The sequence below is a fragment of the Actinoplanes sp. NPDC051851 genome (assembly GCF_040681165.1).
Taxonomy (GTDB): Bacteria; Actinomycetota; Actinomycetes; order Mycobacteriales; family Micromonosporaceae; genus Actinoplanes.
Genome location: NZ_JBFAYF010000055.1, coordinates 6212 through 63882 on the forward strand (window position 1 = coordinate 6212; position 57671 = coordinate 63882).

The following is a 57671-nucleotide window of genomic DNA, read 5'->3' on the forward strand; positions in this document are numbered from 1 at the left end:
CGAGCACCCCGACACACCCCTAACCACCAGCCAGGAGGGTCCAGCTGGCGCCGACGGGTGTGTCGAGCACCCCGACACACCCCTAACCACCAGCCAAGAGGGTCCAGCTGGCGCCGACGGGTGTGTCGAGCACCCCGACACACCCCTAACCACCAGCCAGGAGAACTCGGCTGGCGCTGACGGGCCTGTCGGGACTCCCGTTCCCCACCCGAGCGCCAGCCGAGCAAACGACTCACGCGGATCGACACCGCGAGAGCCGCACCGCGAGAGCCGCACCGCGAGAGCCGCACCGCGACGCGGCCGGCCGGCGGCGGAGGTCAGCGGGTGAGGAGCCGGGCGACGCCGTAGGCGAATCGCTCGTCGAAGGAGAGGTCGTTAAGGGTCGGCAGGGTGCGCCGCAGGGCGGGTCGCTCCCCCACCTGATCGGCGGTGATCGGTCTCGTCGGCAGGGCCTGCTCCTCCTGGACCAGGCCGAGCACGAAGTAGACCAGGTTGAACGCCGTCCAGGCCGCCTCGCGATCCGGGAAACCGCCGTCCAGCAGCGCCGCCACCAGGGCCTCGGCCAGATTCAGCGTGGCGGGCTCGGCCGCGTACGTCCCCGCGACCACGACCGCGCCGTCCCGGTGTGCGAGCAGGGCGGCGCGGTAGCGATGGGCGATCTCGGTCGCGCGGGCGTGCCACTCGGCGGGCAGGCCGTCCAGGGAGGCCCCCGCGACGACGGCGTCGGCCATCAGCTCGTCCAGCCGGGCCTTGGATTTGGCGTGCCACAGGACGGTGTTCATCCGCACGCCGAGTCGCTGGGCGATGGCGCGCAGTGAGACGGCGGCGACGCCCTGCTCGTCGAGGATCTCCAGGGCGACCCGGACCACATCGGCTTGACTCTTGGTCACCGACCTAGCCTACTCTCTTGGTCAGTGACCAAGAACCAGGGCCAAGACCTTTGGGGGTACGCATGAACGACGTCGTCATCGCCGGAGCCGGGCCGACCGGACTGTGGCTCGCCGCGGAACTACGGCTGGGCGGGGCGTCGGTGGTCGTCCTGGAGACGCGGGAGGAACGGGATCCGCACTCCAAGGCGCTCACCGTCCACCCGCGCACGCTGGAGATCCTCGACTGCCGCGGCATGCTCGACGAGTTCCTGGCCGCGGGGTTCCGGATCCCGAACGGTCACTTCGGCGGCCTGCCGGACCGACTGGACTTCTCCGGGCTGGACACGCCGTACCCCTTCACGCTGGCGGTGCTCCAGGCCCGTACGGAGGAATTCCTCGAAGCCCGGGCGAAGCGCCTGGGCGCAACCGTCCGCCGGGGTTGCCGGGTCGCGGCGCTGGGCGACCGGGGCGTCGTCCTGGAGAGCGGCGAGATCGTCCCGGCCCGGTACGTCGTCGGCTGCGACGGCACCCGCAGCACGATCCGGGCGGCCGCGGGCATCGACTTCCCCGGCACGTCCGCGACCACGTGGGGTTCCCTCGGCGACGTGATCCTCGGCGAGCCCCCGCAGGGCGTCGTCACCATCGCCGGTCCGGACGGCGGCCTGATGATCGTGCCCCTGCCCGGCGGCGTGCACCGGATCGTCCTCGGCGACCCCGGCACCGACCGGGCGGAGCAGCCGGGCGAGCTCACGCTCGACGAGCTTCGATCCACGGTACGACGGATCGCCGGCACCGACTACGGCATGCACTCCCCGGAGTGGCTCTCCCGTTTCGGCAACGCGACCCGCCAGGCGGCGGCGTACCGGAAGGGGGACGTGCTGCTGGCCGGCGACGCCGCGCACATGCACTACCCGACCGGCGGCGTGGGCATGAACGTCGGCATCCAGGACGCCCACAACCTGGGCTGGAAGCTCGCCGCGGTGGCGACCGGCCGGGCACCGGGGTCGCTGCTGGACACCTATCACGACGAGCGCCACCCGGTCGGCGCCGACCTGCTGCAGCACACCCGGGCACAGACGGCGCTGATGAACGCGTGGACCCCGGAGGGCCAGGCCCTGCGCGCGGTGATCAGCGGCCTGATCGCCACGGCCCCGGACATGTCCCGCCGACTGGCCGAGCGGCTGTCCGGTCTGGACGTCACGTACCCGGCCGGCCGCCGGGTGCGCGATCAGCAGTTGCCCGGCGGCCGGCTGTTCGAGCTGCTCCGCACCGGTGGGCACGTCGAGACCCCGGAGGGGACGGTACGCCCGGACGGGCATCCGGCGGCCACGGCGGGATGACCGCGGAAGCCGGCCGCGCGCCCGGCGGAGCGGCTTTTCGGGGAGTTCGCCCACCGGGCCGTGGAATGTGCCGTTCCGGATCACCGGCGAAATCCGGGGAAGCGGCCGGAGTTTCCTGTGCTACGGTTGCCGCGTTGCAGTTTTGATTTCCGTAGACGTTTTCGGCGCCTGATGGATTCGTGATCCATCAGGCGCTTTTCGTTTTTCGTGTCGGTTCCGGCGCGGGTGATCAACGCGGCGGCGTGCGAGTCCGCACACTGCGGTCTCCGACAGCCTGCGAGGGAGCAGACATGGTTACTGGCACCGTGAAGTGGTTCAACAGCGACAAGGGTTTCGGCTTCATCGCCCAGGACGGCGGCGGCGCCGACGTCTTCGCCCATTTCTCGGCGATCGCGGCGAGCGGTTTCCGCAGCCTCGAGGAGAACCAGCGGGTGGAGTTCGAGATCACCCAGGGCCAGAAGGGCCTGCAGGCGGAGAACATCCGCCCGCTCTGATCCGCATTCCACCGAACGGTGGCTCGACTGGTTCAGCGGGCCGCCGTTCGGCATTCTCCACTCTATTATTCGTTCCGGTTCATTCTTGTGATGCTCCGTGGCCTACGGCACACCCTCCTGTCGCCGTGCCGTCCGAGGAAGAAGCCACATGACCACGATCCCCACCGCGTTCCTCACTCCACCGGCCACACCGGACCGGAAACCCGAGCTGCAAGCGGCCGACCGCGACGAGAAGGCGATGGCCCGGCTGCGCAACCCCTTCACCGCCATGGCCGACCCGGAAGCCGACCCCAAGAAGCCCTGATCCGGCCCTCCGGAGCGCTCTAGCCGCCCCACCGGCGCCGCTGCGGCCTCATCCTCGCCTCCGGCGCCCTCTTCGACGCCGCGTACGACCCCGCCGAACAACGGCGAACGGATCCGCGGTGAGGTTCCACAGCGGATCCGTTCTACCGGTCTAGCTCGACGTCAGCTCACGTTGAACGCGGTGTTGTCGATGTCGAACGAGGTCGACAGGGACGAGTCCTCGACGCCCGTGAAGGAGATCGCCACGGTCTGGCCGGCGAGGCCGGAGAGGCTGAAGGACTTCAGCGCGTAGGCGGCCTCGTTCAGGTTCGAGTACGTGGCCACGGTGGTCGAGCCCACCTTCACCGTCAGGGTGTCGTACGCCGTCGAGGACGTCGTCTCGTTCGACACGATCTTCAGGTAGAAGCTGAGCGTGGCCGTGGTGCAGCCGGACGGGATGGTCACCGACTGGGTGAGCGTGTCGGTGTGGGTGGAGCCGTACCCGTTCAGCCAGGCGAAGTAGGAACCGGCGTAGGGGATGTTGCTGCCGGAACCGGTGGCGATGACACCCGAGGACGCCGTCCAGGAGACGCCGGAGCCGCTCTCGAAGGTGTTGTTGCCGAGCAGCTGGGCCGCGGTGCAGGTGCCGCTCGTCGGCGACGAGGTCGGGGACGACGTCGGCGAGGAGGTCGGCGCCGAGGTGGTCGCGGTCGGCGAGGTGGTCGACGCGGTGCAGGTCGGGTCGCCGGTCTGGGCCGGGACCGAGACCGCGTTCCAGGCCGCGAGGACCGTGTTGAACTCGGTGCAGCTGTTCGGGTACAGGCTCTTGGCCGCGGTCAGCGTCCAGGTCCGGTACTTCAGGTACGACGAGCTGGAGGTCTTCAGCAGCATCGCGTTGTACATGATGGTGATGGCCTTCTGGATGCCCAGGCCGGTGATGGTGCCGGAGCCGGAGCAGAGGGTGCTGGTCGGCTGCCCGTTGGTCGGGTTGGTGCCCTCGGCCAGCAGGTAGAACCAGTGGTTACCCGGGCCGGCGGCCGCGTGGACCTCGTCCGAGGAGGTGCTGCTGGAGTAGCAGTTGTCGTCACCCAGGGCGGACGGGTTGTACATGTTCCGGATCGCACCGGAGCCGACCAGGTTGACCTCCTCGCCGACCAGGTAGTCCGGCGGGTCGTTCGGGTTGTTGGCGTACGCCTCGGTCGCCGCGCCGAACGTGTCGGCGACGAACTCCTGGGTGTTGCCGTTGGAGATGCCGCCCGGCGTGGTGTCGTCGATGCCGTGGCCGAGCTCGTGGCCGACCACGTCAGCGGAGGAGATCCACTGCGAGGAGGTGTTGTAGCCGATCTGGATCTGGGTGCCGTCGTAGTACGCGTTCTGGTCGGCGAGACCGACGCGGATCGGCCAGGCGCCGCCGGAGCCGTTCTGGGCGTTGCGGCCGAGCCAGTTGGTCAGCATCGCGTTCTGCTGCTGGGCCACGTAGAACGCGTCGACGCAGCCGGTCTCCCGGTTGGTGCCGACGCCGGTGCCCCAGGCGTTGTCCGACCCGCTGTAGGTCGAGTTGCCGGTGGCGTTCTGGCAGGAGAGGCTGGTGACGCTCGGGTCGGTCATGTAGTACGTCGACCCGGTGAGCGTGGTGTTGATCGAGACCGAGCCGTTGATCCAGCCGGTGCCGGTGCCGGTCACGTCGCTGACGTGCTCGTAGGTCTTCAGCACCTCGCCGGTGGCGGCGTCGACGTCGACGGTGAGCCGGCTGACGCCCTCCGCACCGATGCCGTTGACCGTGCTCTCGTACGCGAGCGAGGCCTTGGTGGCGTCCTCGGGTGCGAAGACGACCAGCTTGGTGCCCTCGATGCTCTTGAACGTCTTGAGCTGCGCCTTGGCGATCTTCGCGGCGGCGGCCGCGGTCAGCGTCGGCGTGGTGGACAGCTCACCGATCGGCGCGGACTGCGCGACCGAGGTGTACTTGACCTGCCCGGCGGAGTCGGTCTGGACGACCAGGTCGCCACCGATCACGTCCAGGCCCTTGTAGGTCCGCAGGTAGGGGACGTAGTTCAGCCCCTGCGAGGTGATCACCTTCTGCTGCTTGAAGGCGTCGTGCGAGGAGGCCTTGAGCGCCGCCGGGCGGCTGGCGATCAGGGCGTCGGCCTTCTGGGCGGCCAGCTCACGGGCGGCCGCCGGGTCGAGAGGTTTCGCGGTGGCCGGTGTGGTCACCGCCACCATCGCGGATGCGGCCGCGGTAGCGGACGCCAGCGCGATGGCGAGAGGGATGCGACGTTTCACGCGGGATCTCCATTTCCCTTGCCCAGGGGGTTGGGCGGGTAGGTATGGCCGCGACGCTATTCATCGTCACCCTTCAATAGAATTGGGGAAACCCCTCGCTGGCTGTATAGACATGTATAACTGTGCTGATCTGTTGAGATAAGCCCGAATTCACGCCAGGCGAACCAGCGGGGGTCCTTCCAGGCGGTTCCCGCCTGCTTGCTTCAGGGGTACGGCGAGAGCCTCAGCGGCCGAGAAGACGCGCCGCCGTGGCGTCGCCCATCCGGATCGCCCCGTCCACGTGCTGGAACCCCAGGCCCGCGACGTCGCTCGACACGAAGGTCAGCGGTCCCACATCCTCGTGCAGATGCCGCCCGTAGCGCACCCAGGACCCGATGTCGAAGCTCGTCCCGAAGGCACCCGCGGTCCACTCGTCCGCGGCCCACGGGCTCTCGTGGTACGCGACCGGCTCCAGGGCCCGCTCGCCGTAGTACCCGGCCAGGCTCGCGAGCACCCGCGCCCGGCGCTCGTCCGCGGGAAGGCCCAGGATCTCGTCGGCCTTCTCGTCCGACACGAAGCCGACCAGCGTCCCCCGGGCCTCGCCGAGGTCCTCGTTGGTGTTGTCGTAGGACTCGTGGACCAGCGCGTACGGGCTGAACGCCGTCCCCGAGAGCCCTTCCGAACGCCAGAACGGCGCGTCGTAGGTGACCTGGATCTTCATGACCAGCCCGAACGACTGGTGCTGGCGCATCTGCGTCTGGACCGGCGGGAGCGCGGGCTGGTACCGGATCCGGTTCACCAGCGTCGGCGGCACCGCGACCACCACCCGCGGCGCGGAGTATGCGGCCCGCTCGGTGTGCACGCTGACGTCGTACCCGGAGAAATCGATGAGAGTGACCGGCTCGCCCAGCTTGACCAGTCCGGGAAGCTTCTCGGCCAGGCGCAGCGGGACCTGCTGCAGGCCGCCCGCGACCCGGCGGTCCAGGATGAAGTCGGCATCGACCAGGTGGCTGAAACCGCCGGCGCTGGCCGCCATCAGCACCGCGGAGAGCGCGGAGAAGGCGTGCGCGGGCTTGGTCAGCATGGCCGGGCCGATGTAGAGGCCGATGTTGTCGCGCGCCTCGGCGTCCTCGGTCTGCTCGTCGAGCCAGGCGGCGAACGAGATCCGGTCGAGGCGCTCGGCGTCCGGGTGCTCCCAGGGGCGCAGCGGGTCCATCAGGCCGGCGAGACGGTCGAGCTCCTTGGTGAGGCGCTCCATCTCCGCGGCGGTCGCGTCCGGGACCGGGAACTGCTCGCCGCGGAACGTCCGGCGGACCCCGTCGCGGCCGATGTAGATCGAGTCACCCGCGCGGTGCCGCGCGTAGGTGTCCAGGCCCAGTTCGTCGATCAGGCCGAGCAGGGCGGTCTGGTCCGGCGAGACCCACTGGCCGCCGACCTCGAGCCGCACGCCGTCGACGGTGTCGGTCCAGAGCCGGCCGCCGACCCGGTCCCGCGCCTCCAGGACCAGGACCCGGCGGCCCGCCTCGTGCAGGCGGACCGCCGTGGTCAGGCCGGTGACACCGGCGCCGATCACCAGAACGTCGAAGTCACTCACGGTAAACCTTCCGGAATAGCTGGTTGCTGCTGCGTGATGCAGTGGATGCCGCCACCGCGGGCGAAGAGCGCGCGGGCGTCGACCCCGGTCACCGTGCGACCCGGGTAGGCCGCGCTCAGGATCTCCAGGGCCTCCGCGTCGCGTTGATCATCGAAGACGCAGGCTACGACACCGCTGTTACAGACCAGGTGGTTGACGTAGCTGTGGTCGACCGGGCCCGACTCGTCCTCCAGGCCGGCCGGCGCGGGCAGATCGACGACGGTCCACGCGGCCGGCAGCGCGGCCCGGAACTCCGCGGTCAGCGCGTGGTCCGGGTGGGCCGGATCGGTCTGGACGTGCAGCAGTACGGTGCCGGGCGCGGGCATGGTGGCCACGATGTCGACGTGCCCGCGGGTGCCGAACTCGCCGTAGTCCCGGGTCAGGCCGCGCGGCATCCAGACCACGTCGCGGACGCCGAGCGTACGGCGCAATTCGGTTTCGACCTCTTCCCTGGTCCATCCGGGGTTGCGGCCCGGGTCCAGCTGGACGGTCTCGGTGACCAGCACGGTGCCGGCGCCGTCGACGTGGATGCCGCCGCCCTCGTTGACCATCGACGAGTCGACCAGGGTGGCGCCGGCCCACGCCGCGACCTGCCGGGCGATCCGGGCGTCCTTCTCCCAGCGGGCCCAGCTCTGCGCGCCCCAGCCGTTGAACGTCCAGTCGACCGCGCCGAGCCCCTCGGGACCGACCACGAACGTCGGGCCGGCGTCGCGCATCCACGCGTCGTCCAGGGGCATCTCGAAGAGCTCGATCTCGCTGCTCAGCCACTGGCGGGCGGCGGCCATGCCGGCCGGGTCGACGACCATCCTGACCGGCTCGAACCGCAGGATCGCGTGCGCCACCGACGACCAGGCGGTACGGGCCTCGTCGGCCTCCGCCTCGGTGTCACCGAGCGTGTACCCCGACGACGGCCAGGCCATCCAGGTGCAGGTGTGCGGGTCACCCTCCGCGGGCATCCTCCAGTTCACGCCAGCCCCCGGTACGTGTCGGGGCGGCGGGTACGCAGGAACGGGAAGAGCGCCAGCCAGTCCCTGCGCTGATCGAGGTCGATATCGGCGACGAGCACCGCCTCCTCGTCACGCGGCGCGGCGGCCAGGACCCGGCCGTAGGGGTCGGCGATGAACGACGAGCCGTAGAACCGGATCCGGCCCTCGTCGCCGGTCCGGTTCGGGACCACCACGAAGAGGCCGTTGGCGATGGCGTGGCCGACGATGACCTGCCGCCACAGTGGCTCGGTGTCGAAGTCGGGGTGGTCCGGCTCGGAGCCGATCGCGGTGGGGTAGACGAGCAGGTCGGCGCCGCCGAGCGCGTACAGGCGGGCGACCTCGGGGAACCACTCGTCCCAGCAGGTCGGCATCCCCAGTGCAAGATCAAGACCAGGAGCCCGGTGTACGGGATACGCGTCACCCGCCGGCCCGGGGCGGAAGTACCTGTCCTCAACGTAACCCTCGGTGACCGGAATGTGGGTCTTCCGGGTCCGCCCGACGACGGCGCCCTCGGGGTCGACCAGGATCGCGGTGTTGAAGCCGAGCCCGTCGCCCTGCTCGTTCCTCTCGTAGAGCGACGCGTGCACCAGGATGCCGTGCCTCCGGGCCGCCTCGGCGGCGAACGCGACGGTCGGCCCGGTCGGCAGGTCCTCGGCGAGATCGGACGCGACACCCGCCGGCTCCTCGAACGCCGGGTACTTCGAGAGGGTCAGCTCGGGCAGGAAGACGATCTGCGCGCCCTCCCCCGCGGCGGTGGCGATCCCCTCGGACAGCGCGGCGCGCAGCGCACCGGCGTCCTCGCGCCAGTGGTGCTGCACCGCGCCGACGCGCAGGGTCGGCCGGGTGGGTTCGTCGACGCGGGCGGGCGAGCCGAGCGCCGCCGACCGGATCAGTTCCATCTTCGTCCTCGTGTCCTAAACGAATGGCGTTCGTTTTAGTATGGTGACGCAGGCAGCCCGAGGCAAGAGGAGATCCGATGGGACGACCGGCGACGCCGAAGCTCTCGGTGGAGAAGATCGCCACCGCCGCGCTCGCCCTGGTGGACGCGACCGGCGAGTTCACCATCGGCCAGGTCGCCGCCGCCCTGACCGTCCGGCCGTCGTCGATCTACAACCACCTGGCCGGCAAGGTGGAGATCATCGAGGCGATGCGCACCCAGGTCTTCGCCTCTCACGCGGCGTGGGTCGCCCCCGGACCGGACTGGGCGGAGACGCTCCGGGAGCTGCTGCGGGCCTACCGGGACGCGTTCGCCCGGCACCCCCGGTTGATCCCGCTGCTCACCGCGCACACCGTCTCCTCCCCCGACGTCGTGCACCTGTACGACGACTTCGCCACCGTGCTCAGCGACGCCGGGGTGCCGACGGACGAACTGCTCGATGTGATCACCGTGCTGGACAGCTTCGTGATCGGGTCCGCGCTCGACATCGCCGCACCCGACCAGGTCTGGGACCCGACCCACGCGCGTACGCCGGAGCTCGTCGCCGCCATCGACGCCGCCGGCCAGGGACGCACCCGGGCCGATCGCGCGTTCGAGCTGGGCCTGGACCTGCTGCTCGGCTCGCTGACCGCCCGGTTCAGCCCGGCGGAGGCCGGCCCCCGGCGGCCGGCGGAGGCCGGCCCCCGGCGCGACGCTCGGCTCAGTCCAGCGTCAGCTCGTCACCCAGCGTGATGACGCCGGGCGTGAGCACGTCGGCGTAGACGCCGAACGGGATGCTCCTGTTCGCGGCGCCCCGGTACGCGGTGATCAGGCGCAGCGTCGTGAGGTCGTTGCCGCCGCTCTCCGGGTTCCGGTTCGTCGCGGCGCAGCGCGGCACCGCCCCGCCGACCCGGACCGTCACCGCGCCGATCCGCAGGTCCCGACCGTTCCAGGTGTCCTCGGCGTGCGCGCCCGCACCGTCGAATTCGATCGACATCCGGAACCGGCGGGCGTCCACCCCGTCCAGCCCCGAACGCTCGGCCAACTCCCGCGTCGAGGCGTCGCCGAGCAGGGTCAGCGCGTGCTCGTCGCGCCCGCCGTTCGGCTCGTCGGCCCGGATCAGCCGGACCGGTCGCCCGGCCAGCCCGGTGAAGAGCGCCGCCCACTGCCCCACGACCTCGCGCCCGGCGACCTTGTGATGGCCGTAGAAGTCGGCGATCACCGGTTCACCCAGCTCGACCTTCTTCTTCTCACCGGCGATCGCCAGCGTCTCGGCGTCCGGGTCGTAGGTCGCGGTCAGCCCCAGCCAGGCACCGGTCCGGGTCGCGGAGATCAGCTTGTCCCGGTCGTCCACCAGGAAGAACTGCCGGTCACCCCGGATACCGGTCCCGGTGACCTCGACCCGCTCCGGATGGCTCGCCCGCACTCCCTTGACCGGCAGGATCGTGAGCCGGGTGACCTTCACGTCCGCTCAGTCCTTGATCGGACGGCCGGAACCGCCGCTCGCCGGACGGCGGTAGACCTCGTGCAGTTCGTCGTCGACGACCGTGCGCACCCCGGCGAGCGCCATGGTGAGCAGCAGCCGGAGCTTGTCGCAGGTGTGACAGGCCGGCCGGTCGCACTCGACCTCGTGCACGACGGCCAGACCGACCAGGCCCTGCGCGATGGTGGCCGAGATGTAGGCGCGCTGCGCCCACGGCGGGCGGTCGGCGATCGGGTCACGCCAGCGCTCGACGTCGTAATCGGTCACGCCGTAACGCTCGGCGACCTCGCTGACCTGCCTCAGCGCAGCCGAGACGTCCGCTTCCGACACCTGCCGCCCCCTCGGTAGTCGCTATGACCGTTGCTTTCCCCGCAGCCTACCGGACCGTCCCGGTAATCGACTCGAGTCGATCATGCGAGCTCTCCATGGCCGCCCGCCGCCGGACGCCCGCTCCCCCGGCTGCACAATCATCGGGGAGGCAACCCTCACGATCGTTCAGGAGGCACGCGTGAACTCGGATCTGTCGGTTTCCGTCGAGGACGGTGTCGCGCTGCTGGAGATGCGACGGCCGCCCGCCAACCACTTCGACGAGGCGCTGATCGGCCGGATCGTGACCGCCGCCCGCGAGCTCGACGAGTCCCCCGCCTGCCGGGTGATCGTGCTGGCCTCGCAGGGCAAGCACTTCTGCGCCGGCGCCGACTTCGGCAGCGGCGAGTTCGCGAGCGACCACGTCACCGCGGCCGAGCGCCTCTACCGCCGGGCGGCGGAGCTGTTCGACCTGCGGACGCCGATCGTCGCCGCCGTGCAGGGCACCGCCGTCGGCGGCGGGCTCGGCCTGGCCTGCGCCGCCGACTTCCGGATCGCCGAGCCCTCCACCCGCTTCGCGGCGAACTTCGCCCGGCTCGGCTTCCACCAGGGCTTCGCGCTCAGCGTCACCCTGCCGGACCTGGTCGGCCGCCGGTTCGCCACCGACATGATGCTCACCGGCCGCCGCGTCACCGGCGAGGAGGCGTTCCGTATCGGCCTCGCCGACCGCCTCGCCACCCCGGGCACGCTGCGCTCGACGGCGTTCGCCCTGGCCCACGAGATCGCCGCGTCCGCCCCGCTCGCGGTCCGCTCGATCCGCGCCACGCTCCGCGGCGACCTGGCCGCCCGGGTCCGCCAGGCCCTCGACCACGAGCTGGCCGAGCAGATCGTCCTCTGGTCGACGAAGGACAGCGCCGAGGGCATCGCCGCCAGCCTGGAGCGCCGCCCACCCGTCTTCCGCGGCGAGTGACGAGGCGTTGAAGAACGACGGAGGGCGGCCGCTTGACGACCGCCCTCCGTCGCAGGCTCGGGCCGGCGTGTCAGACCGTCAGACGCCGATGTTCGACTGCGGGCCGGCGTACGTGGCCAGCAGCGCCGGGACGTCGGCCGCCGCGTCCAGGGTGTACGAGTAGAAGCTGCTCGGGGTGAAGGCCGAGCCGGAGGTGGTCTGCTGGCCGGTGCAGTTGACCAGGATGCTGCCGGACTGCTTCAGCTGGGCCGTCGAGTCCGGGTAGAACGGGTCCTTCACCGCGCTGAAGTAGCTGTTCTCCAGGACCATCTTGGTCGAGCCGCGCGAATAGTTGCCGTACCCGGTGATGTTCTGCAGGTAGTTGTTGTAGAGGTGGGCGTAGGCGACGTTGTCGGTGCTCGGGTTCCGCTGGTCGTTGTCGCGCAGCCAGTTGTGGTGGATGGTCATCCGGGCGGTGACGTTGTCGGTCCAGCCGATCCCGAAGGCCTTGTGGTCCTCGGCCAGGATGTTCCAGGACACCGTGAGGTACGTGGTGTCCTTGCGGGAGTCGATCAGCCCGTCGTTCATCCGCTCGATGGTGTTGTGGTCGATCCAGACGTGGTCGGCGGTGTCCATCTGGATGCCGTCGTAGTCGTAGACGTCGTCGTCCGGGTCGTCGTCGGTCATCTGGGTGTCGCGGATGGTCAGGTTCCGGATGATCACGTTGGTGACGCCGGTGCCGAGGAAGAAGCCGCCGCCGACGATCTGGCCGCTGGTACCCACCCCGACGACGGTCTTGTTCGAGGTCACCGGGATCTCGGTGCCCTTGGGGCTGATGGTGATCGCGGCGGCCACCTTGATCACGTAGGAGCCCGAGGCGGCCGCGTACTTGGTCAGGTCGGCCTGCGTGGTGACCGTGACCGTGGTGCCACCCGCGCCGCCCGTCGTGCCGCCACCGGTCGAGGCGAACCCGTCGGCCGTGTCGGACCAGGTGCGCCCGGACGCCGCGACGAACGCCCACTGCTTGTTCGTGTTGGCGGTGCACGTCTCCTGGATGATGGCCGTACCGGAGGTGGTCGACGCATTCTGATCGGAGATGCACAGGCCGCTGTTGACGTTGATGATCTGGTAGGTGCCCGACCCCGAGGCCGTCAGCGACCACTGCTGGTTGGTCTGCGAGGAGACGCACGTGTACTGCTGAAGCTGGACGCCCGAGGTGGTCGAGTAGCTCGGCACGTCGATGCACTTACCGCTGTTCACGTTCTTGAGGAGGTAGTAGGAGCCGGAGGCGACCAGGGTGAACTGCTGCCACGTCGAGTTCGCGGTGCAACCCCACTGCTGGAGCAGCACGCTGTTCGCGGTCGACGCCGACGGCACGTCGATGCACATGCCGGACTTGGTCACCTTGAGCTGGTAGGCCACGCCGGTGGAGGGCGCGGCGGAGGCGGCGACCGGCACGCTCAGGAAAGCGGCCAGAAGGAGGAGGACGGCGAAGAGTCTGCGCATGATCATCCCACCGGGTTCCAGGAGTCCGAGCCCGCCAGGTACTTCTGCGGGGTGTAGTTGGCAGCGGTCGCCGCGCTCATCTGCGGCCGGTTGCTGTTCGTGGTCGCGCCCGAGCCGGTGTTGGCGTACTCGAAGAAGCGCGCGTTCTCCCAGCTGTTGTCGGACATGTCGATCCACGGCTGGGCGGTGGCGATGGTGGCGCTCAGGCTCGACTCGCGGTACAGGACCTGCGCGTCGGCGCCCCACGGCCGGCCCAGCTGGGTGGTGTTGCTGGTCGCGCCGGTGATCGTGCACTTGTAGAAGAGGAAGCCGTAGGTGGAACCCGCGTCGGTCTTGGCCGCGGTGATCGGGCCGCCGGTGCTGCGCTTCTCGTAGATCGAGGACGCGTTGAAGACCGCGACACCGGAGCCGAAGATGAAGTCGACGGTGCCCTCGACGTACGAGTTCTTGATGTAGTGCCGGTTGTTGTTGACCAGCAGCGTGTCCTGGGCGCCGAGGAAGCGCACGTTGTCGAAGACCGACCGGTCGCCGCTCAGGTTGATCGCGACCGCCTGGCTGCCCTCGCCGTAGTCGTTGGAGAAGGTCAGGTTCGACGCGGCGAAGTCGGCGCCGTTGACGAAGACGGTGGCGCTGCCCGAGGTGCCGTAGCCACCCGCGCTGCTGTGGTTGTTGACGATCACCGTGGAGCTCGCCGCGCTGCCCAGACCCTGGAGCGTGATGTACGGCTTGTCGGCCGGGATGGTGACGATCTCCCGGTACGTCCCGGCCGCGATGGTGATCGTCCGCCGGGTGGTGTTGCCGGACGGGACCGCGTCGATCGCCGCCTGCACGGTGGTGTAGGTCCCGCTGCCGTCCGCGGCGACCACGGCCGCGGCGGCGGAGACGAACGCCCACTGCTTGTTCGTGTTGGCGGTGCACGTCTCCTGGATGATGGCCGTACCGGAAGTGGTCGACGCATTCTGATCGGAGATGCACAGACCGCTGTTCACATTGATGATCTGGTACGTGCCCGACCCCGAGGCCGTCAGCGACCACTGCTGGTTGGTCTGCGAGGAGACGCACGTGTACTGCTGAAGCTGGACGCCCGACGTGGTCGAGTAGCTCGGCACGTCGATGCACTTACCGCTGTTCACGTTCTTGAGGAGGTAGTAGGAGCCGGAGGCGACCAGGGTGAACTGCTGCCACGTCGAGTTCGCGGTGCAACCCCACTGCTGGAGCAGCACACTGTTCGCGGTCGACGCCGACGGCACATCGATGCACAGGCCGGACTTGGTCACCTTCAATTGGTAGGCGACACCGGTGGAGGGGGCGGCGTGGGCGGCCACGGGGATGGCCAGGCACGCGAGGGATAAGAGGAGGACGGAGAGCATTCTGCGGAGCATGGGGATGACTCCTCACCAGACGTACTAACGAAGACCGGTAGTGGCGATGCCTTTCACCAGGTACTTCTGACCGGCGATGAAGAAGCCGATCACCGGAGCGAGGGAGACGAAGGACATGGCGAACATCTCGCCCCACTGGCTCTGTCCCTCGGAGTCCATGAACTGCCGGAGGGCCAGCGGGACCGTGTAGAGCCCGGGATCGGTGAGATAGAGCAACGGCCCGAAGAACTCGTTCCAGACCGAGATGAACGTGAAGATCGCCGTGGTGGCGAAGGCCGGCAGGCAGAGCGGCATGACGACGCTCCAGAACGTACGGAACGGCCCGCACCCGTCGATCCGGGCCGCGTCGTCGAGCTCGTCGGGGAGCGAGCGCATGAACTGGGTCATCAGGAAGATGTAGAAGCCGTTGGTGGCCAGGAAGTGCGGCACCAGCAGCGGGTAGTACGTGTTCAGCCAGCCGAGCCGGTCGAAGAGGACGTACTGCGGCACGACCAGCACGTGGCCGGGCAGCATCAGGGTGCCGAGCATCAGCGCGAAGAAGAGCTTGCGCCCGCGGAACCGCAGACGCGCGAAGGCGTACGCGGCGAGCGAGCAGGAGACGAGGTTGCCGACGATGCTCAGGCTCACGATGATCAGCGAGTTGACCAGGTAGATCTGGAACGGCTCGGGGAGCGCCGTCCAGCCCCGCCCGTAGTTGCCCAGGTCCCAGGCGGCGGGCCAGAGCGACTCGTCGGTGAAGACCCGCTCGCTGGGCTTCAGCGAGCTGGAGATCATCCAGAGCAGCGGGTACATCATGATCACGCCGACGCCGGTGAGCACGACGTACCGCAGGAAGCGTCTAGTTGTCATAGAAGACCCAGAACCGCGCGCCGAGGAAGTTGATCGCGGTGAACCCTGCGATGATCACCAGGAGCAGCCAGGCCATCGAGGACGCGTAGCCCATGTCGAACTCCGCGAACCCCTTCTGGTACAGGTACAGGTTGTAGAAGAGGGTCGCCCCGGCCGGTCCGCCGGAGCCGTTGCTGATCACGTACGCCTGGGTGAAGGTCTGGAACGAGGCGATCAGCGACTGGATCAGGTTGAAGAAGACGATCGGGCTGAGCAGCGGCAGCGTGATCGAGCGGAACTGCCGCCACCGCGAGGCGCCGTCCATCGAGGCCGCCTCGTAGTACATCGCCGGGATCTGCCGGAGTCCGGCCAGGAAGATCACCATGGGCGCGCCGAACGTCCAGACGTGCAGCAGGATCAGCGTGCTCAGCGCGAAGCGGGGATCCGCGGTCCAGGCCGGCCCCTGGATGCCGATCATCGCGAGGAGGTCGTTGACGGTGCCCTGGTAGCCGAAGAGGTAGCGCCAGAGCATCACGATCGCCACGCTGCCGCCGAGCAGCGACGGCAGGTAGTAGACGCTGCGGTAGATCGCCAGCCCGCGGACGCCCTTGTCGAGGACCATCGCGACGCCGAGCGCGACGGCCAGCGAGAGCGGCACCGACACCACCGTGTAGACCACGGTGACCTGCAGCGACTGGTGCAGCTTCGCGTCGCCGAGCATGGTCCGGAAGTTGCCGAGCCCGGCCCAGCGCGGCGGGGTGAGCAGGTCGTAGTCGGTGAAGGCGAGGTAGAGCGACGCGAAGAACGGCACGATCGTGAAGGCCATCCCGCCGAACCACGGCAGCAGGAAGAGATAGCCGGCACGATCTCCCCGGCGGGCCACCGCCGTCACGCGTCCACCGCTTTGCGGGCCTCGGTGATGAACCGTGTACCCGCCTCGGCCGGGGTGCTGCGGCCGAACTCCACCTCGGTGCTGATCGTCTTGAGGATGTCGGTGAGTTTGCTGGCGCCGACCGGGTACGGGTACGACGCCGGGATCTTCTCGCCCTGGAGCGCGGTCAGGAACTCGCTGGACCGCTGGTTGTCCGGTTCCAGCGACGGCTGGATTGCCGCCGCGACGGTCTTGTTCGCCGGTACGCCCCGGGTCGCACCGGCCAGTTTCGCCGCCGCCTGGTCGTTGATCACGAAGTTCAGCAGCGCGAGGGCCTCCTTCGGGTGCTTCGAGGTGGCCGCGATCGACCAGAGCGCCGGGGTGTCCACCGAGGCGCCGCGCCGCTCGCCCTGCGTCTCGCCGGGGATGCGCAGCAGTTGCAGGTCGCCGCCGCACGCCGCGTTGTAGCTGATCAGGTTGTTGGTCGGGATGATCTGCGAGGCGATCGACTTCTTGGCCAGGTAGGACTGCGCGGCCGAGGCGCCGTTGTTCTGGTCGATGAATCCGGCGGGCGGAAAGGCTTTCCGGGTACGCAGGTCCCGCGTCAGCTGGAACCAGGAGGTGACCGTCGCCGCGGTCGCGCCGAGCCGCCCGTCGGTGGTGAAGAAGTCCTCGCCGCGCTGGCGGGCGAAGACCAGCAGGTTCGCCACGGTCCACGGCTCGAAGTTGGAGCCGTACACCTTGCCGCCGCTGGCCGTGGTGATCGCCTGGGCGAACGCCCCGTACTCGTCCCAGCTCCACGTGTCGCCGTCCGGGATGGTCACCCCGTACTGATCGGTCAGCGTCTTGTCGACGACGAAGCCGATCGTGTTCAGCCCGGACGGGACCCCGAACGTCTGCTGCCCGACCTGCCCGAGCGCGGCGCTCGCCGGGGTCAGCGCGGTCAGGTCGAGGGCGTCGGCGTGCGGGGCGAGGTCGAGCAGGGTGCCGCGGTCGGCGTACTCGCGGAGACTGTCGAACCGCATCGCCATCAGGTCCGGCGGGTCACCGGCGGCGAAGCGGGCGGCGAGTTTGTCCTTGTACGGGCTGCTGTCCTGGTACTCGGTCGTGACGCGTACCCCGGAATTCGCCTTTTCGAAGAGATCGAAGGCCTGCTGTGTCAGCTGGGCGCGCTGCGCGTCACCCCACCAGGCGACGCTGAGCGTGATCCGGCCGTCGTCGTCTTCCCCGCCGCCGAAGCCGCGGCCGCAGGCGGGCAGGACGGTCGCGGCGCCGGCGAGCCCGGCGAGTTGCAGCAGGCGACGGCGACCGAGGCCGGCGTCATGGTCCACGGGTCTCACGGGAGTCCTTCCATCCGGCGTCCGCGTTTGTTTCAGTGTTTTATCTATCGAATGACGTCCATGTCAACGGCTCCCCGGTAGTTTGTTTCAGAGATTGACGTAACTGCCTTCGCGGCGATAGCTTGCCGCCCATGCCGCAGGCACACGAACTGATCTGTGCCGGCCGGGTGGTGGCCCGCTACGTCTGGGAGCCCGACCTGCCGGCCACCCTCTCGCCCCGTCCCTACCTGCACCCGGTCACCACGCTCGGCGGGACCACGGTCACCGCCTTCATGCCCGACGACCACCGGCACCACCTCGGCGCGAGCATCGCCGTGCCGGTGCTCAACGACGCCAACTTCTGGGGCGGGCGCACCTACCTGCGCGATCACGGCCCGGTCCAGCTCGACGACCACGGCAGCCAGCGCCATTCCCGCTGGTTGCACCGCTCCGGGAACCGCCTGGTCCAGGAGCTGCACTGGCTCGGCCGCAACGGTCACGTCCTGGCCCGCGAGGAGCGCACGCTCACCGCGACACCGGTCACCGGCTCATCCTGGATGCTGCGCGTCGACTACACCCTGAGCAGCGCGGACTCCGTCCCGCTGACCATCCACAGCCCCGCGGTCCGCGGCCGGGCCGGAGCCGGATACGGGGGATTCTTCTGGCGCGCTCCGTCCGCTGAGCACATCCGGACCATCGGGGCCGCGCACGGAAGCCGCGACCCCTGGGTGGCGCTCGGCACCACCACGTGGACCCTCGTCTTCCACACCGGCGGGGACGGTGATCCGTGGTTCGTCCGCGCCGCCGACTACGCCGGGGTCTGCGCGGCCATCGCCTGGGACCGGCCGCTGGTCATCCCGCCCGGCGAGGTCTTCACCCGCCGGGTGAGCGTGATCGTCGCCGACGGTCCGCCGACCCCGGAGACGACCGCCCACGCGATCGCGGCGGCCGCCTCGTGAGCGCGCCGTGGACCCCGGACACCGGCGATGGGCGTTATCGGAACCCGGTGCTCTTCGCCGACTGGTCGGATCCGGACGTGATCCGGGTCGGCGACGACTACTGGATGACCGCGTCCAGCTTCCACCGGGTGCCCGGCCTGCCGATCCTGCACTCGCGTGACCTGGTCGGCTGGCGGATCGTCGGGCACGCGCTGAGCAGGCTCGTCCCCGAGGAGCACTACGCGGTCCCGCGCCCCGGCTGCGGCGTCTGGGCCCCCGCGCTGCGCTTCCACGACGGCCGGTTCTGGATCTTCTACCCCGACCCGGACTTCGGCATCTACGTGATCACGGCCGATCACCCGGCCGGTCCGTGGAGCCCGCCGCGCCTGATCCTTCCCGGTCGTGGGCTGATCGACCCGTGCCCGCTCTGGGACGCCGACGGCCGCGCCTACCTGGTGCACGCCTGGGCCCGCAGCCGCTGCGGCTTCAACAACAAGCTCTTCGCGTACGAGTTCGGCCCGGGTTTCGACGCCCCGCCCGGCAACGCGGTGCTCCTGGTCGACGGCGACGCGATCCGCGGCTGCCGGACCCTGGAGGGCCCGAAGTGGTATCGCCGCGACGGCTGGTACTGGCTCTTCGCCCCGGGCGGCGGGGTGGCGCACGGCTGGCAGTACGCGATGCGCTCCCGCCACGTCTTCGGCCCCTACGAGCCCCGGATCGTGCTGTCCCAGGGCGAGACCCCGGTCAACGGCCCGCACCAGGGCGCGTGGGTCGACGACTGGTTCGTGCACTTCCAGGACCGGGGCGCCTTCGGCCGGGTGGTCCACCTGCAGCCGCTGCGCTGGAACGCCGACGGCTGGCCGGTGATCGGTGACGGCGGGACTCCGGTGCCCACTCACCGGAAACCGGCGGCCCCGCCCGCCGCCCCGGCACCCACCGCCCCTCCCCGCACGCCCACCGCCCCTCCCCGCACGCCAACCGCCCCTAACAGCACGCCCGCGATCCCTTCCCGCACGCCCGCGATCCCTCCCCGCACGCCCGCGATCCCTCCCCGCACGCCCGCGAGCAGCGACGACTTCGCGGACGGCCGTCCCGGGCCGCAGTGGACGTGGGCGGGGAATCCGGCGCAGGGGTGGCTTCTCCCCGCTGCGAACGGGCTGCGGCTGGCGTGTGTGCCGGGTGACGAGGATCTGCGGGCGGTGCCCCACCTGCTCGGGCAGCGACTCAGCGGGCCCCGGTCACGGGTGGAGACCAGTGTCCGGCTGCGGGCTCCCGACGGGGCGAGGGCGGGACTGGTGGTGTGCGGTCACGCGTACGCGGAGATCGGCCTGGAACAACGGCCCGGCGGCCAGTGTCTGGTCCTGATCGTGGCGGAGGCCGACGGCAAGCCGGAGACCACGGTGAGCGCGCCGATCGGGGACGCCACCACCGTGCGGCTCGCGGTGACCGTCGGCGAGGACGCGGTGGCCAGGTTCGCGGCCGACACCGGGACGGGATGGCGCGCGATCGGCCGCCCGTTCACCGCGACCCCGGGCGGCTGGATCGGCGCCACCGTCGGCCTCGTCGCGACCGGGGACGGCACCGGATCCGCCGACTTCGGGGCGGTCACCGTGGTGGCGCCCGGGCCACTATCCTGGCAGCCGTGACCGGTGACGCCACGGCAGTCCTGCGTCTCGCCGGCCGTCCCGTCGCCGAGTACGCCTGGCGCCCCGACCTGCCCGCCGCCCTCGCCCCACGGCCGTACCTGCACCCGGTGCGCACGCTCGCCGGAACCCCGGTGACCGAGCTGATGCCCGCCTCGCACCGGCACCACCTGGGCGTGAGTGTCGCGGTGGCCGAAGTGGACGGCGCGAACTTCTGGGGCGGCCGCACCTTCCTGCCGGGTCACGGCCCGGCGTGGCTGGACAATCAGGGGACGCAGCATCACCAGCGCTGGCTCCGCCGCACCGACGAGGAGCTGAGCCACACGCTGCACTGGACCAGCGCGTCCGGCGAGACCCTGCTGACCGAGCGCCGCGACCTGACCGCCCGGCTCCTCGGGGAGGACGCGTGGGCGCTCGGTTTCGGGTTCACGCTGACCAACGCGACCGGCCGCGAGCTGGCGATCCGCAGTCCGGCGGTGCACGGCCGGACCGGCGCGGGCTTCGGCGGCTTCTTCTGGCGCGCGCCGTCCGGGCCGGGCGGCCGCCGTGACGTCGCCCCGGACGCGCACGGTGGCCACGCGCCGTGGCTGAGCGTGGGCGGGGACGGCTGGACGTTGCTCTTCGTGGCCGCGACACCGGCGACCCGGGGTGACCGCTGGTTCGTGCGTACCCGGGACTACCTCGGCGTGGGCTCCTCGCTCTCCTGGGACACGCCGCTGATCCTCCCCCCGGGAGAGAGCCTCCGCCGCGAGGTGGTCACGGTGATCGCCGACGGCGACCTGGCACCCGGCGCGATCGCCGCCCACGTGGCCGTGATCGCCCCATGACGCGGCCCGCCTATCGGGTCGCGCCGAGCATCGACACCCCGATCCGGCAGGACAGCCTGCGCGCGCACAACCTGATCCTGACGTTCCGCCAGATCGTCGGCGCCCGGCACGCACCGATCTCCCGCAGCGAGCTGGCCGTCGCCACCGGCCTGACCCGCCCCACGATCTCGCGGATCGTGGACGAACTGCTCGCCGCCGGCCTGATCGTGGAGGCCGGCCCGGCCCGATCGGGCAGCAGCGGACGCCCCCGGGTCGGCCTGAACCTCGCCCGCACCGGTCCCGCGGGTCTGGGCCTGGACCTCCGCGCCGACTCGCTCTCCGCCTGCGTGGTCGACCTGACCGGAACCGTTCGCCGCCTGGTGTTCCGCCCACTCCCCTGTTTCGACCCGCCCTCGGTCCTCGACGGCCTGGCCACCATGGCGTCGGAGGCCGTGGCCGCCGCCGCGGCGGAGAACCTGACCGTCGTGGGCGCCACGGTCGCCGTCCCGGGCCCGGTCCGTGGCGGGGTGGCGCAGTTCGCTCCGGTCCTGGGCTGGCGCAGCGTCGACATCTCCGGATTTTTCTCGAAGAATGTGGATAAAATACCGGTCACCGTCGAGAACGACGCCCGGCTCGCCGCCCTGGCCGAGCTCTACGCCGGCTCCCCCGACCTGCGGAACTTCGTCTGCGTCAGCGGCGAATTCGACATCGGCACCGGCATCGTCCGCGACGGCGTCCCGCTCCCCGGCATCCCCGGACACCTGGGCCACGTCACGGTGGACCGCGCCGGCCCGCCGTGCCCGTGCGGCTCGACGGGCTGCCTCCAGGGCCTGGCCGGCCTCCGCTCCCTCCTCGCCGCCACGTCATCGGCCAGCGTGGCCCCGGCGGTGACTCTCGATTCCCTGGCATCGGACGGCGACCCCGCCGTACTGACCGCTCTGGATCAGGCCGCCACCGCCCTCGGCGTCGCCCTGGCGAACCTGGTCAACCTGGTCGGCACCGACACGGTCCTGCTCGGCGGCAGCTACTCCCTGCTCGCCTCCTGGCTGACCGAGGGCGTCTCCCGCGAACTCTCCGCCCGGGTGCTGACCGCCGCCTGGTCCCCGATCGAGGTCCGCCCGGCCCCGCTGGGCCCGGACGCCGCGGTGATCGGCGCCGCCCTGAGCGCCGTCGATACCATCCGCCGCGACCCCAACCGCTGGCTGGCCCGCGCCTGACCCGATACCGCGTGGCCGCCTGACCTCATCCCGCTGACAGGTCGCTCCACCATGCGGCGAGCTGCCTGTCGCTGAAGGTGAACCACCAGATCCAGGGAAGCTTCCTCAGCAGTTCCTGGAGACCCGACGTAGCCAACTCACCGATCACGTCTCGCAGGTCCGAGCGACGAGACCACACCGGCCCCGAAGACGCTGGTCTCACCGTCGCCACAGACCAGCCACCGCAATCGGACGTACGATCTCTGCGCCGCACCGAGATCCTCGGCCCGAAGTCCCCGGATGGCGTCCCGGATCTCGGCGAGGGCACCGAGATCCGGAAGCGCCCCCGCCCACACGATGTCGTCGAGCGCCACCGGCCCCGGGGAGAGCGCACCGACCGCGGCACGAACGTCGAAGTCAGGCAACCACTTCCGGTCCTCCTCGTCCGGCTCCCAGTCCCCATCTGCCACGACGCGTCCTCCTCGCCACCCGATCGTTCAAGCTCGTTTACAGCGAGGCCCGGCGGCGCGACATCCCGGGGCGCTCCTCGATGAACCGGGCAGAGCTGGAGAAGGCTCTCGCCCGGTGACGGCTCAGGAGAGGTCGGTGATGACGACGCGGGCGGTCTTGCCGTCCTTCAGGGACTCGTATCCGGCGTCGATCTCGCCGAGCGCGATCTCCCGGGAGACCAGGTCGTCCAGGTTCATCCGGCCCTGCAGGTACATCGAGGCGTAGTACGGGATGTCGCGCTTGAGGTTCGACGAGCCCATGTAGACGCCCTGGACCTTCTGCGAGCTGCTCAGCGCGACCAGGGCGCTCACCTCGACCCCGGCGTCCATCGCGCCGACGCCGATCAGGTACAGCCCGCCGCCGCGGCCGAGCATCTGGAAGCCCTGCGCGGTGACCGGACGGGCACCGACGAAGTCGAAGACGTGGTCCGCCCCGCCGCCGGTGATCTCCCGGACCGCCTCGACCGGGTCGGTGCCGCGCGAGTTGACCACGTGGGTCGCGCCGAACGCCTTCGCCCGGTCCAGCTTGGCGTCCTCGATATCGGTCACGATGATCTGGCCGGCGCCGGCCAGGCGCGCACCGCTGACCGCGTTCATCCCGACGCCGCCCGCGCCGATCACCACGACGGTCTCGCCCTGCTGGACGTTCGCACTGTTCAGGACCGCACCCGCGCCGGTGAGCACGCCGCAGCCGATCAGCGCGGCGGGTGCCCACGGCATCTCGGACGGGACCACCGCGAGCTGGTTCTCGTGGACCAGCGTCTCCTGCGCGAAGCCGCCGAGGCCCATGCCCTGCGCGACCGGCGCGCCGTTCCAGGAGATCCGCGAACCCCCGTCGGCACCGCGCAGCGTGGCCTCGGGGTTCGAGCAGATGTACGTCCGGCCGCTCAGACAGTTCACGCAGGCGCCGCAGTACTGGATCAGGCTGCCGACGACGTGGTCGCCGACCTTGACCTGGGTCACCTGCGGGCCGATCTCGGTCACCACGCCGGCCACCTCGTGACCCAGCACGACCGGGAACTCACCGCCGATGAAGGTGGCGACGCTCAGGTCGGAGTGGCAGAGCCCGGACGCTTTGACCTCGACGCGTACCTCGTGCCCGACCGGGGCGGCGAGGTCCACCTCCTCGACGACGAAACCCTGCCCGAGCCCCTTGGTTACGGATGCCTTCATGAGCGTGCTTCTTTCCAACGCGAAAAAGTTGATGAAGGGCCGGCCGACCTGACGTCGAGTGTTGCACCGAGATGACGAAAAGAAAAGAGACACGTGTCGGTTAGCCCAGCTCAGAGCGATGGTGTACGCTTCCCGCGTGGCTGCGGAAGCTCTTGACGTACGCGCGCGCCGCACCCGCGACGCGCTGCGGGAGGCCGTGTTGCGGCTCGCCTCGGAGCTCCCGGTCGAGCAGATCGCGGTCGCCGACCTGGTCCGCACCGCGAAGATCAACCGGACCACGTTCTACAAGCACGCGGCCAGCCCCGCCGAGGTCCTGGAGCAGGTCCTCTACGCCGACCTGGACCGCCTGCGCGCCAACTGGCTCACCAGCGTCCTCGACGAGCACCTGCCCGCCGACCAGATCTGGGAACGCTCGACCGGCGAACTCGCCGCACACCTGGAACGTTTCGACGGCGTCTACACGACCGGCCTGGTCGGCCACCGCAGCGCGGTCCTGCACCGCCTGCTCACCGACCACTTCGCCGCGTCCGCCCGGGCCCTGCTGGAGCGCGCGCCGGAACTGCTCCCGGACGGCGCCGGCTCCCCGCAGTGGCGCGCCACGGCGTACAGCGCCTTCATCGCGCACGGCCAGACCGGCATCGTCGAGGCCTGGCTGACCGAGAGCCGCCCCCGCGACCGCCACCTGCTGATCACGGCGGTCGCGGGGATGCTCCCGACCTGGCTGACCGCTACCACCCCACCGGCGCGTTGACCACACCGGACCGGAACGCGTCGCGCTCGACGTCGTAGCCGAACACCGGGTCCCGCGTCAGCAGTACGCACTTGCGGAGGCTCCGGCCGAGAGTCACGACGACACCGGCCAGCATCCTCCGGTGATCGCGACCCGGCAGGCGGCGAAGGTCGAGGTCGAAGGTGATGCGGTCGATCCGATCCGCCCGGACGACCATCACCACCGAGTCACCGCGCCCGGGGAAGAGCTTGAGCTCGGCACCGGCAGCACCGGAGGAGGCCAGGATCTCCGCCAACGTCCGGCGGGTCGGAGCCGGCCGGCCGTCCACCAGGAGGCCCTTGGGCCAGCGGAGGTCATCCACGAGTCGCCACCAGTCGGAGGCGCCGGTATCGGGCACGTGAAGGTCCACCCGCGCACCGGCCTCCACACGGAGTTCATCGCTGCGCAGCGCGCCGGGCCGCGACGTCGCCGGAGGAGGGCGAACGGCGACGCGGTCGAGGTCCGCGAGATGGCGCAACTGCTCGTCCACCGTCACGACGAGGCCCGGTGGAGCGGGATCCAGGAGATCGACCACCGGTGGCGAGCCCTCGGATTCCCGGGGTACGCCGCGCAGGTAGCCCTGCCGGCCGTCGCTGAAGGAGGCCAACTGCCCCGAGGGCCACACGTCGCGGCGGGCCCCCTGACAGCAGAGGAGCAGGTCACGCTCCTCCAGACGCCGCCGCAGGGCGACCAGACAGGCCAGCAGGTCGAAACCGGAGAACGCCTCCGCCGCCGCTTCCCCACGCACGACGAGGATCGTCGTGGTATCGCCGGCGGAGGCGCCTCCGGCCGAACTCACCAGGAGCGTGATCGGCGCGGTCGCTCCCCGGTCGTCCACGGTCTCCAGGTGATGAACATCGGCCACTCCCCCATCTTCCGCTACAGCGCCACCGGGGGCAGGATCCGGCCGGTGACCTCGCCGAGGTCGATCAGGGTGCCGGCCGGGCCCGGGGCGACCGCGGAGATGCGGACCTCGTCGCCGTCCTCCAGGAAGGTGCGGGTGCTGCCGTCGGCCAGTTTGATCGGCTCCTGGCCGTTCCAGCTCAGCTCCATCAGGCAGCCGCGCTCGCCCGGCTCCGGGCCGCTCACCGTGCCGGACGCGAACAGGTCGCCGGTGCGCACCGAGGCTCCGTTGATCGTCATGTGGGCCAGCATCTGCGCGGGGGTCCAGTACATCGTGGAGAACGGCGGGCGGGCGATCACCTCGCCGTTGACCGCGATCTCCAGCCGGATGTCCAGCCCCCAGCCGCCGTCCTCGCTGCGCAGATAGCCGGCGGGCAGCGGGTCCTGCGCCGGCGGCGTGATCTTGGCGAGCCGCAGTTCGGAGAGGGGGACGATCCACGGCGAGATCGACGTCGCGAACGACTTGCCGAGGAACGGGCCGAGAGGGACGTACTCGAAAGCCTGAATGTCCCTGGCGGACCAGTCGTTGACCAGGCAGACACCGAAGACGTGCTCCTCGATGTCGTCCGGGCGGACCGGATGGCCCCACATCGAGCCGGTCCCGACGACGAAGCCGACCTCGGCCTCGATGTCCAGCCGGCGGGTCGGGCCGAAAGCGCCGTCGCGTCCCAGTCCGTGCGGGCGCGCGATCGGCGTACCGGAGAGAATGATCGTGCCGGAACGCCCGTGATAAGCGATGGGGAGGCTCTTCCAATTCGCCGCCAGGGGCGGTGAATCCGGGCGCAGAATGCGGCCGATGTTCGAGGCGTGGTGCTCACTGGCGTAGAAGTCGACATAGTCGCCGACGCTGAACGGCAGGTGCGGCCGGACCCGGTCGAGCGGAATCGTGTCCCAGGTACGCCGGTTGACCGCGTCGTTCACCTCCCGCCATTTCGCGCGGCCCTGCGCGAGGAATCCGTTGAGCGAGGGCGCGTCGAACACCGGATCGCCGAGGGCGGCGGCCAGATCGACGACGCCGCCGTCGATCCGCGCGCCGACGCGGGGCATCCCGCCGGAATGGGAGAAGACACCGTAGGCGAGGGTCATCGCGCACCTCCACCAAGGAGCCCGAGCGCCACCAGATCGGCGATCGGCTCGACGATGCTGCACGTTCCGAAGGAGGTGAAAACCGCGCGGGCCGCATCCCATCGCCCGGCGGCGGTCACCTGATCGACCAGGTGGACGACCTGCTCGGCGGAGCGTTCGGCGAGCAGAGCGGCGAGGTCGGCACGGTTCGCGCCCTGCAGCGCGGCGTCGGTGGCGAGCAGGATGTTGAGGAAACCGTGCTGCTGTCCGGCGCGGATCGCGTGGTGGAGTCCGGCCGTGCATTTGAAGGCCAGATCCCGGTCCACCGCGTCCCGGATCGCGCCGGCCAGAGCGGTGTCGGAGGGCGCCGGACCGGTCCGGAACTTCGCCCGGATCCGGGTGCCGGCCAGCGCGTCGAGATCGTCCCACGGCAATTCTAAATAACCCGGCACATTGTCCGGCAGGTGCTTCTCGAGTGCCCGTGCCGCGTCGGTCGGATTCATCCCGCCGGGCACCGGCATCTCCACCGCGCGCAGTTCCCGTGCCTGCCGTTGCACCTGCGGCAGCGATTCCGGCCCGTCCCGCAGAATCAGCGAGACCGGCAACGGCACCGCACCGGCCCGATCGGCCGGGCAGACGAATGGCCCGACCAGGGCGGAATACCACGATTGTCGATGTGCCCGATGCGCAGGAATCGCCTCGGCCAGCGGCAGATTCCCGGGCGGAAAGAGCGCTGCGTCGTCGAAGAGCCCTTCAAAAATCCCCATGACCCCATGTCATCGGACCGATACACGGCGGGGCAACGCCGCCGCGCGGGCCTGGTACTTCTGTCCTCCCGGCGGCGCCGAAAGCCGACGGGCGCTGGACAGATTGCCCAACATCACACCTCCGGCACACAGCTGCACCCCGCGCAATGATTGCACGCCGTGCAATGATGGGGGCATGCCAGCATCCGAGGACCTCCGGGAGCGCCGGCGCCGCCAGACCGAGCGTGAGATCCACGCCGCGGCGCTGCGTCTCGCCACCGAGCACGGCTTCGACCACCTCACGGTCGACATGATCAGTGCCGAGGCGGGCATCTCCCGGCGGACCTTCTTCAACTACTTCGCCAGCAAGGAGGCGGCGATCGTCGCCGGGCCGCGCATCCTGCCGGCCGAGGCCCTCGCCGCCTTCCTCGCCGTCGAGTCCAGCGAACCGGTCCGGGTGCTGCGCGACCTCGGCGCCCTGCTGCTGAGCGAGATGACCGCGAACCTCCCCGACCGGGACGACCTGCGCGCGGTCTTCGCCCTGGCCGAGGCGCACACCAGCGTCCTCGCCGCGCTGCTCTCCTCGTTCGACCGGTTCGAGCACGAGGTCGCCGACGCCGCCGCCCGGCGGCTCGGGGTGCCGCCCGGCACCGAACTGCCCGCCCTGCTGGCCTGCGTCGCGATCGCCCCGATGCGGGTCGGCCTGCACCGCTGGTCGCTCGGCGACGCCGTCGACCCCCAACCACAGGTAGAGCGCACCGTCGCGCTCCTGCACGACCTTCTCGCCCCTGGAGACACCCCTTGACTTCCACCGCCCACGAACGAGAGACACCCCCGCACTTCGGGCTGATATTCGCCGGCCTGATGCTCACCATGCTGCTGTCGTCGCTGGACCAGACGATCGTCAGCACCGCGCTGCCCACCATCGTCGGCGAGCTCAACGGCGTGCAGCACATGGCCTGGGTGACCACGGCGTACATCCTGGCCGCCACCATCTCGATGCCGGTCTACGGCCGCCTCGGCGACCTGATCGGCCGCAAGACCCTCTTCCTGGCCGGCATCTCGATCTTCCTGATCGGCTCGACGGTGGCCGGTCTGGCCCAGGACATGGCGATGCTGATCATCGGCCGCGGCATCCAGGGCCTGGGCGGCGGCGGTCTGATGATCATCTCGCAGGCGATCATCGCGGACCTGGTCCCGCCGCGGCAGCGCGCCAAGTACATGGCCCCGATCGGCGCCGTCTTCGGCCTCTCCGCGGTCGCCGGACCGCTGCTCGGCGGCTGGTTCACCGACAGCATCGGCTGGCGCTGGGCGTTCTGGATCAACCTGCCCACCGGTCTCGCCGCGCTCGCGGTCTGCGCCGTCGTGCTGCGCCTGCCCCGCAAGGCCGCCCAGGTCAGCTTCGACTACCTCGGCTTCGCGCTGATGGCGATCGCGGTCACCTGCACCGTGCTGGTCGCCGACTGGGGCGGCACGGAATACGCCTGGACCTCCGCGACGCTGCTGATCACCGCGGCCGCCGGGGTGCTCGCCTGGGTGCTCTTCTTCGTGGTGCAGGCGAAGGTCAAGGAGCCGCTGATCCCGCTCCGCCTGTTCCGCAGCAGGATCTTCAACATGGCCACCCTGATCGGCATGGTGGTGATCGGCGTCGGCATGTTCGCCGTGGTCGGCTACCTCCCGACGTACCTGCAGATGGTCTACGGCGTCAGCGCCACCGAGTCCGGCCTACTGCTGATCCCGATGGTGGTCGGCATCATGTCCACCGCGATCCCGTCCGGCAACCTGATGAGCCGCACCGGCCGCTACAAGATCTTCCCGATCATCGGTACGGTCCTGGTCGGCGTCTCCGCGGCCCTGCTCTCCACCCTCGACGTGGAGAGCGCGATCGCCCTGGTCTGCGTCTACGTCGCGATCCTCGGCGCCGGCATGGGCCTGATGTTCCAGACCCTGGTGCTGGCCGTGCAGAACGACTTCCCCTCCTCCGACGTCGGCACCGCCACCTCGGCGAACAACTTCTTCCGCGAGATCGGCGCCACCCTCGGCACCGCGGCGGTCGGCGCGATCTTCACCCACCGCCTCACCGACCAGCTCGCCAGCCGCCTCGACGCGTCCGCCTCGGCCACCGTCGGCGACACCGACTCGCTCACCCCGGCGATCGTGCACGGCCTGCCCAGCCAGGTCCAGGACGCGATCATCCAGGCGTACCAGCACGCCCTGACCCCGGTCTTCCTCTACCTGCTGCCGCTCTTCGCCGGCGGCCTGATCCTGGCCCTCTTCCTCCCGGAGAAGGAGCTCGCCGCCACCAACACCGCCGGCTCCTCCGCCGAGGAGACCCCCATCCCGGTCCACTGACCCTCACCCGCATCGTGACCCGCCGGCTTCTGCCGGCGGGTCCCTCCGCTTCTCCGGTACGCCCTCCGTCAGGCGGCGCGCGCCCGGTCCAGCACCTCCTCGGCGGTCGGCGGGCTCTTCGGGTGGTGGCTGAGGCAGAGCGGGGTGCGCAGCTTCGCGAACGGCCGGCCCTCCAGCGCCACGTAGAACTCGCCGCTGCGCAGCTGGGAGATGTCCGGCACGTCGCCACCCTTGGCCCGGGCCATCTCCCGCGCCGCCTCGATCTGCACCGGTGCGTTCATCAGCCCGTACGCCTGGGTGGCCGCGTTGCCGGGGATCTGGTTGTGCAGCCCCTTCGGCGACTGGGTGGCGAAGACCAGGCCGAGGCCGTACTTGCGGGCCTGCGACGCCAGCGACAGCGTGCTGCGAGTGCAGGCGGTCATCGCCCCGGACGGCGCGAGCGTCTGCGCCTCGTCCATCACGAAGAGCCCGCCGAGCGGCCGGTCCCCCGCCGGGTTCCGCTTCACCCAGGCGAAGAGCGCCATCTGCAGCTGGTTGACGAAGCTCTGCCGCTGCTCCTCCGAGGGCAGCCCGATCATGCTGATCACCGACACCCGGGCCCGCTTCCCCACCCGCGGCCGCAGCAGCTCACCCGGGTCGATCGCCTCCCCGAGCCCACCGAACAGCGGATCGATCACGGTCGCCGCCTTCAGCGCCTGCCCCAGCTCGTCGGCGATCTTCACCGCACTGTCACCAAAGCTCGTCGCGTACGGTGGAAGCTCCTCCAGAAGCTCGATGAGTCCGCCGAGGCGGGTCTCGCGATACCGCCGCGCGTAGTGGACCAGGGCCTCCTTGAGGACGGCCCGCCCCTGCTCCGCCTTGCGCGTCTTCCCGTCCACCTTGGCCCGCGGCGCCAGCGTGGCGAGCGCCGCGTCGATCGCCATCTCGAACTCGTCCGGATCATCCCGCAGCTCGTGGAACGCGGGCAGCGGCTGGAAGCTGATCGGCCGCCCGGCGGCGCGGCGCGGCGTGTAGACCACGACGTCGGTGTGCTCGACGTACTCCCGGGCCCGGGCCTGATCACGATCGGTCCAGGTGGCCGGCGGCTCGGGCCAGGGTTCACCGAGCCGGGCCAGGTCGTTGTTCGGGTCCAGCACGATCGACGAGACGCCCTGCAGCGCACACTCCTCGATGATCCGCCGCAGCAGCACGGTCTTCCCGGACCCGGAGCCCGCGAAGATCGCGGTGTGCTTCCGCAGCGCCTCCAGCTCGACGGCGACGGTCTCCCCCGACCCGAACGCCACCCCGAGCCCGAAGCGCGGCCCGGTAACCTCCGGCTCTTCCTCCGGCAGCTTCTCCTCTTCCGGCAGCTTCCCTTCTTCCGGCTGCTTCTCTTCTAAAGGTGCGATCCGCGGCGACGGCAGATCCACCGCCGCCTCGGCCAGCGCCTCCCGCAGCAGGTCGATCCCGTGCGCCGGCTGCCGGGCGACGAGCCAGGCCTGCCACTCCCGCGGCGGCCGGACCATCAACGCCCGCAGCGCCGACAGCGTCCGCAGGTCCTGTTCGCCGACCGCGAGCCGGCGCCCACCGGCGTCCTCGAACGCCCGCGCCGCGACCCGGGTCTTCGGGCCGCCGGAGAAGTCGCCGTTGCGCAGCACGAAGAGCTTCCGGTGGGAGACGCCACCGGCCAGTCCGGACTCGGTCCCGGCGACGCGCAGCCGGTTCAGGACCGCGGTCGCGTGGTACTCGTCCGAGATCCCGCGGAAGCCCCAGTGCGCCTCCTCCTCGGTCTCGTCGTCGATCACCCGGCGCAGCCGGGCGTGCAGCGCCGGTTTGGTGCTCGGCGGCGGGTCCTGCTCGAAGTGCTTCCCCGCGTCGCCCAGCTCGATGATCCAGGCCTCCAGCCCGGCGGCGAGCAGCGCGGGCAGCCGCTCGTCCTCGGTGTACTTCCCCAGCACCCCGGAGACGTCGGCGGCGGCCCGGAGCTCGGCGAACCGGGCGTCGATCGCGGCCAGCTCATCGGGCGGCGGCGGGCTCACCGGCAGCGGGGGCACCTGCTCCTCCGGCTCACGCCGCAGCTCGGCGAGCTCACGGACCACGCCCTGCGCCACGCAGCCCTGCAGGTGCGCGACGACGGTCTGCAGCAGTTCCCGGGGCATGAAGTCCATCGCGTCGTCGAAGGCCTCCGCCCGGATCGGCCAGGTCGGGTAGGGCGGGGTGAACGCCATCGCCGCGTAGTGCGGCGCCAGCCGCTTCGCCACCAGGTCCCGGCCGACCGCCGGGCTGGGGATCCGCCCGAGGTTCTGCTGCGCGACGAACCGGTCCTGCACCGCCGCGATCGCGTACGTCTTGATCACCTCCCAGCTGGCGGGCTGGGCGGCCACCACGGTGAGTGTCCGGGAGGTCCGCTCGCGCAGGTCCATCAGCCCGTTGGCCACCTGGTCGAGGAGGAGGGAGTCCTGCCACTCCGCGGTCTGGCCGCCCCTCATCGCCTTCGCCATCGGCGCCAGCACGCCGTCGATCTGGTCGACCGCGATGATCGACGGCCCGGTCAGCGCGAGCAGCCGGGACAGGTCGCCGACCACCCGCTCGGGCCGGTACTCGCCGCGCGGCAGCCCCCACTGGGCGCGCTCACCCGGCTCGCACTCCTCACCGGAGAGCAGGAAGTTGCTGCCGACCTCCTGCGCCGCGAAGTCGCCCGCGTTGAACATGGCCAGCGCCCGGGCGGTGTTCCGGCAGTCCAGCGCCGTCTTCGCGTCGAACTGGTGCAGCTGCGCGAGGAAGGCGGTGAGCGCGGCCTTGTCCAGCGGCTCGTCGCCGACCACGGCCTGCCGCGCCGCGAACGGCACCCCGATCAGCAGCGTCAGCCGGCGCAGGAAGGCCTTCAGCTGGGTCTCGTACCCCGGCACCTGCCGGGTCAGCCCGTCCAGCATCGACACCGCGACGCTCTCCCAGAACTGGGCCCCGTCCAGGAGGCTGACCAGGAAGAAGTAGCCGTCGTGCCGCTGCACCTGCGCCCGGACCCAGCCCAGCAGGTGGGTCTTCCCGGAACCCCGCTGGCCCTGCACCACGATGCCGACCGGGCTGGACCCCGCGCTGTTGCGGGCGTCGTCGATCGCCTCGATGATCGTCGCCGCGACATCGCCGTTCAGCGTGTCCACGTGCGAGGGCGACTCGCGCCACACGTCGTCCCGGGTCGGCGTGACGCTGATCCGGACCGTCGACAGGGCCTTGAGGGCGGCCTCGCTCACAGGTCCTCGATCGCCAGGACGTGCTGGTCGCGGTTCCCGATGACGACCGCGGCCGCCCGGTCGCGCGGCTCCAGCGCCTTCTGGTTGGTCTCCTCCTCGATCCGGACGCCGGGCAGCCGGGTCATCAGCCGCAGCACGCCGTCGACCTCGGCCCGCCCGAGTCCACCCAGTTCGTCCCGCAGGTCGGCCAGCCCGACCCAGTCGCCGTTCGGCTTCGCCAGGCTCCGGTAGGCCCGCCGGATGCTCTTCTCGATCTCGTCGGCCGGCGTGACCGCCACGGCGACCTCGGCCTGTCCGGTCGCCTCGGGCTGCGGCCCGGTCGCCTCGGGTTGCCCGCCGAAGACCTGCGCGAGGCTGCGGCCGGTCCGTTCCAGATACTGGTCCAGCCCCCCGAACAACGCGTACAGCGCCTGCCCCGCGGCACCCGCCGCGCGGGGCACCTCGCGGTTCTTCAGCTCCTCGCGGCACCAGGCCCAGCCGCCGTCGGCGAGGGAGAAGAAATATGCGCCCCGTTCGCCTTTACGGCTTTCGATCAGCTTCGCGTCGACCAGCTTCAGACGATCCTTACCGGTCAGCCTCAGGCCGGGCGCGTATTCCTTCTCGATCTGCGGATTGGAGAGCTCGCCATTCCGGGACATCAGGATGAACAGCAGCGCGCGCTCCGGCACGGAGAGCTTGACGTCAGTCATGCAGAACCCTTTCATATCGCCCGGTACGTCGACCGGAGAGGAATTCACGAATCTGCGCCAGGACCAGTTCGCGGTGACCGGTCACCTGGTCGTTGGTGAACCGCAGGACGGCGTATCCGGCGAGCTGGAGCAGCACGTCCCGCTGGCGGTCGCTCGCGTAGTGGTCCGCGGCCCGGTGCTCCGCCCCGTCGATCTCGACGACGAGCCGTTCCGGGCGCCAGACCAGGTCGAGACGGACCGGGTTGACCAGGGGATGCACCTGGTGGTGCCGGTTCCACTCGCGCCCGGCGGCCCACTCGGCGGCGGCGAGCGCCGCCTCCAGCGCCCGTTCCGCCTCGCTGGCCGGGTGCGGCCGCCCGGCCAGCGCCGGATACCTGATCCCCGTCGGCGCCGGATGGGTGATCCCGGCCGGCGCCGGTTCCCGGCGACCGCCATGGACCGGCCTGGCGTGCGCCGGGGGCTCGCCTGGCGATGGCGGGGCCGGGACATTGTCGACAGTGTCCGCCGCGTGCAGCGGTTCGCCGGTGAACCAGATGCCGAAACCGCCGCTGTCGGTCAGCCAGCGGGCCGCCGCGACCAGCGCGGACTCCTGCACCTCGGTCAGACCGGCGGGCACCCGGACGAGGATCACCGTGCTCCGGCGGCCGTAGCTCGCCGCGATCACCCGGGACAGCTCGCGCGCGCGGATCTCCCGGTTGAAGCGAGCCCGGGGAAGCGTCGCCGCGGACCCGTACCCGCAGAGAAAGCGCAGGGAACGCTCCGCGAGGTCGGCCAGGAACGGCCCGAACCGCCCACTGTGGCGGGCCGAGCGCAGCGCGATGGACCGCACCGCGACCGTGCCCGCACCGGCGGCGCTGTCGATCGGCGCGGCCGCCGGGAGCCAGGCCGGAAAGAGCTCGCGCGCGGCCCGGTCCAGCCGGCCGAGCAGATCGGCGACGACCGCGGCCGCCCGTTCCGCGCCGTCCGCGTAATAGGTGATCACCGCGGGCGCATCGGGTGGCGCCGCGCCGATCAATTCCGCGATCGCGCCCGCATCGGATTCCGCAATCCTGATAGGCCGATCGACGGGGAGATCATTCCAGGCGCGCGCCACACTCGAGTCCCTTTTTACGTGACCGGAGACTCGATTTTGCTGTTTCGGACCGACGAAGGACAACGGCGACACGTACGCCCGATGGTGCCGGACTCGCGCGAAAGTCAATCCGCCCGGACGCTTCCGACCATCCTCGCCATTCTGCTAAGGACAATGTCAGGAACGGCCGGTGACCGCCTGATCGATCAGTCCATCCACGAGTGCCCGCAGCCCCCGCCGGTACGTGTCCCGCGCGGCCAGCTCCGGCCACCGCTCGCCGATCGCGGCCATGTTCGGCGTCCGCTCGGCGCTGAACCGGGCGAAGTCGACGTCCTGATAGGGCGGCCGCCGCCCATCCGTGCGCGTCCTGCTGACCGGTCTCGTCCTCTTCGGCCTCTCCTCGCTCGCCGGCGGCTTCGCGCAGAGCCCCGGGGAGCTGGTCGCCGCCCGCGCCGTTCAGGGCCTCGGCGCCGCGGGCCTGGCCCCGGCCGCGCTGGCCCTGCTCACCGCCACCTTCCCGGCCGGTCGCCCGCGGGTCCGCGCCTTCGGTGTCTGGGCCGCCACCAACGCCGCCGGTGGCGCCCTCGGCGTCCTGATCGGCGGCGTCCTCACGCAGTACGCGGGCTGGCGCTGGGTGATGTTCGTCAGCGTCCCGATGTCCGCGATCGCCCTGGCCCTGGCCTGGCGCGCGGTCCCCGCCGACCGCCCGGTCGCCCCCACCGCCCGCCCCGACGTGCTCGGCGGCGTGCTCGGCACCGGAGGCATGTCCCTGCTGGTCTTCGGCATCGTCCGCACCGACCGGCACGCCTGGGCGTCCGCCACCACGCTGACCACCCTCGCCGTCGCCGTGGCCCTGCTCGCCGCCTTCCTCGCCGTCGAGCGCCGCACCACCCGCGACCCGCTGATCCGTCCCGGTCTGCTCGCCGGCCGCTCGGTCGCCGGGGCGAACGCGTACAACCTGCTGGCCGGGGCGGCGATGGCCGCGTCGTTCTACTTCTGTTCGCTCTACCTGCAGCGGGTCCTCGCCGTCGGCCCGGCCCGGACCGGCCTGATGTTCCTGCCCTTCGCCCTCGGCGTGGTCGCCGGCTCCGTCCTCGCCATCCGCCTCGGCTACCGTCTCGCCCCGCGCACGCTGCTGATCGGGGGCGCGCTCCTGACCGCGGCGGGCTTCCTCTGGTTCGGCCGGATCAGCCCCTACGGCACGTTCCTCACCGACGTCCTCGGCCCGTCCCTGCTCGCCAGCACCGGCTTCGGCCTCTGCCTGGGCCCGGTCGTCGCCACCGCCACGGCCGGCGTCCCCGCCCACGAGTCCGGCACCGCCTCGGGCCTGCTCAACGCCGCCCGCCAGATCGGCGCCTCCCTGGGACTGGCCGTCCTCGGCACGGCCGCCCAGCACCGCACCGCCGGCATCACGCCGCTCTCCCCCACCCCAGAGTCCCTCACCTCGGGTTACGCCCTCGGCCTCACCCTCAGCGCCGCCCTCCTGCTCGCCGCCGCGGCCATCGCGGTCACCGTCCTCCCCCGCCACCCGGTCCCCGCCGGCTCACGACGCCCCGTCCCGCAACGCACTGCTCCGTGACACCGACGGCACCCTCGTCGAGCTGGTCACCAAGCGCTCCTGACCAACGCTCCCGCACTGCGCGGCACCGCCCGAACGGGCCCGCAGATGGGCCCGGCAGACGACGGTGGGCGGGCCCGAGGGCCCGCCCACCGTGTGAAACGACCTGCTCAGGACGGGAGCCACTTCTCCCAGACGGTGCGGTTCGCCTCGAGCCACTTCTCGGCGGCCTGGTCGGCGGTCATCTTCTTCTCGGTCATGTCGCGGGCGACCTCGTTCTGGTCCGCGTTGGTCCAGGTGAAGTTCTTCAGCAGCGTGGCGGCGGGGGTGCCGGAGTCCACGAACGCCTTGCGGCCCACCTTGTCGAGGTCGTACGGCTGGTAGTCGCACTCGACCTTCTCCGCGTCGGCGTCGCAGCCGGGGCGGTAGAGCGGCAGCGGGATGTGCACCAGCTTGATCTCGGAGAGCAGCCACTGCGGCTCGTAGAAGTACCCGATCAGCGGGGTCTTCTCCGCCTGCGCCTTGCGGAACGCGGCGATGAGCTTGTCCTCGCTGCCCGCGTAGACCACCGTGAAGTCGAGGCCGAGGTTGTCGATCAGCGTCGCGTCGTTGGTGACGAAGGACGGGTCGCCGGCGAGGAACTGGCCCTTGTCGCCCGACTTCTCGGTGCGGAACAGGCTGGCGTAGTCGTTGAGCTTCTTGTAGTCGGTGATGTCGGGGTACGTCTTCGCCATCCACGGCGGGACGTACCAGCCGATCACGCCCTTGTTGCCGGTGAGGCCCAGCTCGACCGCGACCTTCTGGTCGTCGATGTACTTCTTGCGCAGGTCGTCGTGGCCCCAGGTCTCCAGGATCACGTCGACGGTGCCGTCGGCGAGACCGGCCCACGAGTCGGCCTCGGTCAGGTCCTTGGCGTCGACGGTGCAGCCGAGCTTCTCCCGCAGCAGGTAGCTGACCACGGCGACGTTGGCGGCGTACCCGGACCAGGGGTTGACCGCGATCTGCACCGTCCCGCAGGCCGTGGCCGCGCCGGCGGTGGCGCCCGGAGCCGGGGTGATCGCAGCCTCGGTGCCCGAGCAGCCCGCGAGGGTGAGGGCGGCGAGCCCCGCAACCAGAAAACGTTTCACCAGATCGACCCCGCCCGCTCACGGTTCGCCCGCTTGGCGAGGACCTCCTCGGTGAGCGCCACCAGGACGCTCTTGACCGACTCCCGCTGCCGCGCGTCGCACTCGACCAGCGGGGTGCGGTCGTCGATGCCCAAGGCGTCGCGCACCTCCTCGAGGTGGAACCGCTGCCCACCCGGGAAGTGGTTGATGCCGATGATGAAGGGGATCTCGTGCTCCTCGAAGTAGTCGATCGCCGGGAAGCAGTCCTCGATCCGCCGCGTGTCGACCAGCACGATCGCGCCGAGCGCGCCGTCCACCAGGTCGTCCCAGAGGAAGGCGAACCGGTCCTGGCCGGGCGTGCCGAAGAGGTACAGCAGCAGCGAGTCGTCCAGGGTGATCCGGCCGAAGTCGAGTGCGACGGTGGTGGTGGTCTTGTTGGCTACCGCCGAGGTGTCGTCGATGCCGATCGACCGTTCGGTCATCTCTGCCTCGGTGACCAGCGGCTCGATCTCGGAGATGGCACCCACGAAGGTGGTCTTGCCGACGCCGAAGCCGCCGCTGATCACGATCTTGACAGCGACGGGGTGCAGCTCCCTGCTAGAGCGCCCTGACACGGTCCCTGATCCTTTCGATCAAACTGGTGGAGAGCACCTCAGGCTGTTTCTGGATGCTGAGGTAGCCCTGGGTGACCAGGTCACCGATGATGACCCGGGCGACGCCGAGCGGCACTTTGAGTGCCACGGCGATGTCCGCGACCGACATCGGTGCCTGAGCGAGTTCGACGATCCGACGTGACTCGAAGCGCAACGGCGCCGAGAGCGCGGCCGGGGCCGCGTGCAACAGCGTCTCGATCCTCAGGTCGTCGTGCAGCGGCTGGGTACGCCCACCGGTCAGCATGAACGGCCGGATGACCGGGTCCTCGTCCAGGTCGCCGTGCAACCCGGACGAGGGCCGGTGCGAGCCGGCGTACGGATACGTCGGTTCGCTCATCGCGGCAGGTACTGCCGGGACTCCGCGATCAGAGCCGGAGTAAGGAGGTCACCGAAGCGTTCGGTGAGCAGCGAGATCTCGTAGCCCACCAGTCCCAGGTCCGCCTCGCTCCCGGCGACCACGCCGAGGCAGCTGCCCCCCGCGATCACCGAGACCAGCAGGAAGCCCCGGCGCATCTCGATCATGATGAGTTTCAGGCCGTCGAAGTCGTACCGGCGGGAGGCGCTGCGCGCCAGGCTCGCCATGCTGGAGACGATCGCGGCCAGCTGGTCCGCCTCGGCCCGGTTCAACCCGTCCGAGCTGGCGATCAGCAGACCGTCGGAGGAGACCGCTACGGCGTCCCGGACCCCGTCGGTCTGGTGCACGAAGTTGCCGAGCAGCCAGTTGAATTGGTGCCGGTCAGCCGACGTGTCAACGCTCATCATTCTTCTTTCCATGTGGTGCCGGGGAGGGGGCCATTGCCATGCTGAGGATCATTGGAGTCCGGCGGACTCGGCGTTGCCACGGTCGATGCCGGCCCGCAGGGCGGTGAGCCGGTTACGGATCGCGTCCGGCGAGTCGGTGACCAGCGCGGACTTCTCCGTCTTGTCGACCTTGGCAGCCGGGGCGGTGCCTGCTCCGGCTCCGGCGCGGCGGTTGCGCGGCGTCCGTTTCTTCAGACCGTTGGCGGTACGCTCGGCGTCGTCGTCCGCCCCCGTGAACGGTTCGACCACGACGTACTCGATGGCGGTGGTGCTGAGCGGCCGGTCCACCGCGCGGGTCTGCGACGCGGCCGTCAGGATCGGCATCTGCCCCGACGGCAGGCGCAGCGGGCGGGTCGGCTCGGTCAGCGCCGAGGTCACCTTCCGCGGGCTCTGCCGCGACGGGGCGGGGGCTGCGGGTGCCGGGGCGATCGCCGGTGCCTCGGAGAGCAGCTCGGCCGGGAGCATGATCCGTGCGGTCACACCGGTCACCGGCGACGGGGTCAGCTGGACCGAGATGCCCATCTGCATCGCCAGGCGGCCGACCACGTAGTGGCCGAGGAACCGGGCCGGTGCGGTGATGAAGTCGCCCTCGCCGCGGAGCCGCTCGTTCGCCTTCTCCATGTCCGAGGTGCTCATGCCGATGCCCTGGTCACTCACCGCAATCAGGTAGCCGCCGCCGATCATCCGGCCGTGGATCTCCACGTCCATGTCCGGCGGGGAGAACGCGAGACCGTTCTCGATCAGCTCGGCGAGCATGTGCGCGACACCGCTGACCACCGCGCCGGCGACCATGGTGTCGTCCACCCGGCGCAGCGTGACCCGGCGGTACTCCTCGACCTCGGAGACCGCGGCCCGGATCACGTCGGAGACGTTCAGCGGCTCGGAGAGCTGCCGCGGGCTGGCCGCACCGACCAGGACCAGCAGGCTCTCCGCGTTGCGCCGCATGCGGGTGGCGAGGTGGTCGAGCTCGAAGAGGTTCGCCAGGCCGGTCGGGTTGGACTCCTCCCGCTCCAGCTTGGTGATGAAGCCGAGCTGGCGGCGGAGCAGGTTCTGGTTGCGGCGGCCCAGGTTGGCGAGCGACTCGGCCGTGGTACGCCGCAGCACCGCCTGCTCGGTCGCCAGCTCGTACGCCGTCGCCTGCACCCGGTCGAACGCGTCCGCGACCAGCCGGACCTCGTCACTCGCGCGCCGGTCCACGTCGACCGGCGGCGGGGGTGCCGTGCCGTCCCCGCTGGCCGCACGGGCGACCGCCTCGGGCAGCTGCTCGGTGGCGAGCCGGTTCGCCTCGCCGGCCAGCGCGTCGAGCGGCCGGGCCACCGACCGGGACGCGACCGAGGCCAGGTAGACCGAGCCGGCCAGACAGAGCAGCACCGCGCCGATCAGGACGCCCATGCGCAGGGTGGCCTCGTCCTCCAGGGTGGCCGCCCGGGCCTTGATCACCGAGCCGACGTGCTGCTCCAGGGTGAGCATGTCGTCCAGCACCGTGGTCAGCGCGGACCACCAGGACTGCGGGTTGACCTGCAGGTACTTGCCGTCACCGGAGCCCAGGGCGACCTGCTCGAAGTACGCGGCCTCGCGGGCGGCACCGGTGTCCAGCACGTAGTTCTTGGCGGTGTTCTCGCTGCTGGTGGCGTACCGGCTGAACGCGGTGAGCGCGGCGTCCTTGGTCGAGCGCATCGTCACGAACTGCAGGAACTCGCCGCTCTGGAAACCGCTCGCGGAGAAGACGCCGTTGAGGAACGCCCGCTCCTGGGCGGAGGCCTCCTTGGCGTCGCCGAGCGCGTCCAGCGCCGCGACACCCCGGCGCAGCTCGCCGTCGGAGACGCTGTCCAGGCCGAAGTCGATGTCGCTGAGCGTGGCGATCCGCTCGGTGTAGAAGGTGAAGGTGGCCGCGCGGGCGCCGGAGCCGGTGTCCGTTCCGGCACGTACGCCGGAGAGGCCGTCCAGCTCGCTGACCGCCTTCGACACCCGGTCCTCGACGGTCCCGCCGCCGTCGACCAGCTTCTCCACGGCCTCGCGCTTGGTGTCCACCCGGACCCGGGCCGGCGCCAGCTCGGCGCGGAAGCCCTCGTTGCCGCCGAGGAGACCGGCGGTCAGGCCACGCTCGGTCTGCAGCTCCTGGACCAGGTCCTGGACGGCGAGGTCGATGGTGACGGCCTTCGCGGTGGCCGAGGCGGAACGGTAGTTCTGCACCTCACTGACGGCCACGATGGCCAGCAGTACCAGGGTGGTCGCGACGGGCAGGGCGAGCGTACGCACGACGCGCCGACGGATCGTGCCACCGGACCGGCGGGCCCGGGCACGCTTACCGTTCACCGGAGCCGGTGGGCTGTCGCCGTCCGGCCCGGATTGCTCGGCGCCGCCATCGTGGACGGTCAAGCGATCACTCCTGAAAGTCAACGGTGATGAGCCGGTACACCGGAGAATCCGTCTCGGTGAACCGGACAGTGGCTGAAAATGAGCAGCCGCGTCCCCGCACGCGGCAGCGCCGGCCGGAAGTGGATCTCGCTCCGAACCGCCGGGTAAGGATCTTCCTAAAGACCGATTCGGTCAATACGCACGGCCGGAATTTACGTTAGTGCAACTTGGTGGCGACCACCTTGCGTGTCCGGTTTGGACTACGCCATGTAACCGTCCGGCGTGGGAGCGTTTCCATGAAACAGGGTTGTTTACTGTTCGCTCCATATTCGCCACATGACCCACCCATCGTCGTGCGACAATCCGCCAGGCCGGTAGCCTGCTCCGGCGTGGCGCGCGCCACCGCCCACCGCGGCTCACGCTTCCCTTTCCGGCACGCCGAGAGCACCTACCGTCGTCTATCGGCGCAGCCTGCCCGCAATTCTCCGGCGTACCGATTCGGCCCACGGCACACTGACCGTTGATAGAACACGCTCATCAGACTTTCGGACCCACCCCGCCACTCACCGCCACGCACCGACCCACCACCACTCAGACGCCCCCACCGCCGCCCCACCGCCACCGCTCCCCGCCGCCGCCACTCCCCCGCCGCCGCCATTCCCCACCACCGCGCTCCCGGCCTCGACATGGGCACCCCCACGCGCAGATCGAATATCGCGAATCGGTTCGGATCTTGGCAGAGCACCGCGCAAAGAAGGGCTCGCCCCCACCACGGGAGCCTCCCTCCCATCGAATTGCCACTGTGGACTAACTCAACGAAGCCGGATTGTCACTCACGGCGAGAAGTCGACCGAGTGCGGCCGATACATTCTTGACGGTCGATGTGTTGCCGGGGTTCGATGGCCGGGGAATGAAACCTTTTAACCCGTCCTCCAACACCGAGGAGAACGATGCGCCCGCCCCTGATCCTCGCCGTCACCCTCGCCACCGTGGGAACCCTCATCACCGCGGGAGCCGCCATGCCCTCGCCCGCGGCCGCCTCCGGGGGCGGTGAGCCACCGCGGATCCCGGTCACCTGCGACGGGGTCGCGCCGATCGTCTGTCACGCCGACGTGGAGCCCGGTGACTACGACGTGTCCGTCGTGCTCGGGAGCGCCGACGCCACCGCCTCCACCGCGGTGCGCGCCGAGGCCCGGCGGATGATGGTCGCCGAGGTCGCCACCGGCGCCGGGCGGTTCGCCCACCGTCACTTCACCGTCAACGTACGCGAACCGGAGGGCGAGCCGACCAAGACCACGTCCGGGACGCCCGGGCTGACGCTCACCTTCACCGGGGCGGCTCCCGCGGTGCAGGACATCCGGGTGCGCCCGGCGAAACCGCACACGCCGATGCTCTACCTGGCCGGCGACTCGACCGTCTGTGATCAGGACACCTTCCCGTACACCGGGTGGGGGCAGGCGATACCGCAGCACCTGGCCGGGATCACCGTGGCGAACTACGCGGACTCCGGGGAGAGCTCCGGTTCGTTCCTGGCGAATCCGCTGCTCTTCGACACGATGGCGCCGCTGCTGGCCCCCGGTGACGTGGTGGTGCTGCAGTTCGGGCACAACGACAAGCAGACGACCGCCGAGGACTACCGCGCGAACCTGGCCGCGCTGGTCGCCGGGGTTCGCGAACGGCACGCCCGGCCGATCCTGGTCAGCCCGCCGGTACGCCGGCTGTTCGCGAGCGACGGGACGCTGACCCCGACGGCGCTGCACGTCAACGGGCTCGGGGTGGATCTCCCGGCGGAGATGCGGGCGGTCGCGACCGAACTCGACGTGCCCTACGTCGATCTCACGGCGGCGAGCGCGGCGCTGGTGACGGGGCTCGGGCCGGACGCCTCCCAGCAGCTCTACCTCTATCAGGAGCTGAAGGACAACACCCACTTCTCCGAGTACGGCGCGGACGTCATCGGCCGGCTGGTGCTGGACGGTATCGGGCCGCTGCTCCGGCCGTACGTTAAGCAAAGATTTTGATCTTGAGGGGTTGGCCGACACGCATCGGAAACCCCTCATATGCCACTCTGGGGACCGAACATGACCTGGAGGGGACATGGCCCGACGCGTCTTCCTGCACATCGGTGCGCCGAAGACCGGCAGTACCTACGTGCAGAACGTGCTCTGGAACAACAGTGACGCGCTCCAGCGCGCCGGCATCCTGTTGCCCGGCACACGGTCGGCGCACGACCAGGCCATGACCGATCTGCGCCAGGTGTCGTGGCGCGACCCGAACGCCACCTGGACCTGGGACCAGCTGGCCGCGAAGGCCGCGAAGTGGCACGGCGACGTGATCATCACGAACGAGGCTCTCGGCGGCGCCACGCCGGAACAGGCCGCCCGCGGGGTGGCGGCGATGGCGCCGGCCGAGGTGCACGTCGTGGTGGCCGGGCGTGATCTCTGGCGCACGCTGCCCTCGATGTGGCAGCAGAGCATCCGCGAACGGCGCAGCTGGACGTTCGAGACGTTCCTGCGCGACGTGGAGAGCGGGCGGTTCGAGACGTTCTGGGAGATCCACACGCCGAACCGGATGTTCCGCAAGTGGGGCGACCTGGTCGCCCCGGATCAGCGGCACCTGATCACGGTGCCGCCGCCCGGGGCGCCGCACGACACGCTCTGGCAGCGCTTCGCCGCGGTGATCGGCATCCCGGACGGCGTCTGCGAGATGGCCGCGCCGACCGCGAACCCGTCGCTCGGCGCGGCCGAGATCGAGGTGCTGCGGCGGGTGAACGGGGCGCTCGGCGAGAAGTACCCGGTGCGGACGCCGTACCAGAAGGTGGTGCAGCGCCACCTGGTCAACGCGGTCCTGAAGAAGCGCCGCAACGAGACGCGCTTCAGCGTCGGGCAGGACCGGGCCGCCTGGGTCCGCGACCTCGCCGAACAGCAGATCAAGGAGCTGCGCGACTACCCCTGCCACATCGTCGGCGACCTGACCGACCTGCGACCGGGCGAGATGGCCGCGTCGCCGTCCCCCTCCCCGGACGAGCTGGACGAGAAGCAGGTCCTGCAGGCCGCCATCGAGACCATCGTCGCCATGCTCGGCCACGCCGACGACCTGAGCCAGACCGGCGAGGTGGGCTACGACGCGGTCTTCACCCGCGCCAAACAGGACATCAAGCGCGGCCTGCGCCGCGTCACCCGGCGGTAGCCGGGATCCCGCAGGTGTCCACTAGCGCTGGAGCCTCGGCAGCTTCACCCGGTCAACGAGATCGGCTTGCCCGTTCGACATGGCGTCCAGGATGGCCGATCGGTGGTCCTTGCTCAGTCTGCTCAGCGCCGTGCCCGCTCCGTCCTCCGGCATCAACGCGAGGAGGTTGGCGGCCTCATGGGCCGAGAAATCGAAGAGCACGGAGGCCGCCTTCTCCGCGGAGAGGTGAACGATGATGCGTGACAGCTTCCCACTGCTCATCCCCGTCACGATCGTTCTCCGCTGCGGATTCGGCAGCCGGTTGAGGAGCCCGGCCGCCGGCTCGGGAGCCATGGTCGTCAACAGGCCGATCCCGCGGGCCGCCGGCATCATCGCGACGAGCTGAATACAGTCGTCGAACGGAAGAAGGAAAGCGAGATCAGCGGCCAGGGAGAACGGTGCCGCCTCGTCGGCGATCAGCGCACCGATCCATTCGGCCGGCATGCTTGCAACCAATGATTCCACTTCGTGGCGGGCCATCAACGCGAGCCACTGGGACACCTCGGCAAAGGACATCCGCGAAAGGATGTCGACAACGATGTCCGGCCGGAGCAATTGAAGGTGTTCCACGGCGAATGCCGGATCCTCCGTTCCCAGCAACCGCGCTCCGGTCGGCGTGTCGATGAACTCGAAGCATGCCGCCGCGGCTTGAACGGACATCTGGTGCAGACATTCACCGGCCGCTGCGGACGACATCTCCATGAGATACCGGGCACGCTGTCGGGCCGGGAGCGCTTCCAGTGCCTTGCCGAGGTCGGCCTGGCTCACATCGATCGACTTGGTCGCCAGGAAATCGATCGCGGAGTCCAGCCCGGTGGGCTCCGGGGAGTCGGGCACGGCCCCTCGATCGGCCTCCTGCTTCGACGCACGTCGCTGGTGGCGGCGATCGTACGCCAGGCGGTTGCGGGTCCTCGTCCACGCCGTGAGCTCTTCCCGCGGCACTCCGCACCCCTCGGCGAACCGGTACACGACGCTGGCCCCGGGCAGGACGCGGCCCGATTCCGCGTTGCCGAGCGTGCTGCGGGGAAGTCGGGTGATCACCGCCAGCTCCCGAAGGGTCAGGGGATCCTGGCCCGGGCTCTGCCGCGGTGCATTCAACCTCAGCAGCGCCAACTGGCGGCCCAGATCCTCGACCGTCCTGACCGAATCCAGATCGGGTAGCCCTTCCGACGTCTCGGCCGATCGCGTCCCATCTCCCAGCAACATCGTCCCATCGTCGCCGAGCGATGACCACGTTGTCCCACGTATCCCCCGAAAAGGTGATACGCAATTCAATGATCCATAGTCGACACCCGCGGGAGAAATTCCCTGCTCGGGAGCGGAAATCGCCTCGTGAAGTGCGCTTTTACCGGGCCTCGACGGGCGTGCCCGATAGCCGGACAGCCAGTCCGTTGCGGCGTGCATGAATTGCCCGTCAATAGTCAGACGACATCCATGCCGAGCACTGAGTGCCCGGCTGGACGAAAAAGGTGGTGGCCGCTGTCACGACCACCACCGGGACCCCATTGCCCACGCCGTGAAGACAGGACAGGAGTTTGATATGGACTGTAGCCGCAACACCGGATTCCCGATACCGCTGACGCCCCCTCAATGGGAGATGGATCGCAGCCATGCCGTCACCCGATGAGGCCTCGGAGGAGGGCGATCCCCACGGAGACGATGGGCGGTGGTTGCTCGTCGTCAGAACGATCGCCGAGGTCACGATGGCACTGGCCACGGTCGCAGCGACGGTGAAGGGCTGGAGTTCCTGACGAGCCCCCGGTGAACAGCCGGCGCCCCGCCCGACGGAGGCGGGACGCCGGCAATCACCAGATCAGGACGAGCGGCCGGGGAGGGCGTTCGCCAGGAGCTGGACCAGGTGGACGCCGGTCACGTCGGCCAGGTCGTCGGCCTGGGTGCGGCAGGAGAAGCCGTCGGCCAGGAAGACGTCGCCCTCCTCGGCCGCCTCCAGGGCCGGGAGCAACTGCTGCTCGGCGACCGCGACCGAGACCTCGTAGTGGCCCCGCTCGACGCCGAAGTTGCCCGCGAGACCGCAGCATCCGCCCAGGCGCTTGACCGTGGCGCCGGCCTTCTTCAGCAGTTTCGCGTCGGCCTCCCAGCCCATCACGGCGTGGTGGTGACAGTGCGGCTGGGCGATCACGCGCACCCCGGAGAGGGACGGAGGCTCCCAGCCGGGAGTGGCGGCGAGCAGCTCGGCCACCGTGTGGGTCGCCTTGGCGACCGTGCGGGCCGCCTCGTTGTCGACCAGCTCGACCGCGTCGCCGCGCAGCACGCCGGTGCAGGACGGCTCCAGGCCGACGATGGGGATGCCCTGGTCGGCGGCCTTGGCCAGCTCGGCGACCGTGGTGCCGAGGATGCGCCTGGCGGCGTCCAGCTGGCCGGTGGTGATCCACGTCAGGCCGCAGCAGGCCTTGCGGCTGGCGACCTGTGGGGCGTACCCGGCGTCGGTCAGCAGGTCGACGGCGGCCTGCGCGATCTCCGGCGCGAAGTGATCCGTGAAGCTGTCCACGAACAGAATGACCGGCTTGCCCACCTTTTTAGGGACAAATCCGCTTCTGAAGGTTTTATCGGCAAACGTCGGGATTGATCGACGGGAATCGACACCGGCGACGAAGAGAGCCAAGCCCCGGATGCCGGGCAGGCTGGTCATCAGGTTGGCGAGACGAGGCATCCGCGACGCCAGCCGGGACCACCGCGGGAGCCAGCCCAGCGAATAGTGCGACCGTGGACGCGCCCGGCCCTTGAAGCTCTGATGCAGCACCTCGGACTTGTAGGCCGCCATGTCGATGCCGGTCGGGCAGTCCGACGCACAACCCTTACAGGACAGACAGAGATCCAGAGCTTCGTGTACGGCCTCCGCACGCCAGTCCGGGGCGAGGTCGCCGTCCATCATCTCCTGCAGGACACGGGCCCGTCCCCGCGTGGAGTCCTTCTCGTCCCTGGTGGCCAGGAACGACGGGCACATCACCCCGCCGAGGACCCGGGTGTCGACCCGGCACTTCCCCACGCCCGTGCACCGGTGGACCGCCTGGTTGAAGTCCCCGCCGTCGTGGTGATACGCCAGCGCGAGCGGCACCTCGACCCGGCGCGCCTGCGACACCCGGATGTTCGCGTCCACCGGATCCGGGTCGACCAGGTTGCCCGGGTTCAGCAGGTTACCCGGGTCGAACACCTGCTTGATCTGCCGGAACAGGTTCATCGCGTCCGGCGAGTACATCCGGCTGAGCAGCTCGCTGCGGGCCCGCCCGTCGCCGTGCTCACCGGAGAGCGACCCGCCGTAGCTGACCACCAGGTCGGCCGCGTCCTCCAGGAACGCCCGGAACTTCCCCGGCCCGCCCGGCTTGTCCAACGGGAAGTCCAGCCGGACGTGCACGCAGCCGTCGCCGAGGTGCCCGTACGGCATCGAGCTCAGCCCGTGCCGCTCGGTCAGCGCGTCGAAGTCCCGCAGGTACGCCCCGATCCTGGCGGGCGGCACGGCGGCGTCCTCCCAGCCGGCGTGTGCGGGCAGCCCGCTCGGGGCCCGCCCGGCCAGCCCGGCGCCGTCCTCCCGGATCTTCCAGAGCGGCGCGGCCTCGGCGGTGTCCTCGACGACCCGGGTGTCGATCGCCTGCGAGGCTTTGACCAGCTCCGCGACGCGACCGCGGACCTCGTCCTGATCGTCGCCGGCGATCTCGACCATCAGCCAGGCCGCGCCCCCGGGCAGCGGCGGCACCGCGTCCGGCCCGCGGCGGCTGCGCACCAGCTCGCAGATCCGGTGGTCGAGCCCCTCGCACGCGGTCGGCGTGAACTCCAGGATGCCCGGGATCACGTCACCGGCGGTGCCGAAGTCCGGATAGCCGAGCACCACCAGCGTCCGGTACGCCGGGTCGGCCACCAGCCGCACGGTCGCCTCGGTGATCACGGCGAGTGTGCCCTCGCTGCCGACCAGGAACTCGGTCAGGTTGAAGCCGTTCTCGGGGAGGAGGTGCTCCACGGCGTACCCGGAGACCTGACGGCCGAAGGTCGCGAACTCGGTCCGGCCCACCGCCAGGTTGGCGCCGATCAGCTCCCGGAGCCGCTCGGGGATCTTCGACTCGGTGAGCAACTCCCCGTCGATCGTGTAGGCCTTGACGTCGACGGTGTTGTCCGAGGTCCGCCCGTAGCCCAGCGTCCGCGACCCGCACGAGTTGTTGCCGATCATCCCGCCGATCGTGCAGCGGGTGTGCGTCGACGGGTCCGGCCCGAACCGCAGCCCGTGCGGCTTGGCCGCCGCCTGCAGGGTCGCCTGAACGGTGCCCGCCTGCACCCGCGCGGTCCTCGCCACCGGGTCGATCGAGAGCACCCGGTTCATGTGCCGGCTGAAGTCCAGCACCACGCCGGGCCCGATCGCGTTGCCCGCCACCGAGGTACCCGCCCCGCGCGCCGTGATCGGGATACCGAGCGTCCGGCACACCTCGAGCGTGGCGAGCACGTCCTCATCCGACCGGGGCCGCACGATGGCCTGCGGCACGACCCGGTAGAGCGAGGCGTCACTCGCATACGCGGCCCGGTGCGCCGCGTCAGTGAGCACGTCGGTGACGCCCGCGCGGTGCAGGCTCTCGACCAGCGGAGTGGCGATAGATGCTGTTGTCACGAAATATCCAGGCAATCTCTGCGGGTCGGTTTCAACACGGTGCACACATCCCGTTCATCGTAATCGCCCCCGAGATCGGCCCTCCCCACTCCGCCGCTCCATCGACGGCACCCCATGCCACGCCCGCTCCCGGCATTGCGCTTCTTCACCCCCTTCCGGTACGCCCTCCGCCCGGCCGGTCGTCCCGCTCTGCCTCGTCCAGCCCGTAAGCCGCCCGGCCGAGCCTGATCAGATCCGGTAAATCGGCCGGTGGATCGTCCGCCCACCAGGCCAGCCACACGTCGATCTTCGGTGTGTGCCGGAGCACCCGGTAGGCGACCCCCGGGCGCGGGTACTGGTTGGCGGTCGCCTCCGAGGTGACGCCCACGGCCTGGCCCGCGGCGATCAGAGTCAGCCACTCGTCGACACCGTGGGTGGGGCGTATCGTGACCGGCTCGGTGCCCGGCGCCCACAGGTCGAGACGCGTCGTCCCGGTGCGTGAATCGATCGCCACCGGGTAGCGGGACAGGTCGGCGAGCGCGAGCGAGCGCCGCCGGGCGAGGGGGCTGTCCGTCGCGATCGCCGCGAACCGGGACTCCCGGCCGATCAGGGCGGTCGCGAACCGGGGGTCTGCGAGCGGCAGCCGCAGCACGGCCACATCGGCGGACCCCTCGCTCAACCCGGCCGTCACCGTGTTGACCTGGTGGAACACCAGAGGAACCGTCGGTTGCACGGCGGTCCACGCCTTCTGCAGCCGGCGGGTGTGCTTGCCCAGCGCGGCCCACGCGTACCCGATCCGCAGTTCGGTCCGGGAGCGCTCGGCGATCCGCCGGAGGTGCGCGACCTCGTCCAGGATCCGCCGCGCGCCGGCCAGTACCTGCGTCCCGGTGCCGGTCAGGCTGACATGCCGGGTGGTCCGCAGCAGCAGACCTGCCCCGAGCGCCTCCTCCAGCGCGGCGATCGAGCGGGAGACCGCGGCCTGCGACGTACCCAGATCGGCCGCCGCGTCGGTGAACGTGCCCGCGTCCACCACGGCGACGAGCGCCCGCAGGTGCCGCAGCTGCAGATCCATGCGCTCAGCGTATAAGTCGGGCACGCCGCGTATTTCCCGCCGCGCCGGTCACCGGATTCGATGGGTGCATGCTCCTGAAGGCACCGGCCCCGCCCACACCCGGCCGCCGCGTCGCCGGTGGTCTGGCCACCGTGCTCGCCAGCGCCGCCGGCAACCAGGTCGGCGCGGCGGTCGGCGCCCACGCGTTCCCCGCGATCGGACCGGCCGGGGTGGTCGCGGTCCGCCAGTTCGTCGCTGCGGCCGTGCTGCTGCCGGTCGCCCGGCCGAACCTGCTCCGGTTCCGCTGGCCGCAGTGGTGGCCGACGATCCTTCTCGGGCTCGTCTTCGCGACCATGAACCTCAGCCTCTACACCGCCGTCGACCGGGTCGGGCTCGGCCTGGCGGTCACCCTCGAGTTCCTCGGCCCGCTCGCGGTGGCACTGGGCGGTTCGCGTACGCGGATGGACGTGCTCTGCGCCCTCGGTGCGGGCGCCGGTGTCTACGTCCTCGTGCTCCCGCACGGCGGCAGTGACTGGCCCGGCATCGGCGCGGGGCTTCTCGCCGCGGGCTGCTGGGCCGCGTACATCCTGCTCAACCGGATGCTCGGCCGTCGCCTCCCGGGTCTTGAGGCACCGGCCGCGGCGACCACCGTCTCCGTTCTGCTCTACCTGCCGGTCCTCGGGTGGCTGCTCGCGGAACACCGGATGACCGGCACCGCCCTGCTCGCCGCGATCGGCACCGGCGTGCTGAGTTCCGTCATCCCGTACGCCGCGGACCTGATCGCCCTGCGCACCGTCCCGCCCCGGTTCTTCGGCGTCCTGATGAGCGTGCACCCGGTCTTCGCCGCGCTCGCCGGGCTGATCATCCTCGGCCAGGCGCTCGCCGTCCACGAGTGGCTCGGCATCCTCGCCGTGGTCGGCGTCAACCTGGTCGCGGTGCTGAGGATGAGCCGGGTGTGAGGCCGGTTGTGAGGCCGCGCCCGCTGGGGATGAACCGGGTGTGAGACCGGTTGTGAGACCGCGCCCGCTGGGGATGAACCGGTTGTGAGGCCGCGCCCGCTTAGGATGAACCGGTGAATCCGGCCGAGCGCTTCGCCGCCGCCCGGGTGGCCCACCTCGCGACGATCACCCCGGACGGCGCCCCGCATCTGGTCCCGATCGTGTTCGCCCTGGTCGGCGACGTGATCCACACCGTCGTGGACGCCAAGCCGAAGCGCCACCGAAACCTCCAGCGGCTGACCAACATCGCCCACGACCCGCGCGTCAGCGTCCTGGCCGACCACTACGACGACGAGGACTGGTCGCGCCTCTGGTGGGTCCGCGCCGACGGCATCGCCACGGTCGCCGGCACGCTGTCGCCCGCGCTGGTGGCCCGCTATCCGCAGTACGCCGCCCGGACTCCGCCCGGCCCGTTCCTGCGCATCGAGGTGACCCGCTGGTCGTCCTGGCAGGCGTAATCCGCGCGCCGTCGATCGAGGCATGCGCTACAGGGTCTACGTCGGACCGGACGCCGAGTTTCCCGCGCCCCGGAAGCCGGGCTTCATCGTCCGCTACCGCATCCACCACATCACCGGCGTCGGCCCCTGGGCAAAGCACTAGAATTCTGGTCATATCCACCCCCTCCTGCACCCGGCCGCGGATCGCGCACGCCCACCACCCCTCCTCTCACTTGATCACGCACGCCCACCGCCGCGCACTCTCACTTGATCACGCACGCCCACCGCCCCCAACTCACGCCGACCATGCACACGCGCCACCTCGCTCACGCCGACCATGCACACGCGCCACCCCAGGTCCACTGCACCGCAGCGTCGCAGAGTGCGTGACCCGAACCGATGCGACGCCGCGCGGCGGCCGGCAACCCCTGCTGCCGCTCACTGCGGAAGAAACGTACCCCCTGTCGCCAGCCTTCAAAAACTGATCGTTGTTGCTTTTTGATTGGCACATTCGAGTACTGACAATCGAGCTTCGGAGCGCGGCAGAATCGGAGCATGAAGCAGGGATCCTTGTTCAGCAGGCATGACGTTGCGGAGATGCGTGACCCGGCCAAGGCACGCCATTACTCTCCTGAGCGCGAGGAATTCCGGCGCGAGCATGAGCGCCATCGCGCCTGGGGTTTACGACAACGCCATGTGAGGCGGCTACAGCAGCTGGGAAAAGACTCCCCCGAGGCCATTCGAGCCCTGAACCACGCCTATTTCACACGTATACAACAGCTGGACCGGTCCCGTCGACCGGAACCGCCCGGCGCCCCAGCCTCGCCGCAGCATCCGGCTCAGCGAGACGGTCTGGCCGAGCGTGCCGTCCCCCGCCACCCTGCCGTCCCCCGCCACCCTGCCGTCCCCCGCCACCCTGCCGTCCCCCGCCACCCGGTCCGGCCGGCCGCTGCCAGGGAAACGGCCGCAGACGGGGAAACGGCCGCAGCCAGGGAAAACGCCGCAGCGGCTATCCGAGAGGACCAAGCCACACCGGATCGCGCCGATCGGCTCGGCTGGCGCAACCCTGCCGGACCAGGTCAGGAGCGGCCCAGGCCCGCCGAGCCCACCGAACCAACCAGGACCACCGGACCCGCCGGACCCGCCGCGCTCGGACCCGGCGAGCTCCGACCCGGCGAGCTCCGACCCGGCGAGCTCCGACCCGGCGAGCTCCGACCCGATGGGCTCGGACCCGATGGGCTCGGACCCGATGGGCCCGCCAGGCTCGGGCCCATCAGACGACCGGATTCTCCGTGCGGCCCGCCAAGGTCGAGTCGGGCGGAAAGTGCAGCGGCTGCCGCACCGCTTCCGCTCCTCGGCGCCGGAGCGCCTGTGGTGCGGGTCGGCTTGCCACTGAATACATCCGGTAGCGCCGACGGCGACGATCGCCGTGAAAACGATAAGCGAGGAAGAGACAGCAGTAGCCTTGGTGAGGATCGCGATGCAGTGAATGCCATCAAGGCAACATCCATGGGGAAATGTTGGCAATTCTTCACAGCCCCGGTGGAAGCCGTGCATCAATTCTGCAAAGTAAACCTTCCGACCGTCAGGAGTACCATCGGTGAGGCCGAAGGTACTCGCTTCCGCTCGGCGCGGCAAACTGGCTACTCGCGCTTGTCATGCCGATGCGGAATGGCTGATCATCGGGCGGACTTGAGCAGTTGCTTGTTGGTGTACATGGACTCGTCGGCGCGGCGGAGGACCGCGTCCACGTCGGTGTCGCCCGGGGTGGCCAGGGAGAGGCCGATGGCGGAGCGGAGCTGGACAGGGGTGTCGCCGATCATGATGGGCATCTCCATCTCGGAGCGGATGCGGCGGACTACCGCCTCGGCGTTCTCGATGGTGTCGATCTCGTGCAGGACCACGACGAACTCGTCGCCGCCGAGACGGGCCACCACGTCGGCGCCGAGGACCGAGCGGCGGAGCATCTTGCCGAACTCGACGAGCATGGTGTCGCCGGCGGCGTGGCCCATGGTGTCGTTGATCTCCTTGAAGCCGTTGAGGTCGGCCAGGAGGACGCCGACGCTCTTGCCGCTGCGAGCGGAGCGGGCCAGGGCTCGGGAGAGGGACTCGTGCAGGTGGCCGCGGTTGGCCAGGCCGGTCAGCGCGTCGGTGACGGCCATCTGGCGGTTCTCGCGGAGGACGGCGATCTGGCGCAGGACCACCAGGACGGTGAGGGCGACCGAACCGAGCACGATGCCGAGCTGGTCGGCCAGGCCGGTCTGCTCAAGCGTGGAGCTGACCAGGAGATACAGGCCGAGCAGAACGCTGGCGTACGGCAGGAGGCTGATGCCGGACCGGGTACGGGTGACCCGCGCGGCGACCGTGGTGATCCGGCTCTGCTCGAACGCGGCGGCGGCCAGCGAGAAGTGTGCCAGGACGACCAGGATGAACGACCAGCCGATGCCGTGCGGCGGGCCGGGCGTCGAGGAGTGGTACGCCATCGCCAGGTTGCCGGCGATCTCGAGGGAGACACCGACGGCGATCAGGCGCATCGGGCGCTGGGAGGCGGTGGTGGTGCTGTACATCAACGCGAGGACCACGCCGAAGAGCAGGACCGTGTACCCGACAGGGAAGAGCAGCGCGGTCATCCACGGGGTGGGCGGGCCGGCACCGGGCGGGCCGCCGGGGCCACCGGGACCACCCGGGCCGCCCGGGCCCATCGACGGCGCCGCGTTGGAGAGCAGGGCGGGGCCGGCGATGTAGTGCCACATCACCATCGCGGCGCCGACCACGACCGTGCCGACGTCGAGCAGGATCTTGTGGCGGGCCAGGCGGCCGCCGTCGCTGCGCGGGAGCATCAGGACGCCGGCGAACATCACCACGATGAAGCCGAAGCGCAGCACGTCGCCCATCGTGCCGACGCCGGGCAGGATGGTGTGGATCAGCGCGACCGACGTCAGCATCCCGATGGCGGCGGTGATCACCTGCCAGGCGCGGCGGGTGCGCTGGTCCAGGTCGGTACGACGGACGGTACGGACCGCGAAGACCAGGCCGAGCGCGTCGGCGGTCAGCATGCCGTAGCTGACGAGATGGTTCAGGACGGGGCTGGCCTGGCCACCGGGACCGGCACCGGCCAGAACGGCCGCAATGGCCGCCGACGCGACGACCGTGGTCGTCGCGTAGAACGCGCTTCGTGCTCGCACTGCGGTCTCCTCGCTGGCCGGGTCGGCATCACTGTCGGCCGCCCGGTCCGCGAGATGACTGTTCTCGGCGAGATTCCGCCACCTACGGCCGCTGGCCGAGGGCAGCGCGCATGGTGGCGACGCAGTGGTCGCGGGCCGCGTCGACGCGGTCTCGGCCGTAGTGGTGTTCGAGGTTCATCTCGGCGTCGGTGGTGCGGACCGGCTTCTGCCAGGCCGTCTTCATCTGCTCGCCGACCTCGGCCTTGGCCTCGTTCGCCAGGTGCCGGTACGCGGACGCGACCACCGGCGCCTCGATGTCGAGCAGTGCCTGGTGGAACGCGAGCCGCGAGTAGATCCGGCTCACCTCCTCGGTGAGCTTCTGCCGCCCGTCCGCGCTGCCGGAGCGCCGCCGGATCCGGTACGGCATCTCCGCGTAGTCCTCGACCACGCTGAGCGCCTCGCCGAACGCCAGCGCGCGGCGCTCCCGGCGGGCGGCGCGGCGGTTCAGGCCGTACGTCAGCAGCGCGACCAGCGCCGCACCGAGGATCGCGATGATCGGCGCGAGCACCGCCGTCGTCTGCGCACTGGTCCACGTCATGCCGAAGGAGCCGTCACCGAGGAAGCCGTCATGCCGCAGACGCCGTCACCGAGGGAGCCGTCATGCCGAGGGAGCCGTCATCGAGGAAGCCGTCATGCTGCGGAAACCGTCCAGGGGGCGTCAGATACGGTGAAGAACCTCGATGATTCTTGCAGCCTCGCCGGGCTTCCATTGATCGGGGCCCACCCCGAAGAGCCGGTTGATCCCGTTCTGGCAGGGCAGCCCGGCGAACGCCGCCGGATGATCGCGATAGCAGCGGCGTAACCAGCCGAAGGCGGCGCCGTAGGGATCCGGCTCGCGATAGACCCGGTCAGGGACGTTGAAGAGCAGACATTCGATCAGGTACGACGGCATCGGGTCGCCCGCCGGGCGGGCGCGCTTGGCGGCCCGGATGACGTCCTTGAACCACCCCCCGGTACGGCCGTCCTTCGCGTCCCCGTTGACCGTGTGCCGTTTGGGGAAGTTGACGATTGGCCGTCCCTCGGCGTCCCGGAAGAAGACGCCCTGCTCCGGGCCGTGGTGCTCGGTGGCCACCAGGACGTCGACCGCCTCGCCGTACAGGGAGTCGATGTTCAGGCAGCGCCGCCCCGTGCGTACGTCGAAAGACTCTCCCAAGAGGGAGCGGACGTCGTCGCGGAAGTCCTCCCAGCGGCCCGGGGCGGTGAGCATCAGCACCAGGTCGATGTCGCTGGCCGGCTCGATGGCGGTCCCGTTGACCCGGGAACCCTGCCCGAAGATCTCGTAGGGCCGCCCGTCGAGCAGCGGTGACCGGCTCAACGCGTCGCGCAGCACGCCCGAGGCCCAGGGCACCAGGACGTCCGGCGCTGCGAGGAGCCCGGTCGTCATGAGAACGATTATGCCTTGCGGGGATAGAGGGTCCGCAGTTCCGATCCTTTGGCGAACCAGGAGAGGCCGAACGCGACGATCGCGACGGTCTCCCCGATCAGCAGTTGCCGGGTGATCGCCATGAAGATCACGGCCGCCACGACGAGGCCGGCGCAGACGTAGTGGAACGGGCCCCAGAACCACGAGCCGAACATGTGCTCGCGGCCGGGGTCGACCTCGTCCCGCCGGCTCTCCCGCCGGGCGAAGAAGCAGCAGATGACCGCGAGCAGGCCGATGAAGACGAACGCGGCGGTGAAGTGGACGCGCTCGACGGCCGTCTCGCCGAGGCGCAGCTGGAGTGGGGTGGCCTCGTTCTCGTGCCCGGGTGGCAGCCCGGTCGGGAAGATCGCCACCAGGATCGCGGCGATCCCGGCGAGCGAGCTGAGCAGGTTCTCCAGGTTCCGGGAGAAGACCTTGTAGGTGAGCAGGAACACGCCGGTCACCCAGAGTGTGCCGACGAAGACGTCCCGCATGCCGGAGTGGTAGTAGGCGCTCAGTGAGCCGCGCGCGGTCGGGCTGCCGGCGAGGAAGAAGACGTCGCCGAGGATCAGCACGACCGGCAGCGCCAGGCCGAGGAAGCCGACGACCGTACGGGACAGTAGGTAGGACCAGATGTAGACCGGGTCGCTCTCCGGGTGTGCGGCGGCCTGCCGCAGGACGTCCGGGTCGGGACGCGGTACCGGGGTCAGGGAGTCGGTGAGCTGCATCTTCCCAGCGTGAGACGCCCGAATATCGAAAACCATCGGTATCCCAGCGGATGCACAACCGGGCGCGTAACTTGTACCCCAGTGAGGCGTTTCCTGGTTTTTCGACCTGTTACGGCAGGAGGAGTCCATGCTGCCCCGTCGTGGGCTGTTCGCCCTCGGAAGCGCCACCCTCGTGGCGGCCCTCGCCCCGGCACCCGCCGCGGCCGCCCCGCGCCGCTACCCGTTCACGCTCGGCGTCGCCTCCGGTGATCCGCTGCCGGACGGCGTGATCCTCTGGACCCGGCTGGCGCCGAGCCCGTTCGAGCCGATGGGCGGGCTGACCTACGCGTCCCACAGGGTCTCCTGGCAGCTCGCCCGCGACGACCGGTTCCGGACGGTGATCCGCTCCGGTACGGCCACCGCCACCGCCGAGTACGGCCACTCCGTGCACGTCGACGTCCGGGGCCTCGAACCGGGACGCGAGTACTGGTACCGGTTCCGCACCGGCGGCCACGTCAGCGCGACCGGGCGCACCCGGACCATGCCGGCACAGGGCTCCTCGCCGGGGCGGCTCCGGTTCGCGGCGGCGTCCTGCCAGGCGTACCAGGACGGGTGGTTCACGGCGTACCGGCACCTGGCGGCCGAGGACCTGGACCTGGTCTTCTTCCTCGGCGACTACATCTACGAGGGCGCGATCACCCCGGACGGCGGGAACCGGTTCGACACCTCGCTGCGGCTGCCGGACACGTACACGCTGGCCTCCGACACGCTCGACCTGTACCGGATGCGGTACGCGCTCTACCACACGGATCCGGACCTGCAGGCCGCGCACGCCGCGTTCCCGTGGGTGGTGACCTGGGACGACCACGAGGTGCAGGACAACTACGCGGCCGGCGTCTCCCGGTACCCGGTGGACCCGGTGGACTTCCTGGTGCACCGGGCGAACGCGTACCGGGCGTACTGGGAGAATCTTCCGCTCCGCCTCCCGCAGCTGCCCGCCGGTCCGGACGCGCTGCTCTACCGCCGCCTGCGGTACGGGGACCTGG

The 57671-nt window shown here is 70.4% G+C and carries 50 protein-coding genes (1 of these 50 cut by a window edge); 18 read left to right on the forward strand and 32 right to left on the reverse strand.

The annotated features are described in order from the left end of the window. Window positions 1-317: 317 nt before the first annotated feature. The gene (locus tag AB0M08_RS36725) at window positions 318-890 is read right to left on the reverse strand and encodes a TetR/AcrR family transcriptional regulator C-terminal domain-containing protein (RefSeq protein WP_364503942.1); all 573 of its coding nucleotides are present in this window, start codon (window positions 888-890) and stop codon (window positions 318-320) included. Between the two features lie 62 nt (window positions 891-952). Here AB0M08_RS36725 and AB0M08_RS36730 point away from each other — a divergent pair, with 62 nt between their 5' ends. The 3 genes from AB0M08_RS36730 to AB0M08_RS36740 all read left to right on the forward strand — a co-directional run bounded on the left by AB0M08_RS36730 (window position 953) and on the right by AB0M08_RS36740 (window position 3007). Then, the gene (locus AB0M08_RS36730) at window positions 953-2209 is read left to right on the forward strand and encodes an FAD-dependent monooxygenase (RefSeq protein ID WP_364503945.1); all 1257 of its coding nucleotides are present in this window, start codon (window positions 953-955) and stop codon (window positions 2207-2209) included. 290 nt (window positions 2210-2499) lie between these two features. Further along, window positions 2500-2703, forward strand: coding sequence for a cold-shock protein (locus tag AB0M08_RS36735; protein WP_364503948.1), 204 nt, complete (start codon window positions 2500-2502; stop codon window positions 2701-2703). A gap of 148 nt (window positions 2704-2851) precedes the next feature. Further along, complete coding sequence (locus AB0M08_RS36740; protein WP_364503951.1) at window positions 2852-3007, forward strand: hypothetical protein; 156 nt, start codon at window positions 2852-2854, stop codon at window positions 3005-3007. A gap of 161 nt (window positions 3008-3168) precedes the next feature. Here AB0M08_RS36740 and AB0M08_RS36745 read toward each other — a convergent pair whose 3' ends face one another. From AB0M08_RS36745 to AB0M08_RS36760, 4 genes are all read right to left on the reverse strand, one after another. Beyond that, window positions 3169-5205 (reverse strand): M4 family metallopeptidase, encoded by a 2037-nt coding sequence (locus AB0M08_RS36745; RefSeq protein ID WP_364504080.1) that lies wholly within the window; start codon window positions 5203-5205, stop codon window positions 3169-3171. 283 nt (window positions 5206-5488) lie between these two features. Then, window positions 5489-6838: an NAD(P)/FAD-dependent oxidoreductase gene (locus AB0M08_RS36750; RefSeq protein WP_364503954.1), complete on the reverse strand. Its 1350-nt coding sequence runs from the start codon at window positions 6836-6838 to the stop codon at window positions 5489-5491. Beyond that, window positions 6835-7833, reverse strand: coding sequence for an agmatine deiminase family protein (locus tag AB0M08_RS36755; protein WP_364503957.1), 999 nt, complete (start codon window positions 7831-7833; stop codon window positions 6835-6837). Before AB0M08_RS36755 ends, AB0M08_RS36750 begins: the two co-directional genes overlap by 4 nt. A gap of 8 nt (window positions 7834-7841) precedes the next feature. Next, on the reverse strand, window positions 7842-8762 hold the full coding sequence (locus AB0M08_RS36760) for a nitrilase-related carbon-nitrogen hydrolase (protein ID WP_364503959.1): 921 nt from the start codon (window positions 8760-8762) through the stop codon (window positions 7842-7844). 77 nt (window positions 8763-8839) lie between these two features. Here AB0M08_RS36760 and AB0M08_RS36765 point away from each other — a divergent pair, with 77 nt between their 5' ends. Beyond that, entirely contained in the window at window positions 8840-9532 is a 693-nt protein-coding gene (locus tag AB0M08_RS36765) for a TetR/AcrR family transcriptional regulator C-terminal domain-containing protein (protein WP_364503961.1), read from the forward strand. Here the strand turns inward: AB0M08_RS36765 and AB0M08_RS36770 are convergent. Together AB0M08_RS36770 and AB0M08_RS36775 are read right to left on the reverse strand one after the other, a co-directional pair. Further along, entirely contained in the window at window positions 9501-10244 is a 744-nt protein-coding gene (locus AB0M08_RS36770) for an MOSC domain-containing protein (RefSeq protein ID WP_364503963.1), read from the reverse strand. The genes AB0M08_RS36765 and AB0M08_RS36770 overlap by 32 nt on opposite strands. Window positions 10245-10250: 6 nt before the next feature. Further along, window positions 10251-10592 (reverse strand): hypothetical protein, encoded by a 342-nt coding sequence (locus AB0M08_RS36775; RefSeq protein WP_364503965.1) that lies wholly within the window; start codon window positions 10590-10592, stop codon window positions 10251-10253. A 178-nt stretch (window positions 10593-10770) separates the two neighbouring features. Here AB0M08_RS36775 and AB0M08_RS36780 point away from each other — a divergent pair, with 178 nt between their 5' ends. Then, a complete protein-coding gene (locus AB0M08_RS36780; RefSeq protein ID WP_364503967.1) occupies window positions 10771-11538 on the forward strand; it encodes an enoyl-CoA hydratase/isomerase family protein in 768 nt (255 codons plus the stop codon). Between the two features lie 78 nt (window positions 11539-11616). Here AB0M08_RS36780 and AB0M08_RS36785 read toward each other — a convergent pair whose 3' ends face one another. The 5 genes from AB0M08_RS36785 to AB0M08_RS36805 are packed head-to-tail and all read right to left on the reverse strand — an operon-like array spanning window position 11617 to window position 17435. Next, window positions 11617-13023 (reverse strand): RICIN domain-containing protein, encoded by a 1407-nt coding sequence (locus tag AB0M08_RS36785; protein WP_364503970.1) that lies wholly within the window; start codon window positions 13021-13023, stop codon window positions 11617-11619. Window positions 13024-13025: 2 nt separating this feature from the next. Continuing rightward, complete coding sequence (locus AB0M08_RS36790; protein WP_364503973.1) at window positions 13026-14405, reverse strand: pectinesterase family protein; 1380 nt, start codon at window positions 14403-14405, stop codon at window positions 13026-13028. A 24-nt stretch (window positions 14406-14429) separates the two neighbouring features. Beyond that, entirely contained in the window at window positions 14430-15254 is an 825-nt protein-coding gene (locus AB0M08_RS36795) for a carbohydrate ABC transporter permease (RefSeq protein ID WP_364503976.1), read from the reverse strand. Next, the gene (locus AB0M08_RS36800; protein WP_364503979.1) at window positions 15244-16125 is read right to left on the reverse strand and encodes a sugar ABC transporter permease; all 882 of its coding nucleotides are present in this window, start codon (window positions 16123-16125) and stop codon (window positions 15244-15246) included. The genes AB0M08_RS36795 and AB0M08_RS36800 overlap by 11 nt, the downstream gene beginning before the upstream one ends. Then, complete coding sequence (locus AB0M08_RS36805; protein ID WP_364503982.1) at window positions 16122-17435, reverse strand: extracellular solute-binding protein; 1314 nt, start codon at window positions 17433-17435, stop codon at window positions 16122-16124. The genes AB0M08_RS36800 and AB0M08_RS36805 overlap by 4 nt, the downstream gene beginning before the upstream one ends. A gap of 140 nt (window positions 17436-17575) precedes the next feature. Here AB0M08_RS36805 and AB0M08_RS36810 point away from each other — a divergent pair, with 140 nt between their 5' ends. From AB0M08_RS36810 to AB0M08_RS36825, 4 genes are read left to right on the forward strand one after another with little or no spacing between them, the layout of a single operon-like run. Beyond that, window positions 17576-18382 carry a DUF6807 family protein gene (locus tag AB0M08_RS36810; protein WP_364503985.1) on the forward strand — a complete coding sequence of 269 codons (807 nt, stop codon included), beginning with the start codon at window positions 17576-17578 and terminating at the stop codon, window positions 18380-18382. After that, the gene (locus AB0M08_RS36815; protein ID WP_364503988.1) at window positions 18379-20007 is read left to right on the forward strand and encodes a glycoside hydrolase 43 family protein; all 1629 of its coding nucleotides are present in this window, start codon (window positions 18379-18381) and stop codon (window positions 20005-20007) included. Before AB0M08_RS36810 ends, AB0M08_RS36815 begins: the two co-directional genes overlap by 4 nt. Beyond that, window positions 20004-20831: a PmoA family protein gene (locus tag AB0M08_RS36820; RefSeq protein WP_364503992.1), complete on the forward strand. Its 828-nt coding sequence runs from the start codon at window positions 20004-20006 to the stop codon at window positions 20829-20831. The genes AB0M08_RS36815 and AB0M08_RS36820 overlap by 4 nt, the downstream gene beginning before the upstream one ends. Next, entirely contained in the window at window positions 20828-22027 is a 1200-nt protein-coding gene (locus AB0M08_RS36825) for an ROK family transcriptional regulator (protein ID WP_364503995.1), read from the forward strand. The genes AB0M08_RS36820 and AB0M08_RS36825 overlap by 4 nt, the downstream gene beginning before the upstream one ends. 137 nt (window positions 22028-22164) lie before the next feature. On the opposite strand, the gene AB0M08_RS36830 is transcribed toward AB0M08_RS36825, so the two are convergent. Together AB0M08_RS36830 and AB0M08_RS36835 are read right to left on the reverse strand one after the other, a co-directional pair. Then, window positions 22165-22476, reverse strand: a complete 312-nt coding sequence (locus AB0M08_RS36830) for a hypothetical protein (RefSeq protein ID WP_364503998.1) — start codon at window positions 22474-22476, stop codon at window positions 22165-22167. A 123-nt stretch (window positions 22477-22599) separates the two neighbouring features. Further along, entirely contained in the window at window positions 22600-23688 is a 1089-nt protein-coding gene (locus tag AB0M08_RS36835) for a zinc-binding dehydrogenase (protein WP_364504001.1), read from the reverse strand. A 136-nt stretch (window positions 23689-23824) separates the two neighbouring features. On the opposite strand from AB0M08_RS36835, the gene AB0M08_RS36840 reads away from it, so the two are divergent. Continuing rightward, window positions 23825-24439, forward strand: coding sequence for a hypothetical protein (locus AB0M08_RS36840; RefSeq protein ID WP_364504004.1), 615 nt, complete (start codon window positions 23825-23827; stop codon window positions 24437-24439). On the opposite strand, the gene AB0M08_RS36845 is transcribed toward AB0M08_RS36840, so the two are convergent. From AB0M08_RS36845 to AB0M08_RS36855, 3 genes are read right to left on the reverse strand one after another with little or no spacing between them, the layout of a single operon-like run. After that, window positions 24417-25322 (reverse strand): hypothetical protein, encoded by a 906-nt coding sequence (locus AB0M08_RS36845; RefSeq protein WP_364504007.1) that lies wholly within the window; start codon window positions 25320-25322, stop codon window positions 24417-24419. The two genes, AB0M08_RS36840 and AB0M08_RS36845, sit on opposite strands and share 23 nt — an antisense overlap. Before the next feature lie 14 nt (window positions 25323-25336). Further along, a complete protein-coding gene (locus AB0M08_RS36850; RefSeq protein WP_364504010.1) occupies window positions 25337-26446 on the reverse strand; it encodes a fumarylacetoacetate hydrolase family protein in 1110 nt (369 codons plus the stop codon). Then, window positions 26443-27192, reverse strand: coding sequence for a hypothetical protein (locus AB0M08_RS36855; RefSeq protein ID WP_364504013.1), 750 nt, complete (start codon window positions 27190-27192; stop codon window positions 26443-26445). The genes AB0M08_RS36850 and AB0M08_RS36855 overlap by 4 nt, the downstream gene beginning before the upstream one ends. Window positions 27193-27367: 175 nt before the next feature. Here AB0M08_RS36855 and AB0M08_RS36860 point away from each other — a divergent pair, with 175 nt between their 5' ends. Both AB0M08_RS36860 and AB0M08_RS36865 read left to right on the forward strand, forming a co-directional pair. Further along, window positions 27368-27976: a TetR family transcriptional regulator gene (locus tag AB0M08_RS36860; protein ID WP_364504015.1), complete on the forward strand. Its 609-nt coding sequence runs from the start codon at window positions 27368-27370 to the stop codon at window positions 27974-27976. Further along, a complete protein-coding gene (locus AB0M08_RS36865) occupies window positions 27973-29523 on the forward strand; it encodes an MDR family MFS transporter (protein ID WP_364504018.1) in 1551 nt (516 codons plus the stop codon). Before AB0M08_RS36860 ends, AB0M08_RS36865 begins: the two co-directional genes overlap by 4 nt. 68 nt (window positions 29524-29591) lie before the next feature. On the opposite strand, the gene AB0M08_RS36870 is transcribed toward AB0M08_RS36865, so the two are convergent. The 3 genes from AB0M08_RS36870 to AB0M08_RS36880 are packed head-to-tail and all read right to left on the reverse strand — an operon-like array spanning window position 29592 to window position 34424. Further along, on the reverse strand, window positions 29592-32753 hold the full coding sequence (locus AB0M08_RS36870) for a DUF87 domain-containing protein (RefSeq protein WP_364504021.1): 3162 nt from the start codon (window positions 32751-32753) through the stop codon (window positions 29592-29594). Next, window positions 32750-33442, reverse strand: a complete 693-nt coding sequence (locus tag AB0M08_RS36875; protein ID WP_364504024.1) for a hypothetical protein — start codon at window positions 33440-33442, stop codon at window positions 32750-32752. The genes AB0M08_RS36870 and AB0M08_RS36875 overlap by 4 nt, the downstream gene beginning before the upstream one ends. Then, window positions 33435-34424, reverse strand: coding sequence for a DUF559 domain-containing protein (locus AB0M08_RS36880; RefSeq protein WP_364504026.1), 990 nt, complete (start codon window positions 34422-34424; stop codon window positions 33435-33437). The genes AB0M08_RS36875 and AB0M08_RS36880 overlap by 8 nt, the downstream gene beginning before the upstream one ends. A 448-nt stretch (window positions 34425-34872) precedes the next feature. Here AB0M08_RS36880 and AB0M08_RS36885 point away from each other — a divergent pair, with 448 nt between their 5' ends. Further along, window positions 34873-36093: an MFS transporter gene (locus AB0M08_RS36885; RefSeq protein ID WP_364504029.1), complete on the forward strand. Its 1221-nt coding sequence runs from the start codon at window positions 34873-34875 to the stop codon at window positions 36091-36093. A gap of 149 nt (window positions 36094-36242) precedes the next feature. Here the strand turns inward: AB0M08_RS36885 and AB0M08_RS36890 are convergent, their stop codons facing one another. The 5 genes from AB0M08_RS36890 to AB0M08_RS36910 all read right to left on the reverse strand — a co-directional run bounded on the left by AB0M08_RS36890 (window position 36243) and on the right by AB0M08_RS36910 (window position 41011). Beyond that, on the reverse strand, window positions 36243-37130 hold the full coding sequence (locus AB0M08_RS36890) for an ABC transporter substrate-binding protein (RefSeq protein WP_364504083.1): 888 nt from the start codon (window positions 37128-37130) through the stop codon (window positions 36243-36245). A 65-nt stretch (window positions 37131-37195) separates the two neighbouring features. Further along, window positions 37196-37792 (reverse strand): ATP/GTP-binding protein, encoded by a 597-nt coding sequence (locus tag AB0M08_RS36895; RefSeq protein WP_364504032.1) that lies wholly within the window; start codon window positions 37790-37792, stop codon window positions 37196-37198. Continuing rightward, a complete protein-coding gene (locus tag AB0M08_RS36900) occupies window positions 37776-38168 on the reverse strand; it encodes a DUF742 domain-containing protein (protein WP_364504035.1) in 393 nt (130 codons plus the stop codon). Before AB0M08_RS36900 ends, AB0M08_RS36895 begins: the two co-directional genes overlap by 17 nt. Next, a complete protein-coding gene (locus AB0M08_RS36905; protein WP_364504086.1) occupies window positions 38165-38590 on the reverse strand; it encodes a roadblock/LC7 domain-containing protein in 426 nt (141 codons plus the stop codon). Before AB0M08_RS36905 ends, AB0M08_RS36900 begins: the two co-directional genes overlap by 4 nt. A gap of 51 nt (window positions 38591-38641) precedes the next feature. Further along, window positions 38642-41011, reverse strand: coding sequence for a nitrate- and nitrite sensing domain-containing protein (locus AB0M08_RS36910; RefSeq protein ID WP_364504038.1), 2370 nt, complete (start codon window positions 41009-41011; stop codon window positions 38642-38644). Between the two features lie 929 nt (window positions 41012-41940). On the opposite strand from AB0M08_RS36910, the gene AB0M08_RS36915 reads away from it, so the two are divergent. Further along, window positions 41941-43008, forward strand: a complete 1068-nt coding sequence (locus AB0M08_RS36915) for a rhamnogalacturonan acetylesterase (RefSeq protein WP_364504041.1) — start codon at window positions 41941-41943, stop codon at window positions 43006-43008. Between the two features lie 76 nt (window positions 43009-43084). Beyond that, complete coding sequence (locus AB0M08_RS36920; protein WP_364504044.1) at window positions 43085-44176, forward strand: hypothetical protein; 1092 nt, start codon at window positions 43085-43087, stop codon at window positions 44174-44176. 21 nt (window positions 44177-44197) lie between these two features. Here AB0M08_RS36920 and AB0M08_RS36925 read toward each other — a convergent pair whose 3' ends face one another. The 3 genes from AB0M08_RS36925 to AB0M08_RS36935 form a co-directional block, all read right to left on the reverse strand. Next, a complete protein-coding gene (locus AB0M08_RS36925) occupies window positions 44198-45421 on the reverse strand; it encodes a helix-turn-helix domain-containing protein (RefSeq protein WP_364504047.1) in 1224 nt (407 codons plus the stop codon). Window positions 45422-46028: 607 nt separating this feature from the next. After that, window positions 46029-48827, reverse strand: coding sequence for an FAD-binding and (Fe-S)-binding domain-containing protein (locus AB0M08_RS36930; protein ID WP_364504050.1), 2799 nt, complete (start codon window positions 48825-48827; stop codon window positions 46029-46031). 145 nt (window positions 48828-48972) lie between these two features. Then, on the reverse strand, window positions 48973-49878 hold the full coding sequence (locus AB0M08_RS36935; protein ID WP_364504053.1) for a LysR substrate-binding domain-containing protein: 906 nt from the start codon (window positions 49876-49878) through the stop codon (window positions 48973-48975). Between the two features lie 68 nt (window positions 49879-49946). Here AB0M08_RS36935 and AB0M08_RS36940 point away from each other — a divergent pair, with 68 nt between their 5' ends. Both AB0M08_RS36940 and AB0M08_RS36945 read left to right on the forward strand, forming a co-directional pair. Continuing rightward, complete coding sequence (locus AB0M08_RS36940) at window positions 49947-50816, forward strand: EamA family transporter (protein ID WP_364504056.1); 870 nt, start codon at window positions 49947-49949, stop codon at window positions 50814-50816. Between the two features lie 113 nt (window positions 50817-50929). Further along, on the forward strand, window positions 50930-51313 hold the full coding sequence (locus tag AB0M08_RS36945) for a TIGR03668 family PPOX class F420-dependent oxidoreductase (RefSeq protein WP_364504059.1): 384 nt from the start codon (window positions 50930-50932) through the stop codon (window positions 51311-51313). Window positions 51314-52971: 1658 nt separating this feature from the next. Here AB0M08_RS36945 and AB0M08_RS36950 read toward each other — a convergent pair. The 4 genes from AB0M08_RS36950 to AB0M08_RS36965 all read right to left on the reverse strand — a co-directional run bounded on the left by AB0M08_RS36950 (window position 52972) and on the right by AB0M08_RS36965 (window position 56646). Further along, window positions 52972-54477: a GGDEF domain-containing protein gene (locus tag AB0M08_RS36950; protein ID WP_364504062.1), complete on the reverse strand. Its 1506-nt coding sequence runs from the start codon at window positions 54475-54477 to the stop codon at window positions 52972-52974. Between the two features lie 82 nt (window positions 54478-54559). Continuing rightward, window positions 54560-55054 (reverse strand): hypothetical protein, encoded by a 495-nt coding sequence (locus AB0M08_RS36955; RefSeq protein WP_364504065.1) that lies wholly within the window; start codon window positions 55052-55054, stop codon window positions 54560-54562. 120 nt (window positions 55055-55174) lie between these two features. After that, a complete protein-coding gene (locus AB0M08_RS36960; protein ID WP_364504068.1) occupies window positions 55175-55900 on the reverse strand; it encodes a hypothetical protein in 726 nt (241 codons plus the stop codon). 8 nt (window positions 55901-55908) lie between these two features. Beyond that, complete coding sequence (locus tag AB0M08_RS36965) at window positions 55909-56646, reverse strand: hypothetical protein (RefSeq protein ID WP_364504071.1); 738 nt, start codon at window positions 56644-56646, stop codon at window positions 55909-55911. 127 nt (window positions 56647-56773) lie between these two features. Here AB0M08_RS36965 and AB0M08_RS36970 point away from each other — a divergent pair, with 127 nt between their 5' ends. After that, a protein-coding gene (locus AB0M08_RS36970; protein ID WP_364504074.1) for an alkaline phosphatase D family protein crosses the window boundary here: on the forward strand, window positions 56774-57671 show its 5' portion. The gene runs 644 nt beyond the window's last position; 898 of the gene's 1542 nt are visible here — the first part of the coding sequence; the start codon lies at window positions 56774-56776; its stop codon lies beyond the right edge, outside the window.

Coding starts and splice junctions, on each gene's coding strand:
- AB0M08_RS36755 (WP_364503957.1), bottom strand. CDS start 7,833: ATGCCCGCGGAGGGTGACCCGCACACCTGCACCTGGATGGCCTGGCCG.
- AB0M08_RS36765 (WP_364503961.1), top strand. CDS start 8,840: ATGGGACGACCGGCGACGCCGAAGCTCTCGGTGGAGAAGATCGCCACC.
- AB0M08_RS36745 (WP_364504080.1), bottom strand. CDS start 5,205: ATGGTGGCGGTGACCACACCGGCCACCGCGAAACCTCTCGACCCGGCG.
- AB0M08_RS36935 (WP_364504053.1), bottom strand. CDS start 49,878: ATGGATCTGCAGCTGCGGCACCTGCGGGCGCTCGTCGCCGTGGTGGAC.
- AB0M08_RS36785 (WP_364503970.1), bottom strand. CDS start 13,023: ATGCGCAGACTCTTCGCCGTCCTCCTCCTTCTGGCCGCTTTCCTGAGC.
- AB0M08_RS36740 (WP_364503951.1), top strand. CDS start 2,852: ATGACCACGATCCCCACCGCGTTCCTCACTCCACCGGCCACACCGGAC.
- AB0M08_RS36855 (WP_364504013.1), bottom strand. CDS start 27,192: ATGGGGATTTTTGAAGGGCTCTTCGACGACGCAGCGCTCTTTCCGCCC.
- AB0M08_RS36825 (WP_364503995.1), top strand. CDS start 20,828: ATGACGCGGCCCGCCTATCGGGTCGCGCCGAGCATCGACACCCCGATC.
- AB0M08_RS36925 (WP_364504047.1), bottom strand. CDS start 45,421: ATGTTGCTGGGAGATGGGACGCGATCGGCCGAGACGTCGGAAGGGCTA.
- AB0M08_RS36955 (WP_364504065.1), bottom strand. CDS start 55,054: ATGACGTGGACCAGTGCGCAGACGACGGCGGTGCTCGCGCCGATCATC.
- AB0M08_RS36835 (WP_364504001.1), bottom strand. CDS start 23,688: ATGAAGGCATCCGTAACCAAGGGGCTCGGGCAGGGTTTCGTCGTCGAG.
- AB0M08_RS36730 (WP_364503945.1), top strand. CDS start 953: ATGAACGACGTCGTCATCGCCGGAGCCGGGCCGACCGGACTGTGGCTC.
- AB0M08_RS36810 (WP_364503985.1), top strand. CDS start 17,576: ATGCCGCAGGCACACGAACTGATCTGTGCCGGCCGGGTGGTGGCCCGC.
- AB0M08_RS36760 (WP_364503959.1), bottom strand. CDS start 8,762: ATGGAACTGATCCGGTCGGCGGCGCTCGGCTCGCCCGCCCGCGTCGAC.
- AB0M08_RS36905 (WP_364504086.1), bottom strand. CDS start 38,590: ATGAGCGTTGACACGTCGGCTGACCGGCACCAATTCAACTGGCTGCTC.
- AB0M08_RS36900 (WP_364504035.1), bottom strand. CDS start 38,168: ATGAGCGAACCGACGTATCCGTACGCCGGCTCGCACCGGCCCTCGTCC.
- AB0M08_RS36920 (WP_364504044.1), top strand. CDS start 43,085: ATGGCCCGACGCGTCTTCCTGCACATCGGTGCGCCGAAGACCGGCAGT.
- AB0M08_RS36850 (WP_364504010.1), bottom strand. CDS start 26,446: ATGACCCTCGCCTACGGTGTCTTCTCCCATTCCGGCGGGATGCCCCGC.
- AB0M08_RS36735 (WP_364503948.1), top strand. CDS start 2,500: ATGGTTACTGGCACCGTGAAGTGGTTCAACAGCGACAAGGGTTTCGGC.
- AB0M08_RS36875 (WP_364504024.1), bottom strand. CDS start 33,442: ATGACTGACGTCAAGCTCTCCGTGCCGGAGCGCGCGCTGCTGTTCATC.
- AB0M08_RS36965 (WP_364504071.1), bottom strand. CDS start 56,646: ATGCAGCTCACCGACTCCCTGACCCCGGTACCGCGTCCCGACCCGGAC.
- AB0M08_RS36795 (WP_364503976.1), bottom strand. CDS start 15,254: ATGACAACTAGACGCTTCCTGCGGTACGTCGTGCTCACCGGCGTCGGC.
- AB0M08_RS36960 (WP_364504068.1), bottom strand. CDS start 55,900: ATGACGACCGGGCTCCTCGCAGCGCCGGACGTCCTGGTGCCCTGGGCC.
- AB0M08_RS36915 (WP_364504041.1), top strand. CDS start 41,941: ATGCGCCCGCCCCTGATCCTCGCCGTCACCCTCGCCACCGTGGGAACC.
- AB0M08_RS36790 (WP_364503973.1), bottom strand. CDS start 14,405: ATGCTCCGCAGAATGCTCTCCGTCCTCCTCTTATCCCTCGCGTGCCTG.
- AB0M08_RS36940 (WP_364504056.1), top strand. CDS start 49,947: ATGCTCCTGAAGGCACCGGCCCCGCCCACACCCGGCCGCCGCGTCGCC.
- AB0M08_RS36860 (WP_364504015.1), top strand. CDS start 27,368: ATGCCAGCATCCGAGGACCTCCGGGAGCGCCGGCGCCGCCAGACCGAG.